This is a genomic window from Lysobacter arenosi (genome assembly GCF_016613475.2).
Classification (GTDB): Bacteria; Pseudomonadota; Gammaproteobacteria; order Xanthomonadales; family Xanthomonadaceae; genus Lysobacter_J; species Lysobacter_J arenosi.
The window spans coordinates 678,099-733,959 of the sequence record NZ_CP071517.1; the positions used below are offsets into that span (position 1 = coordinate 678,099).

The following is a 55,861-nucleotide window of genomic DNA, read 5'->3' on the forward strand; positions in this document are numbered from 1 at the left end:
CGGTTGACGCTCCATGCGATGGCGATGCCGAGCAGCACGATCATGGTCACCGCCGAGCCGATCACCGTCAGGCTCATGTCGAACTCGCGCTGCTCCAGGTCGGTGATGTCGAGTGCCAGCATCATTCGCCGGCCGTCCTGTTCGCGCACCAGCACCACCCGCTCGACACCGTCCAGCATCACGTCGTCATGCACGCCCGGTTCGAGCGAGCGCAGCGCCGATGGGATGTCGGCGGGATTGCGGCCATCGAACAGGGCGATGTTGGAGGTGTCGACCCAGTGGTAGTCGGGGTCCTTCTGGCTGAGTTCGCCGATGTGGTCGAGCTCGGCGTTAAGCAGGCTCTGCCAGACCAGCTGCTCGGCGTGCTCGTTGACCAGGAATCCATGCAGGATCACCGCGACGGTCAACACGACCACGTAGCCGATCAATCCCAGCAGGATGCGCCGGCGCAGGCCCGAACGTGGTGTGCTCATCGCTGCTCGTCCGATTCTTGCGACGCGTCGTGGCCATCATGGCTGGCCACACCCTTGTCGACGATGCGATAGCCCACGCGCGGCAGCGTCTGGATCAGCTTCACGTCGAACGGACCGTCGACGCTGCGACGCAGTTCGTAGATATGCGAGCGCAGCATGTCGCCATCGGGCGGCTCGTCACCCCACAGCGCGTGCTCGAGGCGATCGCGCGTGACCGCGGCAGGGCTGGCCTGCATCAGCACTTCCAGCAGCTTGCGACACGCCGGGTACAGGTGCAGCGTCTTGCCGGCGCGGGTCACGTCGAGGGTGGTGAGGTCCAGGCGCAGGTCGGCGACCTTCAGCACACGACTGCGTCCGCGACCCGTCGCCCGCGCCACGAGCGCTTCGAGGCGGACTTCGAGTTCGGGCAGGTCGAACGGCTTGGTCAGGTAGTCGTCCGCACCGGCGCGGAATCCGGCGATCTTGTCGGGCAGTTCGTCGCGTGCGGTCAACATCAGCACCGGCATGTCGCGACCGGCATCGCGCAGCCGGCTCAGCACTTCGCGACCGTCCATGCGCGGCAGCCCCCAGTCCAGCACGACTGCGTCGAAGTCCTGGGTGATGGCCAGGTGCAGCCCGGTCGGGCCGTCAGGTGCTGCGTCGAGCGTGTAGCCGCGTGCTTCGAAGTAGTCGAAGAGATTGGCGACCAGATTGCGATTGTCTTCCACCACCAGCACGCGCATAGGCAATCGCCTTTTCATCCAACGGTTCGTTCACCAATGGTAGCGGGCATGCCGCACCCAGCCCTGCAGTGTCGGCTTGCGCCCGTCGGAATATCGTCGGAACGGCCCGACGATACTCCGTGAGCGCGTCGACAGGGCGTCTTTGTCGTCGGCGCAGCCCGGCCTGGCATCTGCTCGCGCCGCGCGGACGCTGAACCAACACAAACAAATGTGCCCCTTGTCGCGGCAACTCCTACCGCTTTCCGACAAGCCGCTGCCGATCATCGCCGCCGTTCCCTCCCCGGAACGCGTCCTGTCGACCGATCCCAGCCTGATGAACAACGCACCTTCCATGAAGTCCAGCGCCGCCAGCGGCTCGCCCCGGTGGCTGATGCTGCGCCTTGCTCCCGGACAGGGCGGACCCGGTCCGCGCTTCTTTCTGATTCACGCGTGGCTGCCACTGATCGCGTTCGCGGCGATGGTGCTGTGGACGATGGTGTTCGGTGGCGACCAGTGGCTGGCCGACCGCATGTATGCCTGGCAGGGCAGTCACTGGCAGCTGCGCCACGACTTCGTCACCGAACAGCTCATCCACCGCCTGGGGCGCGACATCAGCACCATGGCGTGGCTGACGGTGCTGGCGGCGTGGATCGTAGCGCGCGCGCGTCCGGGCTGGGGCTCGCTGCGGCGGCCGTTGGCATACCTGCTTGTATCCGTCGCGGTGTCGACGGCACTGGTTGCCTGGGTCAAGTCCTGGTCGAACATGGACTGCCCGTGGGACCTGGTGCGCTACGGCGGCGCACGCGAGTACGTCGGACTGTTCGCGATGCGTCCTCTGGGCCTGTCGCGCGGTGCCTGCTTCCCGGCGGGCCACGCCAGCGGCGGCTATGCCTGGCTGGCGCTGTACTTCTTCCTGTGGTCGGTGCGCCCGCGTTTGCGTTGGCTGGGTCTGGCTGTTGGCGGCGGGATGGGGTTGGTGTTCGGGTTCTCGCAGCAACTTCGCGGCGCCCACTTCCTCTCCCATGACCTGTGGACCCTGGCGATCTGCTGGGCAACGGCGCTCGGCCTGTTCCTGTGGTTCCGGCGTCGCCTGGTCGTCACCGAATCCGCGGCCGTGCCTGCCCGTATTTCGGCGGAGGCTGCGCGATGAGTTCGGTAGTCCGCAGTCGTCCGCAGTTCCTCGGCGTCCTGAAGCAGCAGTTCCGGCAGTTCCTCGCCGTCGGTCCCGAGATCTCGGTGGAGACGCTGGCGCTGGTCGCAGCGTCGTTCTTCACCGTGTTCTGCAACACCGCGTTCTTCCGCGAGGTGATCGCATTGGGCGCGCTGCACGGCGCACGCGGCATCGGCACCGGCGCCAGCCTGGTGGTGATGATCGGCGCGCTGAACATGCTGCTGCTGTGCGTGCTGCTCAATCGCTGGACCGCCAAGCCGGTGCTGACCGTGCTGCTGCTGGTGACGGCGGCCGCAGCGCACTTCATGAGCCAGTACACGGTCTATCTCGATGCCGACATGCTGCGCAACATCCTGCACACCGACGGCAAGGAGTCTGGCGAGCTGATCACGCTGGGCATGCTGCCGAGCCTGGTGGTGCTGGGCGTGCTGCCGTCGCTGCTGCTGTGGCGCGTGCGCCTGCGGCGGCGACCGCTGGGTCGCGCCTTGCTGGTGCGCGTGGGTGTCATCGTGCTGGCGGGTGTGGTCGCCTCGGGTGCGGCGCTGGTGTCGTTCCAGGACCTGTCGGCGCTGATGCGCAACCACCGCGAGGTCCGCCACCTGATCACGCCGGGCAACTACATCGTCTCGCTGGTGCGGGTGATGCGCGATGACCAGGCCGGTCGCGATCGACCGCGCACGCCCATCGGCACGAACGCGAAGGTGATCGGTCGCCCGGCCGGCGCGAGGCCGCGGCTGCTGGTGCTGGTCGTGGGCGAAACCGTGCGCGCGCAGAACTGGGGTCTCAACGGCTATGCGCGCGACACCACGCCGCAGCTGCGCCACATCGCACCGATCAACTTCAGCAACATGACGTCCTGCGGATCGGCGACCGAAGTCTCGGTGCCGTGCATGTTCTCGCCATACGGGCGGGCGCACTACGACAAGGACAAGATCGAGCACTCCCAGAGCCTGCTGCACGTGCTCGAGCATGCCGGCATCAGCACGCTGTGGCGCGACAACCAGACCGGCTGCAAGGGCGTCTGCGAGGGCCTGGCGTTCGAGTCGTTCGAGCATGCCACCGACCCGCAGAGCTGCACCGCCGAGGGCTGCATGGACGAGGTGATGCTCAAGGGCCTCAGTGAGGCGGTGGCCAACAAGACCGGCGACATGGTCGTGGTGCTGCACCAGCTGGGCAATCACGGTCCGAGCTACTACAAGCGTTACCCGCCGTCGCTGCGCCGGTTCACGCCGACCTGCGAGACCCCCGAGCTGGGCAAGTGCAGCCGCGACGAGATCGTCAACGCCTACGACAACGCGGTGCTCCACACCGACGACTTCCTGGCGCGGACGATCCGCGTGCTGGCCGAGCAGAGCGGTCGCGACACCGCGATGATCTACCTGTCCGACCACGGCGAGTCGCTCGGCGAGAACGGCTTGTACCTGCACGGTGTCCCCTATGCGATCGCGCCGGACACGCAGACCCGCGTGCCGATGGTGATGTGGCTGTCACCGGGCATGGCGTCGTCGCGCGGTATCGACCAGGCCTGCATGAAGCGCGAGAGTGCCGAGCCAGTGAGTCAGGACAACCTGTTCCATTCGGTGCTCGGACTGATGCAGGTGAAGACGCCCGAGTACGACCCGGCGCTCGACCTGTTCCGCGGCTGCACCGCCAGCGGCTGACATCCGGCATCGCCTCATGGTGGCCGCCGGCGCTTGCCGGTGCCGCCTGCGCGCTGCGTTCAAAGCAGAGTCGGCCGCGGCGACAACCGCAATTGGCGGGGCGTGGCAAGTGTCGCCAGTGGGCGACCCCTTGGCAGGTGCCTGTGGGCAGCGCGGACGGCATCCTCTTCAGCGATTGAGGAGTGCTGCGATGCGATACACGAAGATTCTCGCCGGCTGCCTGCTGGCGGCCGTGCTGATGCCCACCCAGGCCGCCGAGCTCGGCGTGCTGGCGCCGGTGATGGTCGGCGACAAACCCCAATTCAGGAAGCACGGCCAGGGCAAGCCGGCGCCCGTGGTCACTCGCGTGGTCGACGGCGAGCTGTACACGCAGTTGCAGGGCCAGGCGCGCGACGGCTTCGTGGCGACGGTGCTCGCGCTCGACGAGAGTGCCCAGCGTGCGGCTGGCGCGCGCGAGATCCGCCCGACGTGGCTGTACATGTCGGCCGAGGACGGCGGCTTCGCCCGCCAGGGGTTCTGGTTGCAGGAGAACGGCAAGCAGCGCTTCGTCGATGAGCCGTACGTCGATCTGGTCGTCGACCAAGGCAGCGTCGGCAATGGCGACTTCGAAGAGATCTTCGCCCACGAAATGGGCCACGTGTGCCTGCGCCGGCTGGTGCCGGACCTGCCACCGGGCTACTCGCATACGCCGCACGCGAGCATGAGCATCACCGACTACTCCACCGCGTTCGACGAAGGCTTCGCCACGCATTTCCAAGGCCTGGCGCGACGACTCACAAGCAACCCGAAGTTGCGCGAGCAGGAGCTGGGGCTGTCGGCCAAGCCCTTCCTGGGGTACTGGATGAGCAACCTCGATCGCGCCGGACGCATCGAAGGCGTGCGCCGCAACTGGTTCGTGCAGTCGCAGTTGCTGCCGCCGGGCGACGAGGCCACGGCGCTGGCGCGTCGCGACCTGAGCACGGCGTTCGATACCGCACGCCTGCGCGACGGCCAGCAGATGCTCTCGTCCGAGGGCGTGATCGCCACGATCTTCTACCGCTGGATGGTGCCCGGGCCCGAGGACCGCGAAGCGGTCGTGCAGCGCTACTCGCGCCTGTTCGCGTCGTTCGCCCATCGCGATGGCCGGCGCCTGCGCCACGACTCGCCCGTGCTGCTCGACCTGGTGGACCGCTATTGCAGCGACGCCGCTGACGACTGCAAGCGCGTGCAGGCCGTGGTGCTCGATACCACGTATGGTGCGACGACCGGACGCGAACTGCCGTCGTTGACCGAGTCGCTGGCGGCGACGGGACGGCTGGGCGACATGGAGTCCTACGTCGGTGGGCTCAAGCAGGCGCGCGCGCAGATGGCGCAATTGCAGGAGCTGGTGGCGAAGGAGCCGGCGAAGCTGCGAGCGGGGCTCGGTCCGGACCTGTGGCTGCTGGCAGCGGGCCAGCATCTGGGATGGCGCGCGGAGAGCGACGTGGTCGCGGTCAATCTCAATACCGCCGAACCGGAATCGCTGATGCTCCTGCCCGGTATCGACCGCGCCGCCGCGGAACGTGCGCTGGCGAGTCGTCGCAAGGACGGCGTGTTTGCCGACCTGGAGGACTTCGTCCGCCGCACCGGTGCCGACGACAGCACCGCGCAGAAGTTGAGGCAGGCGGCGGAGGCCGCGCGCAAGGCCGGGCCTTACGACCGCATCTAGGCCTGCTGCCCTTCGAACAGGTCGATCTGAGCGTCGGCTTCGTCACGGTCGGCAAAGCCGGAAAGGCCGACGCCGACGAGCCGGTACTTCGTCCGCGTTGGCAGTGCCACGCGCGCGCGCAGGTCGCAGGCGATGCGTGTCAGTTCATGCAGCGACGACGGCGGCTCGGCCGGCGTCAGGCTGCGCGTGAGGATGCGGAAGTCCGATGTCTTGAGCTTCAGCACCACCGTGCGCGCGATGCGCGAGTCGTCGCGCGCCAGTTCGCGCTGGTAGCCCTCCCAGGTCTTGCTCGCCAGGCGCTCGATGTGCGGTTCCAGATCCTCGATCGGCAGGTCGCGTTCGAACGTGTCCTCCGACGAGATCTGCAGCGTCGGCCGCTCGGGTTGCACCGGGTTGTCGTCGATGCCGAATGACAGCTCATGCAGGCGCCGGCCCCAGCGACCGAAGTGCTGCTCCAGTACGGCGACATCGAGTGTGCGCAGGTCGGCGACCGTGGCGATGCCGAGCTCGGCCAGGCGCTGCTCGCTGACCTTGCCCACGCCCGGGAGGCGCCCGACCGGCAATGGCGCCAGGAAGGCCTCGACCTGGTGCGGGCGAACCACGAACAGGCCGTCGGGCTTGCGCCAGTCGGAGGCGATCTTGGCCACGAACTTGTTCGGCGCGACGCCGGCCGAGGCGGTGAGGTGGGTCTCTTCGCGGATCGCGGTGCGGATCGCTTCGGCGGTCTCGGTGGCCGTGGCCAACCCGCTGCGGGTGCTGGTGACGTCGAGGTAGGCCTCGTCCAGCGACAGCGGTTCGATCAGCTCGGTATGGCGGGCGAAGATCTCGCGGACCTGACGCGAGACTGCCTTGTAGCGCACGAAGTCCGGGGGCACGAACACCGCCTGCGGGCACAGGCGCTCGGCGCGCACCGCGGGCATCGCCGAGCGCACCCCGAACTTGCGCGCCTCGTAGCTGGCCGCGCAGACCACCGAGCGCGCTCCTCGCCAGGCCACCACCACCGGCCGTCCGCGCAGCGAGGGATCGTCGCGCTGCTCGACCGACGCGTAGAAGGCGTCCATGTCGACGTGGAGGATCTTGCGGGCTGGGGCGGACAAGGCTGGAGCGGCGGGATCGCGCGACGGCCGGATCAGGGCGGCCTGTTAGTCATAATACTAACGACTTGCGACGGCTTCCGCCATCCGCGGAACGCCGGTTCAATCCGCTTGCGCCAACCCGACTTGCGGGCGTTGCTTGACCTCGCCGCGGCGAACGCGGACGTGATCGTCCAGTTGCCGGCGCAGCGCGTTGAAGGCGTCGCGGACGGCGATGTAGGCGTCTTCGTGGCTGTGGTCTTTCGGCGGCGTGCGTCCGGCATCGAACGTCGTGCCGGCGAGCAGCGCGTGGATGCGAACCAGGTAGCGGTTTCCCTGCTGGTGGCGCTGTTCGGCATGGCGCACCGCAACGTCGAATGACTGCAGGCGCGGTGCGAGCTGCAGCAGCTTGTCGGCGTGGCGCTGGATGTCCTCGCTCAGCGCCTGCGATGGCGCCATTCCCTCAAAGCGGATCGTTACGTTTGCTTGCATGATTGCCTCCATGGTCTGTCGGATGTGTTCGCGTCCGTATCGAACGCGCCTATATTGGGAGCCGTTGCCGGCGGCGCTGCTTTGATGCAGGTCAAGTCCGCGCCGGAGCTTCGACGAGAAGATGTTCGAAGGTTCACAAACGACGATGAGCACTTACTCACTCGAATCCGTCTTCAATCCCCGATCGGTGGCGGTCGTGGGCGGTAGCACGCGCGAGCAGTCGGCCGGCAGGGCGGTGTTGCGCAACCTGGTCGATGGCGGCTTCGCCGGCCAGGTCGGACTGGTCAATCCGAACTTCGACGAGATCGAAGGCGTCACCGCGGTGCCGCGGATCAAGGACCTGGCGTGGACGCCGGAGCTGGTCGTAATCGCCGCGCCGCACTCGCTCGTGCCCAGGTTCGCCAGCGCCGCCGCCGAGAAGGGCGCTTCGGCGGCGGTCGTGCTCAACACCGGAATGGGCCAGGGCGCCCACTCGCCGGCGGCGGAGCTGGCCAGCGTCGCCCGCGCCCACGGCCTGCGCATCGTCGGCCCCAACTCCCTGGGCATCCTGGCGCCGCATGCGCGACTCAACGCCAGCTTTGCCGCGCACGCGGCCTTGCCCGGCGACCTCGCTGTGATCTCGCAGTCCGCGGCGATTGCCGCGGCGCTGGTGGAATGGGGTGCGCGCCGGTCGCTTGGGTTCTCGGCCGTTGCCTCGCTCGGCGATGCGCTCGATGTCGACTTCGCCGACCTGCTCGATTACTTCGCCCGCGACCGCCATACCCGCGCGATCCTGCTGTACGTCGAATCGATCCGCGACGCGCGCAAGTTCCTCTCGGCGGCGCGGGCGGCGGCGCGATTGAAGCCGGTGGTGGTGGTGAAGTCCGACCGTCATTCACGGCGCGCGGTCGACGTGCGCACGCACTCCGCGGCGCTGGCCACGCCCGACGCGGTGTACGCCGCGGCATTCCACCGCGCCGGCATGCTGCGCGTGAGCGCGCTGGACGAGTTGTTTGCCGCCGCCGAGACGCTGGGCCGCACGCACGCGTTTCCCGGCCGGCGCCTGGCGATATTCGCCAATGGCCGCGGCACCGGCATGCTCGCCGCAGACCGGCTGGTCGACATGGGCGGCACGCTCGCGCAGTTGTCCGAACAGACCGTGCAGCAGCTCGACGCCGTGGCCGCATCGGCATGGCCGCGCACCAACCCGGTCGACATCAATGGCGATGCCGACAACGCCGCTTATACGCAAGCCGTCAACGCGGTGCTGGCCGATTCCGGCAACGATGCGGTGCTGGCGCTGAACGTCCCCACCGCGCTGATTGGCGCCGACAGCCGTGCGCAGGCTTTGGCCGATGCGAAAGCGCAGGCGATGAAGGCGGGGGGGCGCAAGCCGGTGTTCGCCGTCTGGCTGGGCAAGGACGAAAGCGCCAGCGCCCGCCTCAATGCCGCGCGGATCCCGACGTATGCGACCGAGGCCGATGCCGTGCGCGGCTTCATGTACCTGGTCCGTCATCGCGAGGCGCAGCAGGCCTTGATGGAGACGCCGCCAAGCATGCCCGACGACCTGGAGGTCGATACCGCGGCCGCGCGCGCGGTCGTCGATGCGGCGTTGGAATCGGGCAGGGGGTGGCTCGATCCAATCGAGGTGGCGCGCGTGCTGGGCGCCTACGGGATCGACATCACTCCAACCCTGGCCGCGCGCGACGCCGACGAAGCCGTGCAGCTCGCGACGCCGCTGCTGGCGGACGGCACGCCGGTCGCGGTCAAAATCCTGTCGCCCGACATCAGTCACAAGTCCGATGTCGACGGTGTGCGCCTGAACCTGTTCACCCCGCAGGCAGTGCGCGAGGCCGTCGACGCGATCGTGCAGCGTGCGCGCGATTGCCGATCTGACGCGCGAATCGACGGGGTGACGATCCAGCCGATGGTCATGCGGCCGCTGGCACGTGAGCTGATCATGGGCATGGTCGACGACGACACGTTCGGCCCGGTGATCGTCTTCGGTCGTGGCGGCACCGCGGTCGAGGTCATCGACGACAAGGCGCTGGCGCTGCCGCCGCTCGACCTGCGCCTGGCACACGAAATGATCGGCCGAACGCGCGTATCGCGGATCCTCAAGGGCTACCGCGACGTGCCCGCAGCCGACGAGCGTGCGGTCGCGATGGCGCTGGTCAAGCTGGCGCAGCTGGTGGCCGACATTCCCGAAATCCGGGAAGTCGACATCAACCCGTTGCTGGCCGACCGCGACGGCATCATCGCGGTCGATGCGCGCATCGGCGTGTCAACGTCGCGCACGCTGCACAAGGGACCTGGGCATCCGCGCTTCGCGATCCGCCCGTATCCGAAGGAGTGGGAGCGCACGCTCGAGTTGTCCGACGGAAGTAACGCCTTCCTGCGACCGGTGCGACCGGAGGACGACGAGCTGTTCCGCCGCTTCTTCACCAAGGTCACGGACGAAGACCTGCGCCTGCGTTTCTTCCAGACCATCCGCCATTTCAGCCACGAGTTCATCGCCCAGCTGACCCAGCTCGACTACGCGCGTTCGATCGCGCTGGTGGCGATCGACCCGGACGACGGCGAGATGCTCGGCGCGGTGCGCCTGCACGCCGACGCCAATTACGACCATGGCGAGTACGGGATCCTGGTGCGATCGGATCTCAAGGGGCACGGACTGGGCTGGCGGCTGATGCAGACCATCATCGAGTATGCACGCTGGCTCGGCCTGCGCTCGATCGAGGGCGAAGTGCTGCAGGAGAATCGCACCATGCTCGACATGTGCCGGCGACTGGGCTTCACCCTGACCACCAACCCCGGCGACACGACAGTCGTGACGGTGTCGCTGCCGATCGAACAACCGACGTCGCGCAGCGAGCGTCAGACCAGTCCGGTCGCGTAGAACGTCCCAATCACCACGAACACCGCCGCGGTCTTGATCAAGGTGATCGCGAAGATGTCCTTGTAGGCCTGGCGATGGCTCAGGCCGGTGACCGCCAGCAGGGTGATCACCGCGCCGTTGTGGGGCAGGGTGTCCATGCCGCCGGACGCCATCGCGGCGACACGATGCAGCACCTCCATCGGAATGCCGGCGGCATTGGCGTTGGCAATGAACGTGTCAGCCATTGCAGCCAGGGCGATGCTCATGCCGCCCGACGCCGAACCGGTAATGCCGGCCAGCGCCGTCACGGTGATGGCTTCGTTGACCAGCGGATTGGGGATTGCGGCCAGCGCATTGGCCACGACCAGGAAGCCGGGCAGGGCGGCGATGACCGCGCCGAAGCCATATTCCGATGCGGTGTTCATCGCTGCCAGCAACGCGCCGCCGATCGCCGACTTGCTGCCTTCGGCGAAGCTGGCCATCACCGGCTTCCAGGCGAAGGCGAGCACGGCCAGGATGCCGACCAGCAGCGCACCCTGCACGGCCCAGATCGCGGCCACCTTGGAGACTTCCTGCACCACCGGTGCGGCGCTGCCGATCACCGCCGGATCGAAGCTGTGGGCCTCGCCGTAGAAGCGCGGGATCGCCACCGTCAGCAGCTTGTTGACCACGCCCACCAGCACCAGCGGCAGGATCGCGACCAGCGGATGCGCAAGGGTGCCGCCGGCGAACGGCGCCGGTTCGTTGAGAAGCTGGTCGCCGTAGCCTTCACCGGCGGTCAGCGCCGCGCGGCGGCGCCAGTCGAGGTAGAGCAGGCCCACGGCCAGGATGAAAACACCGCCGATCGTGCCCAGCCACGGCGCCGCCCAGGTGTTGGTGCCGAAGAAGGTGGTCGGGATGATGTTCTGGATCTGCGGCGTGCCGGGCAGCGCATCCATGGTGAAGGTGAAGGCACCCAGCGCGATCGTGCCCGGGATCAGGCGCTTGGGGATGTCGCTCTGGCGGAACAGTTCGGCGGCGAACGGGTACACCGCGAACACCACCACGAACAGCGACACGCCGCCGTAGGTCAGCAGCGCGCACACGACCACGATCGACAGCATCGCCCGGCCTGCGCCGAACAGGCGGATGGTCGCGGCGACTATCGCCTTGGAGAACCCCGACAGTTCGATCAGCTTGCCGAAGACCGCGCCGAGCAGGAACACCGGGAAGTACAGCTTCAGGAAGCCGACCATCTTGTCCATGAACAAGCCGGTGAACATCGGCGCGACCAGGGATGGATCGGTCAGCAGCACCGCGCCGAGCGCGGCCACCGGCGCGAACAGGATCACGCTGTAGCCGCGGTAGGCCACGAACATCAGAAAGCACAGTGCGGCCAGCACGATCAGAAATGCCATTCCCCGGTCCTTGTCGAAGCGTGTCGGGCGGCTGTATGTCTTCATTCCCGCGCAGGCGGGAACCCAGTGTCGTTAGGTGCAACAACGTGAAGTCGCTGGGTCCCCGCCTACGCGGGGATGACGGAGTGCCGGCAGCCCGTGTAGGCGTGCAGTCTCCGCAACGGCGGGGCGGGCCGGCATTGTCCGAAGGTACAGCAGCGCCGGCCGGCGCCCGGTCATAGGCTTGCCAGCATGACGGGGGAGGGCCCGTCGGTCATTTCGCTTCCGGCACCCGCCGGGCCGCGGCCAACGATTTGGGACTGGGGAGAGAGCGTCACCATGAATCGCAGCAACAGAAGCAGCCTGAGCATCGCCATTGCCTTCGCCTTGCTGGCGCCGGCCGCCTTCGCCCAGGAAACCACCGCAGCAACGACCACTACTTCGGCTGGCGACGCGCAGGCGACCACGCTCAGCGGCGTCACCGTCACCGCGCGCAAGCGCGAGGAGACGCTGCAGGAAGTTCCGGTCGCGGTCACCGCATTCACTGCCGATGCCCTCGACAAGCTCAACATCGAGGACCTCAGCGACCTCGATGGCCAGGTACCCAACCTGACCATCTACGCCGCGCGCGGTTCCAGCAGCACGATCACCGCCTACATCCGCGGTGTCGGCCAGTCCGATCCGCTTTGGGGCGTGGATCCGGGCGTGGGCATGTACATGGACGACGTCTACATCGCCCGTCCGCAGGGCGCGCTGCTGGACGTGTTCGACGTCGAGCGCATCGAAGTGCTGCGCGGCCCGCAAGGCACGCTGTACGGCAAGAACACCATCGGCGGCGCGATCAAGTACATCTCGCGCGGCCTGCCGGTCGCGCCGGAAGGCCAGGTCTCGGTCACCGTCGGCAACTACAACCAGCTCGACGTGAAGGCGTCGCTGGGCGCCTCGGTCGGTGACGGCGCGCTGCGCGGCCGGCTGGCCGTGGGCAGCTTCAACCGCGACGGCTACGGCGACAACCTGTTCAGTGGCCAGGAAGTCAGCGACAAGGAAATCCTCGCGCTGCGCGGCCAGCTCGGCGCCTACATCAGCGACGACCTCAACGTGCAGTTCGCCTATGACTGGATGGACGACCAGTCCGGCGTGCGCGGTGCCAAGATGCTGGCGCCCAACCGCTTCGCCCCGGGCTTCCTGCCGCTGGACAGCCGCTACGACATCCGCAGTGGCATGCCCAACGTCAATGACACGTCGATGAAGGGCGCTTCGGCCACCGTCAACTGGCGCATCAACGAGGATTGGGGCTTCAAGTACATCCTGGCCAAGCGCGAGTCCGACACCGAGACCAACATCGACTTCGACACCTTGCCCAACAAGGTCGCCGACGTGAAGGCGTTCTATGCCGACGAGCAGATCACCAACGAGCTGCAGGTCAACTACGATGCCGGCGGCCGTTCGCGCGGCGTGATCGGTCTGTACTCCTTCGACGGCGAGGCTGGCGGCCAGGTCCTCAACAACTTCTTCAACCTGTCGTTCGGCGACACCCAGGGCACGGTCTATACCGACGCGCTGGCGTTGTATGCCGACTGGACGTTCGACCTGACCGAGAAGCTCAAGCTCGACCTGGGCGCTCGCTACACGGACGAGAAGAAGCACGCAGTGGTGCTCAACCGCTGCTACACCAACGCAACCTTCTCGACGCTGGCGGTTCGTTGCGCGGCCAACAATCCGACGCCGATCGCGGCCAACTTCGACAAGCGCATCGGCTTCGAGAACACCTCGCCGAAGGTCTCGCTGGACTACCAGGTCACGCCGGACATCATGGTCTACGGCCTGGCGTCGCGCGGCTTCAAGTCCGGCGGCTTCAACATCCGTGCGCAGGCCACGGCGGTGCCGCGTTCGGCCGAGCCGTTCGATGACGAGTCGGTCGACAGCTACGAGATCGGCAGCAAGATGGCGTTCCTCAACCAGACGCTGTTCCTGAACCTGGCGGCGTTCCACAACAAGTACGAGGACATCCAGCTGTCGGTGTTCACCTCCTACGACAGCAATGGCGACGGCACCAACGATGCCTTCTTCGGCGACTTCACCAACGCCGGCAAGGGCACGGTCGAGGGCGTGGAAGTCGAGTACCAGTGGCTGCCGACGCCGAACTGGCTGATCAGCGGCAACCTGGCCTGGCTCGACGCGAAGTACGACGAGTTCATCTACGCCGGCGTCAACATCGCCGACGAGCAGGAGTTCACCAACGCTCCGGACTTCTCCGGTGCGATCAACCTCGAGTACCGCACCGATCTGTCCAACGGTGGCAATCTGTCGGCGCGCGTGGGCTACAGCTACCAGAGCGACGTGGTCGCCACCACCGAGATCGTCCGCACCGGCGCGCTGCCGATCACGCAGGACGGGTACGGGCTGGTCAATGCCGGCGTGATCTGGCGCATCGACGATGCCTGGTCGCTGTCGCTGCAGGGCACCAACCTGGCCGACAAGGAGTACCGCACCACCGGCTACAACCTCAACGCAGCGTTGGGTGTGTTGACCGGCTTCTACGGTGCGCCGCGCCAGTACACGCTGTCGGCACGGTACGACTTCTGATGCCTTGTTAGCGGGGTAGCTGTCTCCGGTGTGGCGTCGTCCGCTGCGCCGGGGATTGCTCCGCCCCGCGGACGCCATTCAGTTCAGTCAACGTCATCCCGGCGAACGCCGGGATCCACTGTCGAAGTGTCGGCCTCCACGCTCCCTGACATTCCGGGGCTCAGCTATCCTCCAGTGATGCACCCCGCCACCGCCCCATGCTGAGCTTCACCGCGGTCGCCCTAGCCAGCCTGGCCTGGCTGGCGCTGATGTTCGGCACGGCGCTCTACGCCGAGCGCCGACCGACCGTGCTGGCGCGGCACTGGGGCCATGTCTACGCGCTGTCGTTGGCGGTGCACTGCACCTCGTGGACCTTCTACGGCACCGTCACCCAGGCCGCCCGGTACGGCTGGCCGCTGCCGCCGACCTTCCTTGGCGCAATCGTGCTGTATGCGGTCGCCATCGCCTTCATGATCCGGTTGGTGCAGCTGGCGCGCGAGACCAACGCCACTTCACTGGCCGACCTGATCGCCACGCGCCTGGGCAAGGACGCGTGGCTTGCCGCTACCGTCACCCTGGTCGCCGCGCTCGGACTGATTCCCTACATCGCCCTGCAGCTCAAGGCCGTGGCGATGAGTTTCGCCATGCTCACCACGCACAGCGGCGAAGTCGCGCCGACACCGGCGTGGCAGGACAGCGCGCTGTACGTGGCACTGGCGATGGCCCTGTTCGCGATGCTGTTCGGCACCCGCCGCGCCAGTGCGGCCGAGCACAACCGCGGCCTGGTGCTGGCGATGGCGTTCGAGTCGGTGTTCAAGCTGGCGGCGATGCTGGCGCTGGGCCTGTTCGTGTGGTGGGGGCTGGGCGATCTGCCCGCGGCGCCGGCGATGGCACCGCCGCCGCGCTCGGCCGATGGCTTCGCGCCGCTGGTGCTGCTCGGTGCATTGGCGATGTTCATCCTGCCGCACCAATTCCATGTCGGCGTGGTCGAGTGCCGCGACGAGCGCGACGTGCGCACGGCGCGCTGGCAGTTCCCGTTGTACCTGGTGCTGATCGCGCTGCCGGTCCTGCCTTTGGCTAAGGCCGGTCAGTCGCTGCTCGGCGGCAGCGACGTGCCGTCGGACCTGTACGTGCTGGCGCTGCCACTGGCGCAGGGGCACGAAGGGCTGGCGCTGTTCGCCTTCCTCGGCGGCCTGAGCGCGGCGACCGGCATGGTCGTGGTCAGCACGCTCACGCTCAGCCTGATGATCGGCAATCACTGGTTCGCGCCCGGCCTGCTGCGCGGTTCGTGGTCGCGCAACGACGGCAGCGACCTGCGTGGCAGCGTGCTTGCGCTGCGCCGTGCCGGCATCGTGGTGATCATGTTGCTGGCCTGGGCCTACAGCCGCCTGATCGCCGGCAACGATGCGCTGGCCGACGTCGGCGCGGTGTCGTTCTCGGCGCTGGCAACGTTGGCGCCGGCGCTGTGCTTCGCCGTGTGGCGGCCGCAGACACCGGCGCGCGCGGCGGTCATGGGAATAGCCGCCGGTTTCGCTGCCTGGGCCTGGGTGCTGCTGCTGCCGATGACGATGCAGGTACGCGGCATCACCGCGCCCTGGCTCGACAGCGGTCCGTTCGGCCTGCATTGGCTGGCTCCGGATGCGCTGTTCGGCCTCACCGGTTGGAGCCGCCTCGGCCGCGCTGTCGGTGCCAGCCTGTTCGTCGGCACGCTGGCCACCGTGCTGGCCGCATTGTGGCGCCGCGAGACACCGCACCGCGCCCATCGTGGCCTCGATGTCAGGACGCTGCGCAACGCCGGCCTGCGCTTCCTGCCGCGCGAACGGGTGACGCAGTTGCTGCAGGGCGTGCCGGTTGGTGAGCCGGTGGCGGCCCCCATCGAAGAGCGCATCGAGCGCGAACTGGCGGCCGTGCTGGGCTCGGCATCGGCGCGCGTGCTGCTGGATGCGGCGCGACGGGCGGCGAGCGGGCACGAACTCGACACCGTCGCGGCGATCGTCGGCGAGGCTTCGGCCGACCTGCGATTCAACCAGCGCGTGCTCGAGGCGGCGCTGCAGAACATGAGCCAGGGCATCAGCGTGGTCGACGCGCAGTTGCGGCTGGTGGCGTGGAACCGACGCTATGTCGAACTGTTCGGGTTCCCGCCGGAACTGTTGCAGGTCGGCCGGCCGATTGCCGAACTGTCGCGCTGGGCCTTGCAGCGGATGCCGCCGCAGGGCGATCTCGAACGCGCGCTCGAGCGGCGCCTGAGCTTCATGCGCGCGGGCACCGCACACCTGTCCGAGCGCGTGCTGCCCGACGGCAGCATCATCGAGATCCGTGGCAACCCGATGCCTGGTGGCGGCTTTGTCGCGACCTTTACCGACGTGACCGCGTTCCGTCGCGCCGAGGCTGGCCTGATCATGGCCAACGAGACGCTGGAACAACGCGTCGCCGAGCGCACCACCGACCTGGAAGTCGCCAAGCGCGAAGCCGAGCGTGCCAACGAGGCCAAGAGCCGCTTCCTCGCCGCGATCGGCCATGACCTGATGCAGCCGCTGCATGCGGCGCAGTTGTTTACCGACGCGCTGTCGCAGCAACTGCACGAGCCGCGCCAGCGCGAGACCGTGGCGCAGATCGGCGGCGCGCTGGATTCCACGAGCGATCTGCTCACCGGCCTGCTCGACATGTCGCGGCTGGAGGCTGGCGGACTGGTGCCGCAGCCGCGTCCATTCCCATTGTCGGAAGTGCTCGAACCGCTGGCCTCGGAATTCCGCGCGATCTCGGCCGCGCGCGGACTCGAGTTCGGCTTCGTGCCCAGCCGCGCATGGGTGCATACCGACCCGCAGCTGCTGCGCCGGGTCCTGCAGAACTTCCTCGCCAACGCCGTGCGTTACACGCAGTGCGGCGGCGTCGTGCTCGGTGTGCGCCGCGACGGCGAGCACCTGCGCATCGAGGTGCACGACAGCGGCCCGGGCATCGACGCGAGCCAGCAGTCGGCGATCTTCGAGGAGTTCCGCCGCGGCGAGGACGCGCCGGGGCAGGGGCTGGGGCTGGGTTTGTCGATCGCCGAGCGCATCGCCCAGTTGCTGGACGCGCCGCTGAGCCTGCGCAGCCAGCTCGGTCGCGGGACGGTATTCGCCGTGCGCGTTGGCAATGCGCCGAGACCGGTGTTGACGCCGTCGTCGGCGCCGATTGAGGACTCCGCGCTGCGGGTGCTGGCGGTCGACAATGATCCGCAGGCGATGCAGGCATTGGCCACCGTGCTGCGGGGATGGGGCTTCGAGGTCGCCACCGCGCGCAACGGTGCCGAAGCGGAAGCGGCACTGGAGCGCATGCCAGCCTCGTTGTGGTTGTTCGACTACCACCTGGATGATGGCGACACCGGCGTCGCGCTGGCCGGGCGACTGGAAGCGATGTTCGGTGCACGACCGACGCTGATCCTCAGCGCCGATCGCGGCGAAGCCGTGCGTCGTGCCGTCGAGGAGGCGGGTCTGTCATTGCTGGCCAAACCGGTCAAGCCGCTGGCGTTGAAGTCGGTGCTCGACCGGGCGCTGGCGGCGCGGGAAGTGGCGTTGACCTGACCGGTCGCCGCGTTCCCGTCCGCTCGGCAACGACGTTCAGGCGATCTGCCGTGCCGGGTCCGACAGTTCCAGTTCGCGCAACACCACGCTGGCCTGGGTGCGGTTGCGCACGCCCAGGCGTTCGAAGATTGCCGACAGGTGCGCCTTCACGGTCCGCTCCTGCACAACAAGCCGGTCGGCGATCTGCTTGTTGAGCAGGCCCTGCGCGACCAGCGTGAGCACGCGGAACTGCTGCGGCGACAGGCTAGCCAGGCGCGCGGCCAAGTCGGCGTCGCCGCTGTCGCTCTGCGTGCGCGCCACCGCCGCCCGCAATGCGCTGGGCAGCCATTGCTCGCAGGCGAGCACGGCGCGGATGGCATCGCGCAGTTCGTCCAGGCCGGCGCTCTTGGGCAGGTAACCGGCGGCACCGTGATCCAGGGCGCGGCGCACCACCCGCGGGTCGTCGTTGGCCGAGACCACCACGACTGCCACGCCCGGGTGCTGGGCGCGGATCGCGGCCAGTCCGGCCAGGCCGTGATTGCCGGGCATGTGCAGGTCGAGCAGGACCAGGTCGACACCGGAATCGGCGTCGAGCGCGGCCAGCACACCATCGAGATGACCGGCTTCGAGGATCTCGGCGCCGGCCACGGCCTCCATCGCCGCCTGCCGCAGGGCAGCACGGAACAGCGGATGGTCGTCGGCGATCAGCAGGGTCGGCATCGTCGCTAGCCTAGCAAGTGCGCGCGCCGGCGTGTCGGAACAGGATTGGTACGAAAGTACGATGGGCGCCGCCGCTGGCCTTGCTAGGCTGCGACGATGACCATCCGTCCCGATCGAATCGTCCTCGCCGCACTCGCCCTGGCCACGCTTTCACTGGCGAGCTGCTCCACCTCTGCGCCGCGCACCAAAACGGAGGCTTCACCGATGTTCTCCGCAATGCGCCAGACCGAGCACCGCGGCAGCGACGATCTGCTCAGCGCCGGCCTCGGCCTGACCGGGCTGCGCGCGATGACCCCACCGGCGTTCGCCGACGGCGAGCATCCGACGCCCTCTGAACTGCGCCGCCGTGCGCTGTGGAGCAACTGGCGTGGCATCGCCGACCTTGCCCCGGGCGGAGGCTACGGCGAGCTCTACGGCAGCACCGCCAGCGTTCCGGGGCGCGAGTACAGCGCGTTCGCGACGGTGCCCGGCGCGAGCCAGCCGCACCGCGTGCTGGTGCAGGTGCCCGACGGTTTCGACACTGGCAAGCGCTGCCTCGTGGTGACGGCCTCCTCCGGTTCGCGCGGCATCTACGGTGCGATCGCGGTGGCCGGTGCCTGGGGCCTGCCCAAGGGTTGCGCGGTGGCCTACACCGACAAGGGCGCGGGCACGGATTATTTCGATCTCGATTCCGGCCAGGGCGTTCGCGCCGATGGCACGCTGGGCGCGCGCGGCGAAGGCCTGGCGTTCGAGAAATTGACGTCGGCATCGTCGGGCGTGGCGTTCAAGCACGCGCATTCGGGCGACAACCCCGAGGCCGACTGGGGCCGGCACGTGAAGCAGGCGGCGCAGTTCGCGCTGCAGTCGCTCGACAGTGCCTTCCCGCAGTCCGCACCCTTCACCTTCGACAACACCCGCGTGATCGCGGTGGGCATCTCCAACGGCGGTGGCGCGGTGCTGCGTGCCGCCGAACTCGACGGCGACTGGCTCGACGCGGTCGTCGCCGGCGAACCCAACATCTATTCGGAAGGCGAGGGCAGTCGTCCGCTGTACGACTTCACGACCGAGGCGGCACTGCTGATGCCCTGTGCGTTGCTGCACATGCAGAACCTGCCGCAGCCGCCGCTGACCGCGCAGGCCGCGCCGCTGTGGACGCAGCGCTGCGCAGCGCTGAAGTCGACTGGCCTGATCGAGGGCGGTGATACCGCGGCCCAGGCGAAGTCCGCGTACGACGCGCTGAAAGCCCACGGCTGGACCGATGAAGCGCTGCGCGCAGGTGCCTTGTCGGTCGGTTTCGATCTGTGGCGTGCGGTGGCGGTGACCTACGCGTCGTCCTACGGACGCTATGGCTTCGGCGCCATGCCGTGCGGCAACCGCTTCACCGCGCTGGGCGCGGACTTCAGTCCGCGCGACACCACGGCAACCGAACGCGCCGCCTGGTGGTCCGACGCCAGCGGCATCCCACCCGGTGCCGGCGTGAACATCCTCGAAGAACATCCGACCTCGCCGCTGACGACGCTGCAATGCCTGCGTGGGTTGTGGACCGGCGACGACGCCAATGCCCAGCGCGTCCGCAAGGGCATCGCCGAAACGCGCGCCGCGCTGCCGCGCAAGGGCCTGCCGGTGGTCGTCATCCACGGCAGCGACGACGGCCTGGTCCCGCCTGCGTTCACCAGTGCGCCGTACGTGAAACAGGCGCAAGCCGCCGGCCGCGACGTGCGCTACTGGCAGGTGCGCAACGCCCAGCACTTCGATGCCTTCCTCGGGCTCCCCGATTACGGCTCGCGCTATCTGCCGCTGCTGCCGTACGTGTACGCAGCGCTGGACCGGGTCAGCGCGACGCTGGACGGCACTTCCGCGCTGCCGGCCGATGCGGTGATCGCCACCACGCCGCGCGCGGGCAAGCCGCTGGAGGCGGCGAACCTGGCGATGCCACGCTGAGGCCCTTGTCCAGCAAGCGCGAGAGGGGGCGAAGCACGAGGCTCTTGCCCCCTTAACGTCGGATTTGGCACGCTGACAGGCCTTGATGGAGCAGGAGCGCCGCATGTCGCGCCACTTTTCGATGCTGCGTGAGTTCCACCTCGCCGACTGGTTCACGCTGGCCAATGCCTTCTGCGGCACGGGCGCGATCTTCGCCGCCATGCGCTTCCTGCAGGAGGGCGGGGTACGCGACCTGCTGATCGGCATGGCGCTGATCCCGCTGGCCTTCATCTTCGACGCCCTCGACGGCCGCGTGGCGCGCTGGCGCAACTCCGCCTCGACCCTGGGCCGTGAACTCGACTCGCTGGCCGACGTGATCTCCTTCGGCGTCGCGCCGGCGGCACTGGCCTATGCCTGCGGCCTGCAGGGCGGTTGGGACTGGGTCGTGCTGAGCTACTTCGTCGGCTGCGGCGTGAGCCGCCTGGCGCGCTACAACGTCACCGCCGAGCAGTTGTCCGGCGGCGGCGACAAGGTCAAGTTCTTCGAAGGCACGCCGATCCCGACCAGCCTGGCGCTGGTGGTGGTGCTGGCCGTCGCCGCCTGGCAGGGCGCGATCGGCCCCGACCTGTGGCTGGGCATGATCAAGCTCGGGCCGTGGCAGTTCCATCCGCTGGTGCTGATGTTCGCCCTGTCGGGGTCGCTGATGATCAGCAAGACCCTGCGGATTCCCAAGCCGTGAAAAGCGTGGCCATGAGGACTTCGGGCGCTTCCGTCGCAGTCGCGCAACATGGCGGTTGCTAACATGGCGGGGATGATGCGGAGGCGGTGATGAAGCAGGACGATTTCGAAGCGTGGACGCGGCAGTACTGGAATGCCTGGGGCGACAGCCTGCGTTCGGCGACGACGCCCGAAGCGCCGACCATGCCGGGCGTGCCGGGCTGGTCCGAAGCGATGAACTGGTGGTCGCAGCTGGCCAAGGGCGGCATGCCGCAGGGCGACGAAGCCGTCTCGCGCTTCAACGCCCAGGCGCAGGGCTGGTTCGGGCAGATGCAACAGCTGGCGGCGCAGTTCGCCGGCCGCACTGCCAATGCCGGCGACATTGCCGCGGCCTGGAAGCAGGCGCTCGGTGGCGATGGCGCCAACCCGTTCGCACACATGCTCGGCACGATGCCGGGCAGTGCCAGCACCGATCCTTCGCAGTGGTTCGACCAGGCTGCGCCGTGGTTGCAGCAGTTGCAGCGTGATGGCCGCTCGTGGCTCGGCCTGCCCGCGTTCGGATTCGCCCGCGAGCACCAGGAGCGCTGGCAGCACCTGATGCAGGCGCAGGTCGATCTGCAGCAGCAGAGCCAGGCCTACCAGACCTTGCTGGCCGAAGCCGGCCAGGACGCCTTCGTGCGCTTCGAGCGCAAGCTCGGCGAACGCAGCGCTCCGGGTCGCCAGCTCGAGTCGGTTCGCGCGCTGTTCGACCTGTGGATCGATGCCGCCGAGGAAGCCTACGCCGACATCGCGCTGTCGCCACGCTTCCGCGACGCCTATGCGGCGCTGGTCAATGCGCAGATGACGCTGCGCGGTCGCCAGCAGACGATCGTCGAACAGGCCAGCGCGCAGATGGGCATGCCGACCCGGACCGAGCTGGACTCGGCGCATCGCAAGATCGTCCAGCTCGAGCGCGAACTGCGCCGCCTGCGTGATGCCGTGCAAGCCAATGCGGCGCGCAGCGGACGAAGCGAAGCGCCCAGGCAGGCAGCCGACGAACCTGCACCGGAGCCCGCGCCCAGGCCTGCGCCGAAAACGCGCAAGGCAGCACCTGCCGGCAGCGCAGCCAAACCCGCGCGCGGCGCGGCGAAACCGAGCACGAGGAAGCGTTGAAGATGGATGGATTCGGTAGCGGTCCGCTCGGCTTCACGCCGCAATCCCTGGCCGAAGAGTCGCTGCGCTTCCAGGCCAAGCTCCGAGCCGGCCTGGAGACGCTCCACCAGGTCCATGACGTCGATTACGGCGCGACCGCACGCGAGGAAGTCTGGCGCGACGGCAAGGTCGTGCTGTACCGCTTCCGCGGTGACCGCGCACCTACGGCGCGAGTACCACTGCTGATCGTCTACGCCCTGGTCAATCGCCCCTACATGGTCGACCTGCAGGACGACAAATCGCTCGTGCGCGGCCTGCTCGAGCGCGGCGAGGACGTCTACGTGCTGGACTGGGGCTACCCCGACCGGTCCGACCGCTACCTCGAGCTGGAGGACTACATCCAGCGCTACATCGGTGGTGCCATCGACCACCTGTGCGGCGAATACCGCCTCGATGCCGTCAACCTGCTCGGCATCTGCCAGGGCGGTGCGTTCTCGCTGTGCCATGCCGCGCTCAATCCGCACAAGGTGCACAACCTGATCACGATGGTCACGCCGGTGGATTTCCACACCAGCGACAACATGCTGGGCAACTGGACGCGCGGGCTCGACATCGACCTGTTCGTCGACACGCTCGGCAACGTCCCGGCCGACGTGATGAACTGGTGCTACCTCACGCTCAAGCCCTGGCGCCTGTTCGTGCAGAAGTACGTCGGCCTGGTCGACGTGCTCGACGACCGCAAGGCGCTGGAAGACTTCCTGCGCATGGAGAAGTGGATCTTCGATTCGCCCGACCAGGCGGGCGAAGCATTCCGCCAGTTCGTCAAGCAGTTCTACCAGGGCAACGGCTTCGTCAAGGGCGGCATCGACATCGGCGGGCGCCCGGTCGACCTGCGCAATGTCGACATGCCGGTCCTCAACATCTACGCCGAGCAGGACCACCTGGTGCCGCCGTCGTCGTCCAAGGTGCTGGCCGACCTGGTCGGCAGCGATGACTACAGCGAGCTGTCGTTCAAAGGCGGTCACATCGGCATCTATGTCTCCAGCCGAGCGCAGCGCGAAGTGCCGGCGGCGATCCACGAGTGGCTCGGCGCGCGTTCGCGCTGAGCCTCATCCGCGGCCTCGGCTTTTGTAGAAAGGCGGACCAATCGACAGATCGCGACGGCGGCCTCATGGCACAGTCAGGGACCCCACCTGACACTGCATCAATGCCCAAGTCCGTACTGTTGCTCTGCCTCGCGCTGCTCACCGCCTGCGCATCCGCTCCGACCCCGCCGGCCAGTGCGCCGCCCGCGGCGCAGCTGCCCGATTCCACCCGGTTCGAGCCGGACATCGTCGCCTTCGAACAGGCCGACAGCGTTGTCCGTCGCCGGCCCGGTGGCGTGGTGTTCGTCGGCAGTTCCTCGATCCGCCTGTGGGACAGCCTTGGCGACGATTTCCCCGGCGCGGCCCCGATCAATCGCGGTTTCGGCGGCTCGCGCCTGCGCGATACGACCTATTACGCGCAGCGCATCGTCGTCCCGTACCAGCCGCGCGCCGTGGTGGTGTATGCCGGTGACAACGACCTGGCCGAGGGTCGCACGCCGCAGCAGGTGCGCGACGATTTCGCCGCGCTGGTGACACAGCTGCGTGCCCAGCTACCGCAGGCGCGGATCGCCTTCATTTCGATCAAGCCCAGCCCGGCGCGCCAGGCCTTGCAGGCCCGGATGCGCGAAGCCAATGAGCTGGTGCGCGAGTATGCAAGCCACCAGCAGGGGATCGCCTACCTCGATGTCGCCACGCCGATGCTGGCCGCCGATGGCCAGCCGCGCGGCGAGCTGTTCCTGGCCGATCACCTGCACATGAACCCGAACGGCTATGCCATCTGGACCGGCGTCGTCGGCAAGTGGCTGGATGCGCTGTAATGGCGCCATGAGTCGTCGCCTTCGTCCGCTGCTGATCGGATTCCTGTTCGCCTGCGCGGCCACCGCTGCGCAGGCGCAGGCACCATTGCCGGCGAAGGCGCAGCTGGAAATCGAGCAACTGATCACCGCGCTAGGAAGTTCCGGCTGCCAGTTCCAGCGCAATGGCAGCTGGTACCCCGCCAGCGAAGCGCAGTCGCATTTGCGCCGGAAGTACGACTACCTGCGCAAGCGCGACATGGTCGCCAGCGCCGAGCAGTTCATCGAGCGCGCCGGCAGCCAGAGCAGCATGAGCGGCAAGTCTTACCAGGTACGCTGCCCGGGCCAGCCCGCGGTGGCGTCCTCGACCTGGTTGACGAAGCAATTGGGCGCCATTCGTCACGCCCGGCCCTGAGCGCCGGCGCTAGACTGCCGCCGTCGCCGCCAAGGAGTGCGCCGCCATGAACGCCACACGCTCACTTTCCCGCTCTCGCCACGATCGGATGATTGCCGGCGTGCTGGGCGGCATCGCACGCAGGTTCGGCTGGAACTCGACGCTGCTGCGCGTCGCCTACGTGCTGATCTCCATCGCCTCGGCGGCGTTCCCGGGCATCCTGGTCTACCTGATCCTGTGGCTGCTGGTTCCCGAAGGCGATTGAGTCCGGGTAGGTCCGCGGTGACCAGGCATTGGCGTGAGCTGCGCTAGGCTTCACCGATGTCGACGTTCCTCACCCGCGGACTGGTCGTGCTCGGCGCGCTCTGGACCCTGCCCAATACCCTGATCGGACTCGCCCTTGGTGCGGCCGGGCTGGCCTTCGGTGCGCACGTGCACTGGCGCCGCCGCGAGCTGGCGCTGGTGTTCCATCGCTGGCCGTGGGGGCCGGGCGGGGCGATCACGTTCGGCAACGTCATCCTGCACACCGGCGACAGCCTCGACTCGCCCTGCGTCACCTATGCGCACCGTGCCGGTCACGGCGACGAGCCGTCGATCGTCCTGGCCGATCACGAGCGGGCCCACGTCTACCAGTACCTTGCACTGGGCCCGTTGTTCCTGCCGCTGTACCTGGTGTTCGGCGGTATCAGCGTGCGCAACCGTTTCGAACGCGCGGCCGACCGCTATGCGCGCACCGGCCACGGCTGGTGGCCGTGGGCGCGCTGACGCTTATTCGAACGCGACCTGGTTGCCTTCGCTGCGCCAGCCCTCGAAGCCACCGGCCAGCGGTCGCACGCGCTTGAAGCCGTGCTTGTTGAGCTCGCGCGCGAGCACCGCCGCCGAGGCTTCATTGGGGCAGTCGCAATACACGACGACTTCGTCGCGCGGCAGCAGCTCCGCCTCGCCCAGGGTGCGCACGAACACCGCACCGGGGATCCAGCCGGAGGCATTGCGCATTGGTTCCGGGCGCACGTCCAGGATCAGCGGCGAGGTGCCCTCGTCGATCAGCTGGCGCAGCTCCATCGGCGTGATCCGCGCCATGCGCAGCTGGCGCAGGAACATCTGCCGCCGCCACAGCTTCCACAGCACGAACACCGCGATCAGGATGAGGATGGCCGGCAGTGCGAAGCGGCCCAGGTCTTCCAGTTGCTCCAGGACGCTGTTCACCGCTTCATGGAAGATCGCGCCCAGCGCGACGGCCAGTCCGGACCAGAGCAGCGCGCCGATTCCGTCGTAGAACAGGAAGCGGCCGGTGCGCGTACCGGTCTCGCCGGCCAGCGTGGTCGCCACCGCGGCGAAGCCGGGAATGAACTTGGCCACGATCAGCGATGGCGCGCCCCAGCGCGAGTACACGCCGCGCGTCATCAGCACGCACGAGTCGGGCGACAACGACAACCGGCACATCAGCCGCAGCAGTTTCGCGCCCAGGCGCCTGCCACCGACGAACCACAACCAGTCCGCCATGACGGCGGCGAGCGTCGACACGATGAGGATCGGCCACACGCTGTCGCCGCGGTCCACCGCCAGCGCCGCGGTCAGGATGATGGGTGGATAGGCCGGGACCGGAATGCCGCCCTGGTCCAGGAACACGCTGACGAATACGACCAGCAGGCCGTATACGGCAATCAGGTGCAGCAGCGTTTCCATGGCGGGAGGGGCCGGGGGGCAGTATCGCCATGGTAGGCGCGACGTCGCGCCGGCGATAGCGCAGCCGGTGCACCGGTGCGTTGCCGGGATCGCAATGGTGCCGGCGCCGAGGCTCAGTCGATGGCGAAGCGCGCCCGCGTCCGGCCCAGGCGCAGGCCGTCCGGGCCAAAGCTCTGCTCGACGAAGGTGATGCCGTCGTCCTCGACCAGCACCACGGTGCTGCATCGGGTGCCGTAGTTCGGCCCGCGCACGAACGGCGGCGACAGGCGGCGCTCCAGCTCCAGGCCGACGCCGGTATCGGGCAGGGCGGCATCGGGCGCCGGGGTGGTGTCGGCCAGGGCCTCGAACAGTGGCGCCAGCGCCGCGTCGTCGCTGGATTGCGAGGCCGGCGATTGCAGCCAGGATTCGAGCGCCGCCACGGCGTGGCCGCTCTTGGGCCAGCGTGCGTCGAAGGCGCCGTTGGACATGGCATGGAGACCAGGCGACACCGCGCGCTGCTCGAACGCGGGGTAGTTGCTGGCGAAGGCGAGGTCGGCGCCGTCCCAGGTCAGGAGATTGAACCGGCCGTATTCAGCTGCGTGGCCGGACAGGTCGGCAATAAAGGCTTTGTTGTCGTGGTCGCCCGCGACGAACCCATGCACCAGTGCGCCGCGCGAGCGTGGCATGGCGCCTTCGGCGAGGCCGGCGCGGACGTTGGTCACTGCCGCCAGGCGCCCCCGTGTCGAGGCCATCAGCCAGCTGCCACCGGCGCGCAGGTCGCGGCCGCCATAGACCGTGGACTCGCTCGGATCGAACCCCGCCGGCGACGCCGGGCGGTCATGGGCTTCGTCGCGGTTGGCGATCAGCGCGAGACGGTAACGGGAATGGGCGCGCCAGGCGACGGCTATCAGGCACATGCGGAGGCTTCGACTCGGGGCGGTGGGGTAGGGAAAGTCCTACATACCAGAGCGATGCCGCCCGACTGCGAACAGCGCATGGTTTGTAGAGGCTATGACGATGACACAGGAACCGCCTGCCCGCAGGACGGCCGCCCGCTCCAACCGCCGCTCCCGGCGCCGGAGGTGACCCATGTACCGAGTAGAACTCTCTCGACAGGATGGAAGCGTCCTGCCCCAGCAGGTCGCCGAAGCGTCGGTCGACTATGCCAGTGCCGAAGCCGCGCTGGCGGCCGTGCTGCCGCAGGCCAAGCGCTGCGCCGAGACCATGAGCCAGGCACTGTGGCTGCGCATCTACGACGAGCGTGCCCGGGTCGTCTTCGGGACCCTGCTGCTCTGACGTGTTGTGTCGGCGACGAGCCTCTCAGGTGACGTCCGCCTCATCCTGATCTGACGGCGAGCCGCGCCGGGCGATGACCCGGTATGTCGCTTGTATGCGCGACAGAATGCCGCTTCTGACTGATAGCCCGGATTGTTCTGCCTGCGCCGCCACCGGCGTGCCTCCCCGCGGAGGGGATGATTTCAACCCGCATGCTCGGGCATGCATCCAAGGATGCATGCGCCAGGCGGCAGTTCGAATTGCCGCGGCGTTCCCCCTGACAGGACCACCCTATGAAGTTAGCTGCCTCGTTGTTGCTGATCTCTTCCGGATTCTCCACTGCCGTCGTCGCCGCTGACGACGGCGCAGGCTGCCACGCCGGCGCCTACGCGCTCGATGATGGCCGCATCGTCGTCATCGCGACGGTCAGCGAGCCGGCCGACCTGCGCTGGCGCACGCTCGACGGTCGCAGCGGATTGCTCAAGCGCGACGCGGACGGGCAGTGGAACAGCAGCGTCGGCTGGACCGGTCGCGCCGATGGCCTCAAGGCCCGCTTCGGCGATTGCAGTGACGGCAGGATCAGCTTCGACGGACACGCTGGCCAGCGCCGGCAGTTCGACATCACCGAGACGACGTTCGAGGGCAACGGCGTGAAGCTGCGCGGTCGCCTGGTGCTGCCGCCTGGCGACCAGCCGGTGCCGATCGCCATCGAGGTGCACGGCTCGGAAAACAACTCGGCGGTGCAGGGCCTGTACACCCAGTACCTGTATCCGGCGTACGGCATTGGCGTGTTCGTCTACGACAAGCGTGGCACCGGCGAATCGACCGGAACCTACACGCAGAACTTCCACCTGCTCGCCGACGACGCCAAGGCTGCGCTGGCGGAGGCGCGACGCCTCGCCGGCAAGCGCGTGCAGCGCATCGGCTACGACGGCGGCAGCCAGGGCGGCTGGGTGGCGCCGTTGGCGGCGAGCCAGAGCGATCCGGATTTCGTCGTCGTCCGCTTCGGCCTGGCCGACAGCCCGCTGGCCGAGGACCGCGAACAGGTGGTGCTCGACCTGCGCAACGCCGGCTTCGGCGACGACGTCATGAAGAAGGCGCGTGAGGTGACCGACGTCACCGGCGACATCGTCGCCTCGCGCGGCACGAAGGGCTGGGAGAAGCTGGACGTCGTCCGCACGAAGTACGGCGCCCAGCCGTGGTGGCCGGCGATGAAAGGCGAGTTCACCGGGCTGGTGGTGTCGCTCACGCGCGACCGGGCCGCCGAACTGGCGCCGGTGCTGGAACAGGAAACCAGCTGGGAGTTCGAACCCATGCCGACGCTGCGCAGCCTGCGTGTTCCACTGCTGTGGGTGCTGGCCGGTGAAGACCGCGAAGCGCCGCCGCAGCAGACCCGCGAGCGGCTGCTGCAACTTGCGCACGAGGGGCGCGCGGTCAGCGTGATCGAGTTCCCGGCGACCGATCACGGCATCCTCGAGTTCGAGACCGCAAGCGACGGCGAGCGCACGCCCACGCGGTATGCCGATGGCTACTTCAGGGTCGTCAACGACTGGATCAGCAGCGGCAGGTTTGTCGCTCCGCCGTATGGAACCGGCAAGATCCTGGCGGCGCCGAAGTAAAAGTCATCCGCGGTGAAGGGCCCGCTCTGAAGCAGCAGGCCCTTCGCTGTTCGCGCGTCGGAACTCTCAGGCTGCGCTTCGCGTCAGCCTCAACCCGACGCCGGTATCGACGATCGCAAACGTGTCGTCGTCGAGCCGGTCGACCGGTCCGCCATCGTTGAGGTGGTAGGTGCGCAGGCTTTCAACGCGGCGTCCGAGCCCGTCGGCGCCGCGCGTGTCGATGTATGTGCGCCTTACATGGATGGTGTAGCGGTTTCCTGCATCGTCATAGGCGTGGAACGTATCGATCGTCATGGCAATGCTCCCCTTGGGCCGGCCGGAAGGGTGAAGCGCAGCGGTCTCGCAGGCTGCGACGTTCGGCGGCGGCAATATCCATGCCATGGGAGGCGTCGATGCCGCGTGAGTGCGGAATATGGGGAGGCCGCGCGTGCAATCTGGGGAGCGTTCCCGATGTGGCCGGGCGGCGCATTTCCTAATCTGGCGTCGCAGTCCGGATCGCGGACTGAGCCAATCACCGAGGCACCGGCCATGACCACCTTCCTGATGGAACTTGTCTCCTCCAGCGGCCTGTTCGCACCCCTGAACGCGCGTGCGACGGCTCCCTCCCTCACTTTCAGCCTGCGCGACTGGCAGGACGACACCGAACTCCAGGCTGCCGACCCCGTCCAGCACGTCCATCGCGATCGCGACTTCGACTTCGGCGTCGGCTATGGCAACAGCTCCGGCTACGCCAGCGACCGCCACTACACCAGCGACTGGATGCCCGGCCGTTTCGGCTTTGTCTGAACCCGCGTCGCCACCTCGAGGAACCGGTCATGCCCAGATACCTGATCGAACGCGCTTTCGCGGCCGACCTCGCCATTCCCGTCAGCGAGGATGGGGCCAGGGATTGCGCGCGGATAGCCAGCATCAATGGCGACAGTGGCGTGAGCTGGCTGCACTCCTACGTGAGTGCCGATCGGCGCAGGACGTTCTGCATCTACGACGCGCCGTCGCCGGAGGCGATCCGGCAGGCGGCGCGCCGCAACGGCCTGCCGGTGGCCAGCATCATCGAGATCTCCGACCTTTCACCGTTCTTCTACTTCTGAATGCGCGTGTGCCTTGCAGGCGCGCTGTTCGACCGGGAGCGCTGCCCCCATTCGTTTCCTTGGGGGATAATCGGGTAGCGATACCCCGGAGCCGGCACGGTGGAGCTGATCGAGCGAGGCCACGCACTGCATTTGTTGCAAGGTGCACTTGATGTCGCCGGCCAGGGTGCCGGCCGCACGGCGCTGGTCTGCGGCGAAGCCGGGATCGGCAAGACCTCGCTGCTGACGCAGCTGGTCGGAGGCAACGGCGTCGGTCGTGTGCTGTGGGGTGGCTGCGAAGCCTTGTTCTCGCCGCGTCCGTTGGGGCCGCTGTACGACATGGCCAGCGCGATGGGCAGCAAGTTGCAGGCGCTGCTGGGCAGGGAGGGGCACCGGACGGAGTTGTTCAGCTGCTTCCTGTCGGAGTTGCAGGAGTCGAGCGATCCCACCATCGTCGTGCTCGAGGACCTGCACTGGGCCGACGCGGCGACACTGGACCTGGTCAAGTTCCTGGCGCGGCGCATCCAGCGCGTTCGCGCGCTGCTGGTGCTGACCTATCGCGACGACGAGCTCGGCGACCGCCATCCGCTGCAGCTGGTGCTGGGCGACCTGCCGGCGGATGCCGTGGTTCGCGTGCCGTTGCTGCCGCTGTCGGAGGCCGGCGTGGCAGAACTGGCGCGACAGTCGAGCCATTCCGCCGAAGGCATCTACGCCACGACCGGCGGCAATCCCTTCTTCGTCACCGAAGCGCTGCGCGCCGAAGGGTTGCCCGTGTCGGTTCGCGATGCCGTGCTCGCGCGCGCAGCCCGGCAACCGCCCGCCGTGCGCGCGCTGCTCGACCTGGCGGCGATTGTTCCCGCGCGCATCGAGATCGAGATCGTCGAGGCAGTGCTGGCGCCGGCGCCTGAGGACATAGCGGCGGCGCTCGCGTCGGGCCTGCTGATCGCGGACGGCCGCACCTACGCATTCCGCCACGAGCTGGCGCGCATCGCTGTCGAGCAGGCACTGCCGGCGCCGATGGCAGCGGCATTGCATGCCAGGGTGCTGGCCTTCCTCGAACAGCGCGGTCAGGGTGTGGCGATGTCACGCCTGGTGCATCACGCCTCCGGCGCCGGCGATGCGCAGGCGGTGCTCAAGTACGCGCTGCAGGCTGGAAACGAGGCCGCCGCGCACGGCGCGCACTGCGAGGCGGCCGCGCTCTACGGAACCGCCCTCGTGCATGCCGACACGCTTGCGCCCGCCGACCATGCGCAGCTGCTCGGGGACCTGTCGTACCAGTGCTACCTCGTCGAACAGAACGACGACGCCATTGCCACGCGGCTCGAAGCGTTGGCGATCTGGCGCGAGCTGGGCGACGTCAGCCAGGAGGGGCGAGCCTTGCGCTGGTTGTCGCGGCTGAACTGGTTCGGCGGCCGTCGCCAGCAGGCGGAGGACTACGCCAATCAGGCGGTGAACCTGCTGCGCGACCTGCGCGACGACGAAGCCTACGCATGGGCACTGAGCAATCGCTCGCAGCTGTACATGCTGTCCGGACACACGGCCGAATCGGTGGAGTGGGGCACGCGTGCAATCGAACTGGCCACCAGGATCGGAAGCAACGAGGTGCTCGCGCACGCACTCAACAACGTCGGCACGGCGCGCTATGCCGAGGGCGAGGAGATCGGCAAGGCGATGGTCGAACAGAGCCTGCGGATCTCGCTGGCCAACGACTACGAGGAGCACGTCGCGCGCAGTTACGTCAATCTCATCAGCACGGCAGTGAAGTTGCGCGATTACGCCCAAGCCCTCCGCCAGATCGAGGATTCCGCCGCCTACTTCGCCCCGCGCGACCTGGATTCGTGGACGAACTACATCCGCTCCTGGCAGGCACGGCTCGACTTCGAGCGCGGCAACTGGGACGCCGCCGCCAGCGAAGCCCTGCGCCTGGTCCGTGCGCGTGGCGTGGCGCCGATCACGCGCATCTGCGCCCTGGCGGTGCTGGCGCGCCTGCGCCAGCGTCGCGGCGATCCGGGCGCGCGTGAACTGCTGGAAGAGGCCACGGTGTTGTCACGGCAATCGGGCGAACTGCAGCGGCTGGCGCCGGTCGCCGCGGCGCATGCCGAGGAAGCGTGGCTGCGCAATGACGGTGCAGGTGTCGACGAGCTGGTGGTCCTGGCCCATGCCATGGCCGAGCAGCGCGGCGACGAACGTTCGTTGGGCGAGTTGCGTTACTGGTGCCTGAGACTGGGTGTTGCCGAAGGTGGACCCGACGGTGCCGAGGCGCCTTACGCGCTGCAGATCGGCGGCCACTGGAAAGAGGCCGCCTCGGCCTGGGCGCAGTTGGGATGCCCCTACGAACAGGCGCTGGCGTTGCTTGAGGGCGACGAACCGGCGATGCGCGAGGCGCTGGCGCTGCTCGAAGGACTCGGCGCTGCCGCGGCGGCCAGTCGATGCCGCGAGCACATGCGCGAAGCCGGCGTCCGCGGCCTCGCCCGCGGACCGCGCGCCACGACCAGCGCCAACCCGGCCGGACTGACCGCGCGCGAGTTGCAGATCCTCGGCTTGCTTGCCGACGGCCTGAGCAATGCCGACATCGCCCGGCGACTGGTGCGCTCGGAGAAGACCGTCGACCACCACATCTCGGCCATCCTGCGCAAACTCGACGTGCGCTCGCGCAGCGAGGCGGTGGCGGTGGCGCGGCGCACGGGCGTGCTCGCGACGGAAGGCGTGGGCGAGCGCCGACGCAGTGACCGGCGCCGCTCAGATGGCAGGTGAGGTCATCGGTGGACTGGTCCGGCGACGACCGCGGCCTTCGCGCAACCATTCCAGTGCGACGATCGCGCCCCAGGCGTAGAGCGTGACCAGCACGAACAGCGTGAAGCGCGCCAGGAACTCGCGATAGACGTCATCGCCGGTGCTGTCCTGCACGGCGGGGCCGACCAGGATCAGCATCGTCACGAACACGTTGACCCAGAACGAGGGCGGGTGGCGGTTGGCGACAACGCCATAAAGGCGGCTGCCGATGTGGATCCCGAACAGCAGCATCCACAGGAAGAACATCCACAGGTTCGGCAGGAGCTTGAGTGCGAACCAGAACGCCATCGCGTAGATGCCGGCCAGGAACGTCGATCCGATCAGTTCGCGCCCGGCCGCACGCGCGCTCATGGTCGAGCCCTGTTGGGCCAGCATCACCGACTTCATGATCGTTGGCATGTACATGCCCGGATTGGTGAAGGCCAGCATCACTGGCGGCAGCACAATCAGGACGGTACGCAGCGCGAGCCACGCCGCGCGCTCGTTGCCATCGGGGGCCGGCTTGGCCGCAGGCGAGGTGGGAGCCGGCTCCGGAAACAGTGGCTGCACCAGCCACTGGCAGAGAACCGTCACGGCGATGCCGACGAGCAGCGCGTTGACCACCGCGCTTGCCAGCGCGAAGTCCATCAGTCCCGCGGCCGGGATCATGGTCAGGCCGACAGCGAGCAACGTGCCGACCAGCCCCTTGCCCTTGCCGACACTGAGGTAGGTGCTGACGTAGAGACCCGCGGCGATCATCATCACCGCCGACACCGGGTAGTTGCGCAGCAACGGGTTCAGCACCAGGCCGATGCCGAGGGTGACGGCGACCAGCAGCAGCAACATGAAAAGGGCTTTTGGCCCCGGCGGTGGCGCCGGCGTGGCGGTCAGCAGCACCGCGAACAGCGGCGCCATGAACGGCAACGGCATCGCCAGGCCGTAAGCGAGTGCGACCGACAGCGCCACCACGGAGGCGAGCCGGAACGTACGCCTGGCGGCAGGCGCGATCATTGCGTCAGGTCCGGTCAGTACGCATAGGTGAGCCAGCTGGCGACGCGGATGTAGATCTTGCCGAGCAGTTTCAGCACGCCGGCGCCTTCGCCATAGGCGATCACCGAAGCCTGGCCGCCGATGCGCAGCCTGGCGCGGTCTTCCGGGTCCAGTCCGGGATCGATGCCGATGATCACCGGGAAGCGTTGCGACTGCCGCAGCCAGTCGCGATCGTTGTCGACCGACGGCAGGTTGCCGGCGCTCGGCGTGCGGCCGGCGCTGACGCCCAGGCCGACGCTGCGCACCTTGCCCTTGAACACATGCCCGGGCAGCACGTCGAAGACGATGTCGACCGGCGTGCCGACCTTCATGTGGCCGAGGTTGTTCTCGGTGTATTCGGCACTGATCCAGATGTCGCGCACGCCGATCAGCGTGAGCACCGGGCTGCCCGTTCCGGCGAACTGGCCGACCTCGGTGCGCAGGTCGGTGATGACGCCGTCGGTGGAGGCCTGGACGACCGTGTTGGACATGTCCAGCTCGGCCTTGTCGACGGCGGTCAGGGCTGTCGCCAGCAACGTGTTCTGCTCGATGTCGTCGCCACCCATCGACTCGATGGCGCGACGGATGTCGGCCTGCGCGGCCACGACCATGGCCTTGGCCTGTTCCAGGCTGGCGTCGGCGATTTCCTGGCGACGCACGGAGATGGTGCCCGGGTCGGTTTCGCGCAGCCGGCGCAGGCGCGATGCGTCTTGCCGTGCCTTCACTTCGTTGGCGCGTGCCGCTTCGAGGTTGGCCCGCGCTGCATCGACGGTGGCGCCGCCGGCACCGACCTGCTTGCGCGCGTTCTCCAGATCCGAGCGCGCCTTGGCCAGCGCGATCCGGTACTGCGACTGGTCGATCTCGAACAACGTCTGCCCGTATTTCACGGTCTGGTTGTTGGCGACTGCCACCTTGGTCACTTCACCGGCCACTTTTGGCGCGACACCAACGATGTAGCCTTCGATCCGCGCCTGCGAGGTGTAGGGCGTGAAGCGGTCGGCGAACAGGTACAGCAGCAGGGTCAGCACGATGGCGGCTACGACCCAGCGCCCGCCTTTGCGCACGGTCTTGCCGGCCTGGTCCTCGCCTGCGGGCGCTGGCGCGGCGCCGGCTGCCTTCTTGTCGTCGTTGCCTGCGCTCATTTCGGATTCCCGTTATCGCTGTCGCTGGCCGGCCCCTCGGGGCGGGCAGGGAGGGGCGCCTCCAGCAGGCCGCCCCAGTTGGTCCTGGTCTTCATGGTGTCGCGCGTGGCTTCCGGCAGCAGCTCCTGCGCCGGCATCTCGGTCCAGCCGCCGCCCGCGGCCTTGTACAAAGTGATGACCGCGCTGATGTGCGCGCTGTTGTTGAGCAGTTCGCGTTCGGTCTGGGTGAACATCACACGCTGCGCATCGAGAACGCGTTCGAAATCGGCATAGCCTTCCTGGTACTGGGAGTTGGCAAGCTCCAGCGAGCGTTCCGCCGCTCGTGCGGCACCGCCCAGGGGCGCCTTCTGCTCGGCGGTCTTGACCACGGTGATGGCGGCATCGTCCATTTCGCGCGCCGCCAGCAGCGCCGTGCTCTGGAACAGTTCAATGGTCTGTTGCAGTCGGGCGTCCTGCAGGCGCACGTTGCTGGCGATGCGGCCGTAGTCGAGGATGTTCCAGGTGATGGCAGGGCCTGCTGCGATGCTGCGGACCTGCGGGCTGCCGCCCAGTGAGGTGGTCGACCAGCCAACGCTGCCAAGCAGGGTGATCGCCGGGAAGTAGTCGGCCTTGGCGATGCCGATTTGCGCCGATTGCGCTGCAACCTGCCAAGCCGCCGTGCGCAGGTCGCGCCGGCGCAGCAGCAGGTTGGCGGGCAGCTCGCGCAGCACGGCGCCGTCGACGATCGGCAGCGGGCGCGCCACCATATCCAGTTCGGGGACGTCGCCAGGCTTGCGGCCGAGCACGGCGGCGAGCGCGTTGCGTACGCGCACGAGCTGGCCTTCGAGATCCGGGATGGTCGCCAGCGTGCCCAGGTACTGCGCCTTGGCTTGTTGCAGGTCGAGTTCCGATTCCTGTCCGCTGCTGAACAACTGCTCGGTGATCTCCAGGCTGCGCTTCTGGATCGCGGTGTTCTTGCGGGCGATGTCGATCCTGAGCAGCGTCGTGCGGTAGGCGAAGTAGAGATCGGCGACCTGCGCGGCCAGCAACACCTGCACGTCCTGCTGGTTGGTGACCGAGGCGAAGAACCCGGCTTCGGCCGATTCGATGCCGCGGCGGAAGCGTCCCCAGAAATCCAGTTCCCAGGCCAGGTCGAAGCCGTCGCTGTAGGCACCGTAGTTGTCGTGGACGTCGGGACCCGCGCCGCCGCTGCTGCGACTGTCGATGTAGGTCGCCGAGCCTTTGAGCTGCTGCAATTGCGGGTACAGGTTGGCGCTGGCGATGCCCAGGACTGCGCGGCTTTCCATGATCCGCAGTCCGGCGATGCGCAGCGATGGATTTTCCTTTCGCGCGGTATCGACCAGCGAGTTCAGCACCGGATCGTTGAAGGCATGCCACCAGAACTGCAGGTCGAGATCGCGCTGCTGCCCCGGGCCGACCGCCTGGCCGTACAGGTTGGTCTGCCATTCGTTGAGCCAGGCGATGTCGGGCTCTTCGTAGTCGGGTCCCAGCGTGGTGCAGGCGCCAATCAGCAGGCCCGAGGCCAGGACTGCGGCGCCGGCAAGGTGCCGCGCCGCACGTGTGCTCCTGGTGGCCCGCATGATGGCCCGCATCATTGGCCGTGCGCTCCTGCGACTAATGGGCGTTGTCCAGATCGACGGAGTCGGCCGTTGCCACCGGCACGATCGGGTCCGGCGCACGCGAATCGACCCATTCCATGAACAGCTTGTACGCCACGGCCAGCAACACGGCGCCGACGAACAGGCCAAGGATGCCGCCGGTTACCATGCCGCCGATCGCGCCGATCAGGATGACCAGCATCGGTGCATCCACGCCGCGTCCGAGCAGCAGCGGCTTGAGCACGTTGTCGGCCATGCCGGCGATGAGGAAGTAGATGGTGAAGATCACCTTCATCACCGTCGACGAGCCGTCATCGGCCCACCACAGGTAACCGATCGCTGGCAAGGAGATGATCAGCGCCGGCAACTGCAGGATGCCGAGCAGCATCGTGATCGCCGCCCAGACTCCGGCCGCAGGTATGCCCGCAAACAGGAAGCCCATGCCCAGCAGCAGCGCCTGGATGAAGGCGACGCCAACCACGCCTGCGGCCACCGAACGTACCGTGGCGATGGCGAGCTTCAACAGGCTCTCACCCTCGGCCGGATTGGTAAGCCTCACCAGGATGCGTTCGGCGGCGCGTTTGCTGGCGTCGGCGTAAACCATCATCACGCCGGCGACGACTATTGCCGCCAGGAACATCAGGATCGCGCCGGCGGCATTGGCCGCCATCATCAGTGCCTTGCGCAGGTAGCCGCGGATGATTTCCGAGTTCTTCTGGATATAGGCCGGCAGGTTGTCGGCCGCCTCGGTCCATGCGGCGTGCAGACGCTCACCGACCAGGGGCCACTGGGCCACCTTGGGGTTCGGCGCCGGCACCGCGAAGGTGCCTTTCTCGAACGACTGGTGGACCTCGCTGATCTGACTTGCGAACGAACTGCCCAGGATCACCATCGGCACGCCCAGCAGTAGCAGCAATGCCAGCACAAGTACCGTGGCGGACAAGCCGCGACGGCCGCCCAGTCGGCGCACCAGCCCCTGGTACAGCGGGTAGATGGCGATGGCCAGGATCACGCCGAGGATGACCAGGTTCGCGAACGGCGCGAATATGCGCACGCAGACGATCGCCAGGAACGCGATCAGACCGACCTTGATCAGGGTCTCGGCCAGATCGGCAGTGACGAGCTTGCGCAGCGTTTCTTGATCTACGTTCACGTGGAAATCCTCCTTGACGTCGGCCGCTCCCTAGCATGGGGTCGGACGCCTTTGGTGATGTGGGGGATGGATCCATCCGTCCCCGGTTGATCGCTTGCGCCGGCAGGCCCTCAGGTCAGGCGCCGGTAGATCCTGACGACCACCTCTTCGGCGATCAGCATCACGACGATCACGGTGATCAGCACCAGCAGGCCATGCCAACGTCCATCAAAACGGACGTCGGTTCCGAACGCGAACGAGATCGCTTCGAGGATCACGAACTTCGAGCCGAACAGGATCAGCCACGCCGAGAACCAGCGCATGAAGGTCATGAAACCGCCCGGGCGCGCCTTGAAGAACGCCGCGACGTAGTGCTCGAGGGCAATGGTCAGCTTGAGCAGGATCTGCAGCAGCAGCGCCGCCATCAGCGACACGGTGAACGACTCGATGTGGACCTTGTCGGAGAACTCGTCGAAAAGGTTCAGCACCACCAGATCGATGAGGATAGCGCTGTAGTAGCGCACGAACAGCCGCTGCTTGTTCGAGGGAGGCTCGGCCTGCAGCGGCATCAAGGTGTCCGCGGTCGTCATCGATTTCCCCGTGAGTGGTCGTTTGTGACGGGGCGGGCGCCCATTCGCGTAACGATGCCAACGTGGTTGTTAAGGCGGCGTTAGTCCGAAAGCTCGCCGCAGGCAATCAAGCCGCCAACCTGTGCTCGAAGTACGGCCGTTCGCGGTCATCGAGGATGGCGTACATGGCCGACAGATTGCTGGGGTCTGGATTGAGCCAGGCGTCGATGTTGCGGCGCTTGATCGGGATGATGCAGCGATCATGGCCAACGGCGGCGATCTCGGCCGGGGGCTCGTCGGTGATGGCGGCGAAGGAGAGAAGTTCGGCGCCGTGCGAGCCCTTCCACTTCGACCAGACGCAGGCGACCAGCATGTCCTGCTCCGGTTCCGGGCGGAACTCCAGCACGACGTTCTCCTCCTTTTCGTCCGGTCCCAGTTCGCGATGCTCGACGGCGTGGCGGCTGACGTTCTCGTAGAACGCATTGACCACGACGATGCCGTGCGTGTGGCCGAACTGCTCCTTCCAGAACCCTTCGAGGTTGTCGCGACGGGCGTTGTAGGTGCCCGGGAAGCGCTGGTCGAAGTTGGCCGGCTTGCCTTCGGGTCGACACTGGTAGCGCATCGGCTTGATCACGCGCTGGCCGTTCTCCCAGACCATCACCGGCGCGTAATGGCCGGGGAAGATCCGCGAATCGTCGGCGACCAGCGCGCTGCGATGCAGGTCGGCGAGCTTGCCGCGCGTCCACTCGATCTTGTCGGTGGCGATGCGCTTTTCCTCGAGCGCCTTCTTGGTGGTCTTGTCGAGCAGGATGCGCTCGGCATCGAACAGGCGCTTGCGCTGCTTGAACAGCTCCTGCTCGTAGCGGCCGGTCTGGGCGCGGTTGAACTCGTCGATCAGCCCCTTGATCTCGTGCTGCAGGTCGGTGAGCGGCTCGGCGAACGCGGCGTCCATCGCCTTGGGGATCCTGGCCTTGCCGGCATTGCCACGCTCCCAGTACAGACGGACGAAATCCTGGATGCTGATGGTGGCGCCGAAGACCTTGGCGAACTTCCGGTAGTCGGCCCAGATCTGGGCGGAGTAGCACATGGCGGTGGCCCCTGTTGCCGTGACCTTGGCCGGAATATACCTCCAGTCGCGTGGCGGGCTTGCTTACTCGCGACCTCCGCCTGGGACGCTTATGGGCGGCTCGGCCTTCGCGTGGCGCGGCCCGCCTTGGGGGCGGTGGCCAATGCGGCGATCGCCGAGGAAAGCGCACCGACAGCAGTAGATGCGCCAATGCGACCGGCCAGCATTTCGCGCATGAGCGCCTCGCCTGCGCCATTGATTGCGACGCAACGCAGCAACAGCGCCGCGCCGGATGTCTGCGCATAAGGCGCCAGAGCCTTGGCATACAGCCTGACGTAGCCGTCGACCAACTCCTGGTGCGTCGCCTCCATGTCGCTGTCACCTTTCAGCGCGGCCGCGATGGCAACCAGTTCCGGGCCCGCCTTGAGGTAGCAATCGACATAGGCGCGTGCGATGACCTGTGCAATCTCCTCAAGCCGGCGCGGTGCGTCCGCCAGGGCTTGTTGGAGAACCTCGATCTGGAGCTGGTCGAGCCGTTGGTAAAGCGCGACCAGCAGTCCCGACCGCGTAGCAAAGTGCGCGTACGCGATCGGCTTGCTGACGCCGGCGCGTTCGGCAAGGCGACCAAGCGTGAGGTTGTCCGTCCCTTCCTCGCGCACCATGTCCAGGCCGGTGTCGAGCAATTGTGCGCGTCGGTCGTCTTTGGATAGACGTTTGGCGGTCGGGTGGTTGGGCGTCATGTTTCGGCAGCGCTCTGGGCCTGGTGCATCCTACAGGCCACAAGCTACCAATGGTAGTGAGCGTCCCATCGCTGGAACGCTGGGTGTCATTCCTTCAAGTTACCAAAGGTAGCTTAGGGGCGTAGCTTATGGGCACGCCGATCAGTTGACGGCACCATCGGCTCACCCCACTCGAGATCCAGAATGTCCACTTCGACCATTTCCCCCGTTCTCATCGTCGGCGGTTCCGGCACTGTAGGTTCACTTGCTGCGTCGACGTTGAGGCGGTTGCACCCGCAGCTCCCCTTGGCCATTGCAGGCCGCAGCCTGACGCGTGCGCAGTCAGTGGCGGATTCACTCGGCAACGCGACCGCCGTGGTGGTCGACCTGGAGAGGCGCGATCTTGGACTGGCATCGGACCAGCACTACAGTGCGGTGGTGCCGTTCGTGAAGGATGACGTACTGCACACGCTGGACTTCGCCCAGGACCGTGGAATTCCGTACCTCAGCACCTCCAGCGGTTCTTTCGAGATGGCGCCGGAAGTCGCGCGTTATGCGACGCGCCCGGATGCCGCTCCGATCCTGTTTGCGAGTCATTGGCTGGCAGGTGTCGCGACGCTGCCCACCCTGGTATTCACCCGGGACTTCGCCCAGATCGATACGATCCGGTTGGGTGCGGTGCTGGACGAACTGGACATGGGTGGGCCGGCGGCGGCAGCCGACTACGAGCGGCTGACGTCGGCGATGGCCAGCACCCAGGTCCTGGAAAACGGGTACTGGCGCTGGATCAAGGATGAGGCGGCCATACGTCGATTCCGACGCACGGACGGCGTCGAGGTCGAAGGCAGCGCCTATTCTCCGCTGGACGTGGCCGCGCTGGCGCTGGTCACCGGCGCACGCTCGATTCGCCTGGATCTGCACTATGGACAGTCGTCACACAGTGCGCGCGGTGAGCACTTTTCGACCGAACTGATCATCGAGATCGAAGGCCAGGATCACTCCGGCAAGCAGATCCAGTCGCGGCACGAGATCGTGCATCCGGAGGGGCAGGCTCCGGTGACGGCGATCGGGATCGCTGCGTCGGTCGAACGGCTATTGGGCCTTGACGGATCGCCGGCGCCAAGGGCGGGTCTCTACCTGATGAATACGTTGCTGGATCCTGATCGCTATCTTGCGCGGCTGGCAGAGTTCGGCGCGCAGGTCACGAAGCGCTGAACGACGATGTACTGATCGGGATCGTCAGCCTCGGCGACATCGTCAAGAACCTGCTGGACCAAATTGCGCTGGAGCGGGATGTGCTGCGGGACATCTACATCGCCGCGAATTGATCGGCGCAGCGTCCTGACAACAAAAGGCCCCGTTGAGGTCTCAGACACCCGATACAAAAAAGCCCCGCAGTTGCGGGGCTTCTTACGGGACGTTCTGAAACCGTCCTGTGGTGCCGGAAGTGGGACTCGAATACGTCACGAAACCTCTGATAAACGGCTATTCAGCTTTTAACAGCGTCAGAGATGCCCCAAATGTGCCCCCACTTGCAACTGATTCGCGTGATCGATGATCGCCCCCGAAAGCTGTGGTCGCTATTGGGACGAAAAAAGACGCTGCCACGCCCGCGCAAGATGTGCCGTAGGGGCTGATTTGCGCAGACAGACGCCCGCCAAGCGGGGGCAGCCGCCCTCGGCTTGGCGCCGTCCCTAAGCCGATGTCCCAGCTAGCCAAGCCCTCGTCATCACCCGGTGCGACGGCTGCGGCGCACGATTTGTCCATGCGCGACATCCCGTTACCCCTCGACCTGGGATGGCACGCCCCGATGGTCGGCTACTCGACGCCGACTCCTAGGCTGTACGTGCTCACTGCCGGCAGCCAGTGGGCGCCGGCACTGGTACGGATCGCCCGTCGTGACGACGGCTGGCTGGTCACCGTCGCCAGCGGGGCAAGCGGTAGGGTACCGACCCTTGGCCTCGCCATGAAGTGGGGGGGCGCGCTGGGCCTGTGCGCGCCACCGGCACGGCTAGTAGTGACTCCTTGGCTCGTGCCATCTGCCGTCTCCACCGAAGTGCGGGCAGCCACTGTTGCCCGCCATCTGCCAAGCAATATCTAGGATTGACCTGGTCAAAGCGTCGAAACTCGACGCGTCAAGTGGAAGGTCGGCCTCTATCGGGGGCAAGAGAACAGCCTTCGAAGGAATAGGGTTTGGCAAGTAGCTCGAAAAGCCCGAACCATCGTCGTGCGACGTACGCCAACCTTCGGCATTGTGGATGCCTAAGCAAAAATGGGCCTCCCCAACCACGCCAACTGCGGATAGTGCTGTGACAACGCCAGTAACCATTTCCCGTACGTCACGGGCCAGTGCCGTCAAACCGATGACGCGTTTGTCGCTCTGCTCTTCCGCCACAGCCCGCCATACCTCCCGCCCTGCTTCGGCCGTGCCATTCCGAAAAAACTGCACGTACTTACTGCTGTCAGCGTCAGTCAGGCCGTTGAAGAAGCGAATGCCATCGAGGTTGTAAAGCGAGCTGGCAGAATTGCTATTGAAGGTGTACGCCTGCCGATAGAACTCCTTCGGACTTACCGCAAGTTGATCCGAGAATGATGACACCGGCAGAACATGAAGGACCAACCACGGCCCCTTCTTCATCACCTTCTGCTCGATCTGGCGGACCAACAACTCAGATCGTTGAGCACGCCACGTAGAGAGCGCACCTAAGGCTGATGCGCGTGCGCCAAACGCGTTTCTTATCAAAGGATAGGGCATGGGGAAATTCTGCGTTCCTTCCCGATAGGTGAAGCGCTGCGAACCGTCAAAGTTCGTCCTAAACGGGCCAGCAGCAAACTGCTGGTCGACCGTGAGCACAAGAACGAAACCGCCATCTACGTCGACCGCTTCGAACGAGACGCCGCGAAGCGTTGGCTCAACGCCTCGCTGGATCATCTCCATCAAGCGCTGCCGTGCGTCCTCCTTCGTCACATTCGATATTGGAACAATCTCGTCTGCAAACGAATCTACATCGGAAATGCCGTAAATGATCTGGCCACCATGAGTATTAGCCATAGCAACAACGTCGGAAAGAAAAGCCTTTCGCTCCCCCGCCTGACCGCCTGGGAGTTCACGCTTGAAATCCAAGGTCACGGATTCCGGCTCCTTGTCGCTGATGATCCTGCTAATCCAATCGAGGTCCCGCACAGAACTCATGTCGACCGCCTCCGAGTAATCAAGCCAAACAGCCATTCAACCTGCCGTCGCTCCTTCCGCTCATCGACCGTATCCGTCTTGCACTATCTCATTGCATGCCGGACAAAGGGTGCAGACAGACCCATGAATTACCATGCCCAGTCTAGGCAAGCGACACGCCCGAACGTCCAGTATGGTGCCATGCCAGCCCCCTGGATGAAGGCTGGTTCCCAAGGCCGGACCGTATCGCGTTTTCCAACTGGAGAGAGACCCGTTGCTAAAGTGGATCGATGTGGATCGCGAACTGACAAGCTGCTTGCGAAACATGGGCGCGGTAGTTGCTGATGACAGCAAGGGGCCGAACAAGCCAAGGAATGCCGATTTCTGGTTTCCGGCCGACGGCGTCATTGCTGAGATGAAATGCATGTCCGTGAACTACTTCGCGGATGGCACTTTTCAAGACTGGCTTACCGCCGCGTACAGGCGTTGGGTTACACGGGAATTGGCGCCAGCAGGACTGCGAACGGTTAATTTGGCTGATCTCCCCATGGCTTGCTACCAAGACGTAACATCGTTCCTTCGGAAACGCGTTGAAGGCTCGTTCAAGGCTGCAAGCAAGCAGATTCAAGCCACAAAGATTTCTGTGGGCCGCCCCGATGCGACTGGTCTCCTCTTCCTGATCAATGACGGCAACTACGGATTGGTGCCCGCCATGCTTCAAAGCATCGTAGCGCGCTCGATCGACAAGTACTCCGGAATCAACTGCGTCATTCATTTCACCGCGAACATGCCAAGCGAAGTCCCCGGAATCGACGAGGACCTCCTTTATTGGTGCTCATGGAGTAAGTCCAGCGCTCGGCCGGCGGTGGACAGTTCGTTCCTTGCGCGAGTACGGGAGGCATGGCTCGCGCATCACGCAACCGCTGTCGGCCAATCGATACCCAAGATCGACGGAACTGCCCGGCACTTGCTGGGGATCAGCTACATCAAGCGGTGAGCGCTTACAACTCAGCTAACCAAGGCGATGGCTCATGTCACTCAGTCCGGACGAGATAAGGTCGGAGTTGTTCATGCGAATCAATCAGGCCCAAGTGCATCACGATCTCTTTATTGGCCTGCGCAATAGCGTCACAGAGGATGAGTTGCGAATTAAGTTCAACCGTAACATCCGATTCTTTGCCGGGATTGAGGCGGCGCTGTTCAATTCGGTAGTGGTGCTGCTGTATAGCCTTTACGAAACACGCTCCGACACCATCAACTTCCCTCAGTTCATTGCCCGCTTGCAGGACCAGATCTTAGCCGACGAATACGCGACTTACGCGGATCGCATCCGCCAGATCAAGCCAACCTCGGTGCGAGCTGGGATCCTTCGCAACGAGATAGTCGGTCATCAAACGCTCAATCGAACGAGAACCTCCGTCGAGGAGAGGGCGGGCGTGATGCTGTCAGATATCGAAGGACTGCTGGATCACGCAAGAAGGTTGTTGTTCGACATCTCCAGTCGTCACTTTGATGTCCATCTCGACTACATGACCGATAGCGAGATGGCGGTTGAACAGCTCATGTCAATGCTTCCGTGAACCGCGCGCACAGCCGATGGGCGAGCGAATGATCTATTCCAGGCACGGCTTCGACTACGATTTGCGGCGTGCTGTACCTGAAGTTTCCAGCCTCACGCCGAACGGCTTTTAGTGCCGCCATCGGCTGCCGCCCCATGCGACTGACCAAGCGCATAGCATCGGCATAGGGGTCGCCATTCTTCAGCACCGGCAGGAAACGGCCATCGAATATCGAAATGCATGCCGGCAACCCGTACAGCGTGGCGGCACCTTCCTCCATCCGTGACGCACCTCCTAAGGGACGGTTAGCAAGATGTACGCATTCGTGCGCGAGTTCGAACACCGCGAACTGCCAGCTCTGAGCTGACTCGGGCGACAGTTCGGCGATAGCGCCGAGGGGGGTCATCCACGCCCACGCAGGGCCGGCACGAAAGCCCGGCGGTAAGCAGGCATCGGACCGATCACGCGGGCCCATCCAGTGTTCGACGTCGTCGAGCAGGATCGATTGCAATCGCGCCATGGCTTCCGGTTGCGATACCGGAGGCAGCGCGGGAACGTCAAAATGGCAGTTCATTCGCGGGGCTCAAAGGGCCCCTGCTGCCGCCATGACCGACAGCAGGGGCAAGTGCCGCAGTCCGGCACGGGATCATGCGTCCGCTTGCACATTCGTTGCCGATCACTGCTTGCCCCTCGGCTGCCGCGCGCCGGCATCATCAAACCAGCGTTCCCATGGCTGGCGCTTGTCGCCTGCCGCCTGGGCGGGAGACTGCGCAGGATCGTTTGCGAGCCGGCTCATCGTGCTTGGATGAGCGCGCGTTACCGGAAACATGCGAAGGGCACGTTGCAGCAGAAGCAATTGCTTTCGGATCGCCCGAACTTCGGCGCGTTCGGCTCGCCGGCTCTCGTCATTCTTTGCGCTCTTGGCGCGACGCTTTGCCGCTTCATACTCGGCGACAGTATCCAGGTACGTCAGCATCCCGTTGACGTCGGCGGGAACGTAGTAGCCCACAGGGTAGCGAGCGAACTCGCGGTCCCAGAGCTTCCGCTGCGCAGCATCGAGCCAAGCAGGCGGGCAGATGTTTGGCGCGACGCGGTCAGCGGGATCGATACGGGGGCGTGCCATGGTGAATCGCTCCATATTTACGCGACGGAACTGGGGCGGCCGGTGGGACTCCTTGGGTCCGCGGTGCCTGACCGCCCCCCGGTGGGGGCCGGAGCAGACGGTGACAGAACGCGGGCTGTTGGGCCAAGATGTGATTGGCAGTCTAGGAAGAACGTTCGGCTAAACAGGGGGGGAGCGTGGTCAAAGTTGGCAAGTACAAGGTGATTCATTTCACCCACCTACTTCAGATGACGGGGGACGATTCGTACGTTTCGTTCAGGGCGCTAGGGGAGGACATCGAGTTCAGGTTTCGATTTCTGGTAGACGAAGGCAACAAAGATCAGAGGCTTCGTCGCGTTGAAAGCGGTCCAGATCCAGAGAACGAGCAAAGGGGGCTCGTTACCTTCACCAACTGGCATAAGGAAAACTCGGGCGCTGTGTCGCAACCATTGGTCGCAGCCTTTGTCGAGCCAGAAGACGGCGTGTCACCCTCATGTGAACTGTTGATTGCTGCGTTCATTTCTTACTCTGACGAGATGTACTCGGTGGCGCTTCAGTTCATGGTGGAGGCGCGGCCATGAGTGGAGGATTGAAGTACCCGCAACGACGTCTCGATGTCGACAAGGTGCATCGCAATACGTCGCAAGAGATTGTCGAGATCACGGTCGACAAGCTTCGACTCATACTTTCCGCGCACATCAAGAAGTCGGAGAAGCTAAATGAATGGCAAGCGGCGCTCGGCGTATTGATCTCGCTCATCGCAACGTTGTGCACGACCACTTTTCGCGACACCTTTGGCGTGCGGGCCGACGTGTGGAAGGCGCTTTTTATCGTGGCATGCGTGCTATCCACGGTTTGGCTGATTAAGGGCGTAATTCGACTTTTTAGGCAGGAAGGAATCGAGCAGCTTCTGTGCAAGATTAAGAACGAGCAGACGTTGCCTTGAGCTTTCGGTGGCGGCGGCTGAGATGTCGCCGCCACCCGCTCGGCATACTCGTCGTGCCTCACCACTGAATTCCAGTCACGCCTGAAACCATTCCAGGTCTACGCATCGCCCAGTTGATCTGCTGGATCATCCGAATCGCCAGCGCGTCCTGCTGGAACAGAGAGATGACAGGGTCTGCGAACGTTCCGTCGTTGAGCGACTCCGGCGCCGTGTCCTCCATGTGAATCGTGCCTGCATCGGACACGTCGAATTGCGGGGCGACGTCGGCCACGGTTGCGAACTCGGCGGCATCGACAAGGATCAGCGTGCCGTCGGGTACGTTCGGCGAGATGATCACCGAGCCGAGCATGAAGCCACGCTCGATGTCCGGCCAGACGAACCTGCCGCCTGCATCGGTTTGCAGGACCAGCGACATGGCCTGAATCGGATTCATGATCCAGACCAGGCGACGGCCACCGCCTGAGGCCAGCACCGGCGCGAGCGCAGCCTTCAGGTCCTTGATCACATCGCCGGGCAGCGTGCCTGCGGAAGGCGTCAGCGTGGCGTTATTCAACAGGCCAGCAGGACGGACGGCATCGGCTGCCACGTCGTCGAGCAGGCGAGTGTCGAGGACCCTCGCCGTGTCCTCGATCATCAGGTCGCGGATGTACTTTTCCAGGCGGCCGCCAGTCGAACGGCTCATCTCCGAGGACAGTGCCGACAGCACGGCCATCTTTCTCGGCGGAAGGGAGACCGCCCGCAGCCCTGCCTTCTTTACCGGGATTGGCGCATTCTCGCCTACGAAGTCGCCTGCGAGGGCTGGGCTCGAATCACGCCCTGGAAAGCTGACCTTGCCGACGCTGTCGAAGTCGAACCTTGTACCAATGGCGGCGAGTTGCGCATACACAGACACGGGCTGAAGCAGCGTTAGGAACTCTGCCCACGTCTCAGCAGCCAGGCTGCCTGCCCAGTCAGGAAGCGAAGTTACGGCTGGATCCACGGCCGCACGCTGAATTGAGAGATAGGACTTCAGTCCGGCGTCATTTCCGAACAGCCGGGCAGCGGCGATTTCGGGTGTCGTTTCCTGTGTGAAGGCGGCGCAGTGCGCTGCGCAGGAACGGAACAGCAGCCGCGCCTTGGTGCGACGCTTGCGGGCCGGGTAATACGAAAGCGTACTCGGGACTGCATTCACGGTCGTGTCTCCTGCGTCTGCGGCGTCATCTCGCCGAGGTGGGGCTAGGGCTTGGCAGTCGTCGCGATTGATCCGGCCACTGCAGCAGCTTCGATCAGTAGCGCCTGCAGACGTGCGACTTCGCCATGTTCGTGGTCATCGGGAGTCGGCGCGGCAGTCCGGGCGAGGATGTTTGCGATGGCGCATGCACGATCGGCTTCGTCGTCGCTGCGTCTACGGGCGATCTGGCGCCGATACTCGTCGAACAGGCGTCGCCTGGTCGCGTCGTCGGTGCCATTCCATAGGCTGCAGGGAATACCGCCAGTCAGGTCTGGCGTCGCGGTGCTCAGTACTTCCGGGTTGGTGAGAACGGTGCTCATGTGCGCTCCTTACTCTCTAGCCGGGCACGTTGTATCCGCATGCTCAACAGGAACTTGGCGGCGGATTTGCTGCCTTCGGCGGCGAAGGCCGCCAACAGGGTTTCGGTGACCTCTCGCCACTTGGCCATCAGGGCCAAAAGCTCTTCGTTGATGTCGATGAGTTCGCGATTGTGCCCGTGCACCTCGGCGAGGCGCTTCTGCAGCTCATCGATCGTAGGTGGGGTTTTCGGCTTTCGCATGTCGCTAGCCTCGGTCAGTGAACGGGTGTAGCTGACTACTCGATGGAGCAGGGCGCAGGGTGGGTGCAGCCGGTCATGGGACGGCCTCTCCATTTAGGGGCGGCGCATGGCGATACACACCACCGCCGATGACCCGCCAGCCGTGGTGCTCAAGCGCCGGCCAGATGGCATCGACAGGCAGCCCGTCCCGTTCGGCAGCGTCGACGAGATCGAGCGCATCCACCTCGTCACCGGTTGTGTGCTCGGCTATCAGAGCTGCGATGCGGTCTTCCCCTGCGCCGTCGTCCAAGTAGGGCGTAACGGCCGTAACAGGCGTAACGGTGCGGCTGGATTCCACGGCCGGAACGTCTGTCTCTACGGCCGTCACCTCCATAACAGCGCCGGCCTGCTGGCTGCCAGCAGAAACGGCGCAGCCTGAAGGCGTTTCGAGTGTTACGGGTGTTACGCCCCCTCCCGATGACGGGGGCAGGTAGCGCTGCCATGCGTCCACAAATGCCGCGCGCTCGTAGCCGCGAGCCTCGGACGGCCCGAAGCGCAACACCTTCGGGAAGATCGAGTAGGGCTTCAGCAGGCGCGCCAAGCCCAGAGGAGTAATTGCTTTGCCCCGCAATTCGGCCCATCGAGATTCGTCGAGTCCGCAGAGTTCGCCGATGAGGTTGGCAGTAGAAAGCGTAGTGCCCACGTCCGTCTTCTCGAATATCAGGCGAATGTCAGCGAGAAGCTGTACGCCGAGGCTCGGCGGGTTCTGCCGGGCATTTGCCACCATCGCCGAGGCCGCTTCGCGCGCCAGCGCCGGCCAGTCACCGCCAACGGCATCAGCGATGGCGAGCAGAGGCTCCCAGCAGTCGGCGGCGCGGTCCTGAACGCCCGGCGGCATCGCAGGACGAGCGCATACGAGTTCGTCTCGGGCGAAATCCGCCCACTGCTCCAACTGGCTCCGCAGCCCGTCGGCCTCCGCTGCGCAATCACGCACTCGGAAGGGCATCACGCTTTCACCAGGCGCGCGCCTCCGCATCGGAATGACAATACTCCGGCTTAGCAACGTATCGGGAAGCGCTCCAAGTCCGGCCAGCGCAACGGCCGCGTAAACGGGCCACTCCTTCTGCACGATCGTGTTGCCACGCACTTCGCACCGGCCGACCTTCGCGTAACGTCGATGGCCCGAGTTCAGCAGGGCACGAAGGTCTTCATGTTCGCCAGCCCTAGGGCCGAACACTGCATCGACTTCGTCGTAAAGCAGAGTCGGCAGGCCGCCTTCATCGGCGATACTACGGAACAGATACGCAGACGTCACAGAGAACGAATTCAACGGTCTCGGCACCAGTTGCTCCGTGACTTCCAGTGCTCGACTTTTTCCGCTTTCCGGTTCAGGACTGAGGAACGCGAGCCTGGGCGTTGAGACCCACGCGCTCATCGAGTGTGTATGGACGATCCAGATCGTGTGAGCCACATGTGCATGTTCTGATGGATAGGCTATGAACTGCCCTAGAAAGGCGTGGATCGCGTCGAGAAGCCGAGCGCCATAAACACAACGAACGTCATGGTCGGCAGTGGAGCACGTAGCGCGAGTTCGTTGATCGGACATGACTAGGCGCCATTAAAGCGGCGCGTGCGATGCCGGCGGATGACGCTTCGACGGGCGGCCGTCGCCGATGCGGCGTTCCCCGGCCCGCGCCCGCATACGCTCCTCGACCCATTCGGTGACTTCAGCTTCGACCCAGCCTACGGTGTAGGGTGAAAGCTGCACGCGTTGCGGAAATTGTCTCGCGGCCTCTAGCCGGTCAATGGTCGACGGGGAGCAGTTGACGCGTTCGCAGACTTCGCCACGACGCAGGATGCGAACGTTGTGAGACATGGTCCACCTCGTAGGAAATCTCTGAACGTTGACGATCATTTACGCCCACTGCCGAATGGGCGTCAAACATGGCACTGCGATGCATGCGGGTGATACGGGCAGATGCGGTATGTCGCGTTGCGGATGTGTCGATGATCACCATGAAAGCCTTGCTGCATAAGGCTTGCGCACTTTCTGCAACTCAACATGGTGACAAAAAAACACCGACCATCGGGTCGGCGTTCTGCTGATCATGGAGGCCGTTATCATTTCGGTCTTCTAGCCTGTCGCTTCGACCTCGCTATGTCCGTCGCCGCCCGCAACTGATCCAGGTAATCGGCCCACGCTTGCATCATCTTCTTACGCTCAGCGAGGTACTGTGCGCGGTGATAGGCGGCTCGAACCTTATTGCGCTCGGCATGCGCGAGTTGGCGATCGATCACGTCTGGAGACCAGCCAAGTTCGTGCAGCAGCGACGACGCTAGGGCTCGGAATCCATGCCCGGTCATTGTTTCCTTGTCGAAACCAAGGCGTCGCAGGGCTACATTAATAGTGTTCTCCGACATCGGGCGATCTGCCGCATGCAGAGACGGGAAACAGTATCGCCCATGACCTGTGATCGATTGGAGGTCGCGAAGGATCGCGAGCGCCTGCGTGCTGAGCGGCACGACGTGGGCATCGCGCATCTTCATCTTCCCGGCAGGAATGCGCCACTCTGCCGCAATGAAGTCGATTTCCGACCATTCCATCGCCCGCAGGTTGCCTGGTCTCGCGAAGACCATCGGCGCGAGTTTCAATGCAGCGTTCGTCGTTGGCGCACCGCCGTAGGTGTCCAGTGCACGTAGCAAGTCACCGACACCCTTCGGGTCGATGATTGCTGCGCGATTTGTGGTCTTCACTGGGGCGAGGGCGCCACGTAGGCTTGCAGTGGGGTCAATCTCGGCTCGGCCGGTGGCGACGCTGAAGCGGAACACTTGCGAGATCCGCTGTTTAACCCTGCGGACGGTTTCATGGTGCCCTTTGGCTTCGATCTTCTTCAGAACCGCCAGCACCATTTGCGCGGTGATAGCTGAAACGGGTAGGGGATCCAGGTCGGATGCCAGCGAGAACAGCCAGCGGGCCTTCGTCACGGTGGCCAAGCTCAGAGCGGATTCCTGCAATGCCAGCCACTCATCCCGAAGGATGGCGAATGTCAGGCCGTCGGCCTGCTGCTGCCGTCGCTCAGCCTTGCGCTCAGCAGCAGGGTCGATTCCGGCGCGCAGGCGCGAACGCGCTGCGGCGCCGAGGTCGCGGGCCTCGGCCAGTCCGACTTCAGGATAGGGGCCGAAGCTCAGGCGGCTTTCCTTGCCGTTGTGGCGGAACTTCATGCGCCAGAACCGCGAACCGGAAGGCATGACTTCGAGGTACAGGCCGTGCCCGTCAAAATGCTTGCCTGCCGGCAAATTCACCAGCGTGCGGACTTTCAGTTTCATTCGGATTGTGCCCCCAGTAGGGGGTCATGGCGCCCCTATGCCCCCGATCTTGCCCCCGAAGGACACACGATTCAAGAAACGGCAGGGAACCGCACAGATGCAAAAAAACCCGCCGAAGCGGGGTTTTGGAGTCGTTCTGGGGCTTGGTGATGCCCCCTGAATCTTAGTGCTGGTGCCGGAAGTGGGACTCGAACCCACACGCTTTTAAGGGCGGCGGATTTTGAGTCCGCTGCGTCTACCGATTCCGCCATTCCGGCGCGGTCGCGCAGTATAGCCGACGCGGCCGCCCGGAAGCAGGGGGGCTGAGTCAGAGGCCGCCGTAGCGGGCCATCGCGGCGGCGAGGACGAAGATGGCCGCGACCAGGATCAGCTCGAAACGGACGACGCCGCGCAAGCGGGCGACCTCGGCGGAATCGGGCAGGTAGGACGGGTTGGTGGCCAAGGCCTTGCGCCAGCGCAGGAAGCGCACGGTCGGCAGGATCGAGAGCAGGCCGACCAGCACGAACGCGCCCATCTTGGCGTGGAACCACGGGTTGTGCAGGTAGAAGTCGTGGCCCTTCACGCCGTAGATGATCCGGCAGACGCCGACCACGATCAGCAGCATCGCGCAGATGCCGTAACCCCTGTCGATACCGGCCAGTCGCTGCAGTGTCGAACGGTCGACGCCGCCGCGCAGGAGCACGGCTTCGACGACGAGAATCGCAACCAGTGCGTAGACGAGCAGGTGGTGCAGGGAGGCGAGGGTGAAGTCGGTCAGCATCGGGGGAGGCTCCGGCGGAAAACGCTCACCCTAGGCGATCGCCTCTGGCGGTGTAGTGCCAGAGGTCAGGAATTGTCGCCGGCTTACGCCGCTTCGTCGGTCTGCAGCGTCTTGGCGACGCGGGCGAACCATTCGCCTTCGTTCGGGACGAACATCGAGCACGCTTCCATCGGCGCCTTGTAGATGTGCAGCGAGACGGCGACCGACTCGCGGCTGGCGTTGCGGATTGTGTGGTACTCGTGCGGCGGAATCAGGCTGCCGGCACTGCCCGGACCGGCATGCATGCCGCCGGCAGCGCGGAAGCGGAAGCGCTCGCCGTCGCGCTCGAGCAGCTCGTACTGGGTGATCTCCAGTTCGCCGTCCCAGACGCCTTCCACGCACCACAGGCCGCAGTGGTCGTGCACCGGCGTGCCCTGGCCCGGTCCCCAGGTCATTGCGACGACGCTGTAGCCCAGGCCCGGGCTGCGGTAGATCTCGCGGCGGGCGTAGTGGTCTCTTCGATCGGGTCGTGCACGCACGAGGGCAGTTGCACGTCGCGGTCGCGGATCATGCCGCACAGCGTGGTGCGCAGCGCCGCGGTGACGGCATGTTCGTCGCCGGACGCAACCGCGGCGTCGATGGCGGCGACCAGCTTGTCGTGGCCGGGGAAATCGAGGTCGGGCAGTGCGTCGTTGATCGTCATGGCGCAATTCTATCGTGCGCCCGGCGCAGCGAATCTTGCGCCGCATCAATCTACGGCGGTACGGACCCTCGGCGCGCGGTTCAGCGAAGGCTGTTCAGGAAGTCGCCGACGGCCGGGCCGAAACGGGCGATATCGACCAGGAACGCGTCGTGTCCCTGTGGCGAAGGCAGCGGCAGGAACCGCGAGTCGGCGCCGCCAGCGCGCAGGCCTTCGGCGATCTCTTCCTGCTGCTGTAGCGGGAACAGGATGTCGGTGTGGACCCCGATCGCCAATGCCTTGTCGACGCGCAGGCCGGCCAGGCCGGCGCGGGTGTCGGCCTCGCCGTTGCCCCGTCGGTCGTTGCAGTACTCGCCCAGGTCGAACCAGTCCATCGAACGGCTCAGGTAGAGGTAGCAGTTGGGGTCGAAGCGGCGCACGAAACGGCGGGCGTGGCCTTCCAGGTAGCTTTCGACCTCGAACTCGAGGCCGAACGGCTCGTCGTCGGAGCGGTCCGAATCCAGCCGCACGCGACCGAAGCGGCCGTCCCATTCCAGTGCCGAACGGTAGGTGATCACGCCCAGCTTGCGTGCCATGCGCATGCCCGCTTCGGGGTAGCGCTCGTCGTCGTACTGGCCGTGGTTCCAGTTCGGGTCCAGGCGGATCGCTTCGCGCTGCAGCGAGCGGATCGCGATCGAAAACGGCAGCGCCTTGGCCGCGCCGGAAATGTTGATGTGGCTGCGCGCCAGGCCGGGGTGCAACTGCAGGAACGCCAGCGCGGTCATGCCGCCCATCGAGTTGCCGATGATGCAGGCCAGGCTGGCGATGCCGAGCTCGCGCACGACATGGGCCGCTGCCTGCGCGCCGTCCTCAATCGACAGATCGGGGAAGCTCAACCGATACGGCGCGCCGGTGTCGGGATTGATCGAAGCCGGCCCGGTCGAGCCCTTGCAGCTGCCGAGCGAATTGACGCAGACGACGAACCAGCAATCGCTGTCGATCGGCTTGCCCGGGCCGACCATCTGTTCCCACCAGCCCGGTTCCGGGTTGCCCTCGTTGCTGGCTGCGTGCGCATCGGGCGACAGGCCGGTGACAATCAGCACGGCGTTGTCGCGGGCCGCGTTGAGCGAGCCCCAGGTTTCGTAAGCGACGCGGGCGTTGTTGAGTGCGCCGCCCCGCTTCATCGGAAACGGCGAGGGCAGGTCGAACCAGCGGGTACCGGGCGGGATGAATTCGGTCATGGGGCAAGCTTAACGGGCAGAACCGGCCTTATGGCCGGACCTGGTCGATCAGCAGTTCGATCGTGCCCGCGTCCTTGCCCGCCGGTTTCGCCACGGCTTCGAAGTCGCCGGCCTGCGGAGTCGCGTTGCCGCTGGTCGATACGCGTGCGAGCACTTCGACCTGGTCCATCTGCGACAGCTTCATCGTCGGCATCGGGCTGTCGCCATCGTCGAGCGTGACCTCGACCGGGAAGTTCGCGGCTGCCAGCTTCTCGACCGCGACCGGCATCGGCGGGCCGCCGGGTTGGCGTGCGATCACGAACAGGCTGGCGTTGGCCGGCAACTTCGCGGCCAGCGCCGGCGACAGTGCGACCTTGACCTTCAGGCCCGGGCCATCGGCAGCTGCTGCCGATGCGGCGGCCGGCGGCAGCGGGGCCATGCCGGCCTCGCCGCGCGCGGCGTTGATCTGCTCACGCAGGCTATCGGCGGTGCGACCGTCGACGACGGCCAGCAATGGCTCCCACGTGCGGGCGGCTTCCGCAGGCTGCTTGGCCTGGCGCTGGGCGATGCCGAGGAACCAGCGGGCGCGCTGGTGCATCGACTCCTGGTCCAGTGCGTGGCGCAGCATCGAGATGCCTTCGGCATCGAACTGGCGACCCGGCGCGGCGATGGCGCGCATCTCTGCGGCCTCGGCCAGCAGGTCCGGGTCGTCGGGCATCAGCTTGAGCGCGCGCATCAGCGCATCGCGCGCCTTGACCGGTTCGCCTTCGGCGACGCGGGCACGGGCGAGCAGGCGCCAGCCTTCGACCTGGTTGGGGTCGCGCTTGAGCTCGGCCTCCAGCTGGGTGATGGCGTCGTCGAGCGTCTCCGGCGCGCGCCGCTGCGCCGAATCCAGCGCGGCGGGCGTGCCGATGGCGAAGTAGGTCAGTCCGGTGGCCAGGGTCAGGCCGACAATCACGGCGATCCCTGCGATGGGACGGGTCCGCCACAACGGACGCAGCACATAGGCGAGCACCAGCACGGCCAGCACGAGGCCGGCAATCACGAAACCGACCATTACCACTCCTGCTCTTCGTTGCTGTCGCTGGTCTTTGCTGCGGCCGGTGACTGGCGGCGCTTGCGCATCGCGCCGGCGACAACGATGCCCCCGGCCAGCAGCACCAGCGCCGGGCCGAACCACAGCAACCACGTCTTGGATTCAACCTGCGGGCGGTACAGCACGAACTCGCCGTAGCGCTCGACCAGGAACTGCTTGATCTCGCGGTTGTCCTTGCCCTGGCGCATCAGCTCCAGCACTTCGCGGCGCAGGTCGACGGCGATCTGTGCATTGGATTCGGCCAGCGACTGGTTTTGGCACATCACGCAGCGCAGCTCGGCGACG

The 55,861-nt window shown here is 66.2% G+C and carries 53 protein-coding genes, 1 tRNA gene and 1 pseudogene (2 of these 55 only partly in view); 24 read left to right on the top strand and 31 right to left on the bottom strand.

Features of this window, described 5'->3' with window-relative positions; translation table 11 throughout:
* Both HIV01_RS03275 and HIV01_RS03280 read right to left on the bottom strand, forming a co-directional pair.
* Positions 1–473 carry the start of a sensor histidine kinase gene (locus HIV01_RS03275; RefSeq protein WP_200604923.1) on the bottom strand. It extends 802 nt beyond the left edge of the window, so 473 of the gene's 1,275 nt are visible here — the first part of the coding sequence; its start codon is at positions 471–473; its stop codon lies beyond the left edge, outside the window.
* Entirely contained in the window at positions 470–1,195 is a 726-nt protein-coding gene (locus tag HIV01_RS03280; protein ID WP_200606338.1) for a response regulator transcription factor, read from the bottom strand. Before HIV01_RS03280 ends, HIV01_RS03275 begins: the two co-directional genes overlap by 4 nt.
* A 76-nt stretch (positions 1,196–1,271) precedes the next feature.
* Here HIV01_RS03280 and HIV01_RS03285 point away from each other — a divergent pair, with 76 nt between their 5' ends.
* From HIV01_RS03285 to HIV01_RS03295, 3 genes are all read left to right on the top strand, one after another.
* On the top strand, positions 1,272–2,324 hold the full coding sequence (locus HIV01_RS03285) for a phosphatase PAP2 family protein (protein WP_245156899.1): 1,053 nt from the start codon (positions 1,272–1,274) through the stop codon (positions 2,322–2,324).
* Complete coding sequence (locus HIV01_RS03290) at positions 2,321–4,006, top strand: phosphoethanolamine transferase (protein WP_200604924.1); 1,686 nt, start codon at positions 2,321–2,323, stop codon at positions 4,004–4,006. Before HIV01_RS03285 ends, HIV01_RS03290 begins: the two co-directional genes overlap by 4 nt.
* 190 nt (positions 4,007–4,196) lie before the next feature.
* On the top strand, positions 4,197–5,693 hold the full coding sequence (locus tag HIV01_RS03295) for a ComEA family DNA-binding protein (RefSeq protein WP_200604925.1): 1,497 nt from the start codon (positions 4,197–4,199) through the stop codon (positions 5,691–5,693).
* Here the strand turns inward: HIV01_RS03295 and dinB are convergent.
* Positions 5,690–6,790: a DNA polymerase IV gene (gene dinB, locus HIV01_RS03300; RefSeq protein ID WP_200604926.1), complete on the bottom strand. Its 1,101-nt coding sequence runs from the start codon at positions 6,788–6,790 to the stop codon at positions 5,690–5,692. The genes HIV01_RS03295 and dinB overlap by 4 nt on opposite strands.
* Positions 6,791–6,889: 99 nt before the next feature.
* Complete coding sequence (locus tag HIV01_RS03305; RefSeq protein ID WP_207527070.1) at positions 6,890–7,411, bottom strand: HPF/RaiA family ribosome-associated protein; 522 nt, start codon at positions 7,409–7,411, stop codon at positions 6,890–6,892.
* Here HIV01_RS03305 and HIV01_RS03310 point away from each other — a divergent pair.
* Complete coding sequence (locus HIV01_RS03310; protein WP_200604928.1) at positions 7,404–10,136, top strand: bifunctional acetate--CoA ligase family protein/GNAT family N-acetyltransferase; 2,733 nt, start codon at positions 7,404–7,406, stop codon at positions 10,134–10,136. The two genes, HIV01_RS03305 and HIV01_RS03310, sit on opposite strands and share 8 nt — an antisense overlap.
* Here the strand turns inward: HIV01_RS03310 and HIV01_RS03315 are convergent.
* A complete protein-coding gene (locus tag HIV01_RS03315; RefSeq protein ID WP_200604929.1) occupies positions 10,115–11,512 on the bottom strand; it encodes a GntP family permease in 1,398 nt (465 codons plus the stop codon). The genes HIV01_RS03310 and HIV01_RS03315 overlap by 22 nt on opposite strands.
* 318 nt (positions 11,513–11,830) lie before the next feature.
* Here HIV01_RS03315 and HIV01_RS03320 point away from each other — a divergent pair, with 318 nt between their 5' ends.
* Both HIV01_RS03320 and HIV01_RS03325 read left to right on the top strand, forming a co-directional pair.
* Positions 11,831–14,077, top strand: coding sequence for a TonB-dependent receptor (locus HIV01_RS03320; RefSeq protein ID WP_200604930.1), 2,247 nt, complete (start codon positions 11,831–11,833; stop codon positions 14,075–14,077).
* Between the two features lie 197 nt (positions 14,078–14,274).
* On the top strand, positions 14,275–17,616 hold the full coding sequence (locus HIV01_RS03325) for a hybrid sensor histidine kinase/response regulator (protein ID WP_200604931.1): 3,342 nt from the start codon (positions 14,275–14,277) through the stop codon (positions 17,614–17,616).
* 36 nt (positions 17,617–17,652) lie between these two features.
* Here HIV01_RS03325 and HIV01_RS03330 read toward each other — a convergent pair whose 3' ends face one another.
* The gene (locus tag HIV01_RS03330) at positions 17,653–18,315 is read right to left on the bottom strand and encodes a response regulator transcription factor (protein ID WP_200604932.1); all 663 of its coding nucleotides are present in this window, start codon (positions 18,313–18,315) and stop codon (positions 17,653–17,655) included.
* 96 nt (positions 18,316–18,411) lie between these two features.
* Between HIV01_RS03330 and HIV01_RS03335 the strand changes: the two genes are divergently transcribed.
* From HIV01_RS03335 to HIV01_RS03370, 8 genes are all read left to right on the top strand, one after another.
* Positions 18,412–20,235, top strand: coding sequence for a 3-hydroxybutyrate oligomer hydrolase family protein (locus tag HIV01_RS03335; RefSeq protein WP_200604933.1), 1,824 nt, complete (start codon positions 18,412–18,414; stop codon positions 20,233–20,235).
* A 103-nt stretch (positions 20,236–20,338) separates the two neighbouring features.
* Positions 20,339–20,953, top strand: a complete 615-nt coding sequence (locus tag HIV01_RS03340) for a CDP-alcohol phosphatidyltransferase family protein (protein WP_200604934.1) — start codon at positions 20,339–20,341, stop codon at positions 20,951–20,953.
* An 89-nt stretch (positions 20,954–21,042) separates the two neighbouring features.
* Entirely contained in the window at positions 21,043–22,083 is a 1,041-nt protein-coding gene (gene phaE / locus HIV01_RS03345) for a class III poly(R)-hydroxyalkanoic acid synthase subunit PhaE (RefSeq protein WP_200604935.1), read from the top strand.
* 2 nt (positions 22,084–22,085) lie between these two features.
* Entirely contained in the window at positions 22,086–23,168 is a 1,083-nt protein-coding gene (locus HIV01_RS03350) for a class III poly(R)-hydroxyalkanoic acid synthase subunit PhaC (RefSeq protein ID WP_200604936.1), read from the top strand.
* A 101-nt stretch (positions 23,169–23,269) separates the two neighbouring features.
* Positions 23,270–23,965 (top strand): SGNH/GDSL hydrolase family protein, encoded by a 696-nt coding sequence (locus tag HIV01_RS03355; protein WP_200604937.1) that lies wholly within the window; start codon positions 23,270–23,272, stop codon positions 23,963–23,965.
* A gap of 7 nt (positions 23,966–23,972) precedes the next feature.
* Positions 23,973–24,356: a YfeK family protein gene (locus HIV01_RS03360; protein ID WP_200604938.1), complete on the top strand. Its 384-nt coding sequence runs from the start codon at positions 23,973–23,975 to the stop codon at positions 24,354–24,356.
* 46 nt (positions 24,357–24,402) lie between these two features.
* Positions 24,403–24,600 (top strand): PspC domain-containing protein, encoded by a 198-nt coding sequence (locus HIV01_RS03365; RefSeq protein ID WP_200604939.1) that lies wholly within the window; start codon positions 24,403–24,405, stop codon positions 24,598–24,600.
* A gap of 56 nt (positions 24,601–24,656) precedes the next feature.
* Positions 24,657–25,100, top strand: coding sequence for a hypothetical protein (locus HIV01_RS03370; protein ID WP_200604940.1), 444 nt, complete (start codon positions 24,657–24,659; stop codon positions 25,098–25,100).
* Between the two features lie 3 nt (positions 25,101–25,103).
* Here HIV01_RS03370 and HIV01_RS03375 read toward each other — a convergent pair whose 3' ends face one another.
* Both HIV01_RS03375 and HIV01_RS03380 read right to left on the bottom strand, forming a co-directional pair.
* The gene (locus HIV01_RS03375) at positions 25,104–26,021 is read right to left on the bottom strand and encodes a DedA family protein/thiosulfate sulfurtransferase GlpE (protein ID WP_200604941.1); all 918 of its coding nucleotides are present in this window, start codon (positions 26,019–26,021) and stop codon (positions 25,104–25,106) included.
* Positions 26,022–26,134: 113 nt separating this feature from the next.
* Complete coding sequence (locus HIV01_RS03380; protein ID WP_200604942.1) at positions 26,135–26,917, bottom strand: NRDE family protein; 783 nt, start codon at positions 26,915–26,917, stop codon at positions 26,135–26,137.
* 172 nt (positions 26,918–27,089) lie between these two features.
* Here HIV01_RS03380 and HIV01_RS03385 point away from each other — a divergent pair, with 172 nt between their 5' ends.
* The gene (locus HIV01_RS03385) at positions 27,090–27,296 is read left to right on the top strand and encodes a hypothetical protein (RefSeq protein ID WP_200604943.1); all 207 of its coding nucleotides are present in this window, start codon (positions 27,090–27,092) and stop codon (positions 27,294–27,296) included.
* A 272-nt stretch (positions 27,297–27,568) separates the two neighbouring features.
* Complete coding sequence (locus tag HIV01_RS03390) at positions 27,569–28,894, top strand: alpha/beta hydrolase family protein (RefSeq protein ID WP_200604944.1); 1,326 nt, start codon at positions 27,569–27,571, stop codon at positions 28,892–28,894.
* A 66-nt stretch (positions 28,895–28,960) separates the two neighbouring features.
* Here the strand turns inward: HIV01_RS03390 and HIV01_RS03395 are convergent, their stop codons facing one another.
* Positions 28,961–29,188 (bottom strand): hypothetical protein, encoded by a 228-nt coding sequence (locus HIV01_RS03395; RefSeq protein WP_200604945.1) that lies wholly within the window; start codon positions 29,186–29,188, stop codon positions 28,961–28,963.
* A 234-nt stretch (positions 29,189–29,422) separates the two neighbouring features.
* Between HIV01_RS03395 and HIV01_RS03400 the strand changes: the two genes are divergently transcribed.
* The 3 genes from HIV01_RS03400 to HIV01_RS03410 all read left to right on the top strand — a co-directional run bounded on the left by HIV01_RS03400 (position 29,423) and on the right by HIV01_RS03410 (position 32,715).
* A complete protein-coding gene (locus HIV01_RS03400; protein WP_200604946.1) occupies positions 29,423–29,680 on the top strand; it encodes a hypothetical protein in 258 nt (85 codons plus the stop codon).
* A gap of 29 nt (positions 29,681–29,709) precedes the next feature.
* Positions 29,710–29,982, top strand: a complete 273-nt coding sequence (locus HIV01_RS03405) for a DUF4242 domain-containing protein (protein ID WP_200604947.1) — start codon at positions 29,710–29,712, stop codon at positions 29,980–29,982.
* Between the two features lie 99 nt (positions 29,983–30,081).
* A complete protein-coding gene (locus HIV01_RS03410) occupies positions 30,082–32,715 on the top strand; it encodes an ATP-binding protein (protein ID WP_280633579.1) in 2,634 nt (877 codons plus the stop codon).
* On the opposite strand, the gene HIV01_RS03415 is transcribed toward HIV01_RS03410, so the two are convergent.
* From HIV01_RS03415 to HIV01_RS03445, 7 genes are all read right to left on the bottom strand, one after another.
* Positions 32,701–33,744 carry a DUF2955 domain-containing protein gene (locus HIV01_RS03415; RefSeq protein ID WP_200604949.1) on the bottom strand — a complete coding sequence of 348 codons (1,044 nt, stop codon included), beginning with the start codon at positions 33,742–33,744 and terminating at the stop codon, positions 32,701–32,703. The genes HIV01_RS03410 and HIV01_RS03415 overlap by 15 nt on opposite strands.
* Before the next feature lie 14 nt (positions 33,745–33,758).
* On the bottom strand, positions 33,759–34,904 hold the full coding sequence (locus HIV01_RS03420; RefSeq protein WP_207527072.1) for an HlyD family secretion protein: 1,146 nt from the start codon (positions 34,902–34,904) through the stop codon (positions 33,759–33,761).
* Positions 34,901–36,484: an efflux transporter outer membrane subunit gene (locus HIV01_RS03425; protein ID WP_200604951.1), complete on the bottom strand. Its 1,584-nt coding sequence runs from the start codon at positions 36,482–36,484 to the stop codon at positions 34,901–34,903. Before HIV01_RS03425 ends, HIV01_RS03420 begins: the two co-directional genes overlap by 4 nt.
* A gap of 34 nt (positions 36,485–36,518) precedes the next feature.
* On the bottom strand, positions 36,519–37,655 hold the full coding sequence (locus tag HIV01_RS03430; protein WP_200604952.1) for an AI-2E family transporter: 1,137 nt from the start codon (positions 37,653–37,655) through the stop codon (positions 36,519–36,521).
* A gap of 110 nt (positions 37,656–37,765) precedes the next feature.
* Entirely contained in the window at positions 37,766–38,224 is a 459-nt protein-coding gene (locus tag HIV01_RS03435) for a hypothetical protein (protein WP_200604953.1), read from the bottom strand.
* A 106-nt stretch (positions 38,225–38,330) separates the two neighbouring features.
* Positions 38,331–39,290 carry an SOS response-associated peptidase family protein gene (locus HIV01_RS03440; protein WP_200604954.1) on the bottom strand — a complete coding sequence of 320 codons (960 nt, stop codon included), beginning with the start codon at positions 39,288–39,290 and terminating at the stop codon, positions 38,331–38,333.
* A gap of 89 nt (positions 39,291–39,379) precedes the next feature.
* A complete protein-coding gene (locus HIV01_RS03445; RefSeq protein ID WP_200604955.1) occupies positions 39,380–40,009 on the bottom strand; it encodes a TetR/AcrR family transcriptional regulator in 630 nt (209 codons plus the stop codon).
* Positions 40,010–40,192: 183 nt separating this feature from the next.
* Between HIV01_RS03445 and HIV01_RS03450 the strand changes: the two genes are divergently transcribed.
* Positions 40,193–41,203 carry a hypothetical protein gene (locus HIV01_RS03450; RefSeq protein WP_200604956.1) on the top strand — a complete coding sequence of 337 codons (1,011 nt, stop codon included), beginning with the start codon at positions 40,193–40,195 and terminating at the stop codon, positions 41,201–41,203.
* A gap of 796 nt (positions 41,204–41,999) precedes the next feature.
* Here HIV01_RS03450 and HIV01_RS03455 read toward each other — a convergent pair.
* Positions 42,000–43,217, bottom strand: coding sequence for an AlbA family DNA-binding domain-containing protein (locus HIV01_RS03455; protein ID WP_200604957.1), 1,218 nt, complete (start codon positions 43,215–43,217; stop codon positions 42,000–42,002).
* Positions 43,218–43,434: 217 nt separating this feature from the next.
* On the opposite strand from HIV01_RS03455, the gene HIV01_RS03460 reads away from it, so the two are divergent.
* Both HIV01_RS03460 and HIV01_RS03465 read left to right on the top strand, forming a co-directional pair.
* Positions 43,435–44,157, top strand: a complete 723-nt coding sequence (locus HIV01_RS03460; RefSeq protein WP_207527073.1) for a hypothetical protein — start codon at positions 43,435–43,437, stop codon at positions 44,155–44,157.
* 73 nt (positions 44,158–44,230) lie between these two features.
* Positions 44,231–44,740, top strand: coding sequence for an AbiU2 domain-containing protein (locus HIV01_RS03465; protein WP_207527074.1), 510 nt, complete (start codon positions 44,231–44,233; stop codon positions 44,738–44,740).
* Here the strand turns inward: HIV01_RS03465 and HIV01_RS03470 are convergent.
* On the bottom strand, positions 44,721–45,293 hold the full coding sequence (locus HIV01_RS03470; protein WP_200604960.1) for a hypothetical protein: 573 nt from the start codon (positions 45,291–45,293) through the stop codon (positions 44,721–44,723). The genes HIV01_RS03465 and HIV01_RS03470 overlap by 20 nt on opposite strands.
* A gap of 102 nt (positions 45,294–45,395) precedes the next feature.
* Positions 45,396–45,842 (bottom strand): hypothetical protein, encoded by a 447-nt coding sequence (locus HIV01_RS03475; RefSeq protein WP_200604961.1) that lies wholly within the window; start codon positions 45,840–45,842, stop codon positions 45,396–45,398.
* A gap of 176 nt (positions 45,843–46,018) precedes the next feature.
* Here HIV01_RS03475 and HIV01_RS03480 point away from each other — a divergent pair, with 176 nt between their 5' ends.
* On the top strand, positions 46,019–46,402 hold the full coding sequence (locus tag HIV01_RS03480; protein WP_200604962.1) for a hypothetical protein: 384 nt from the start codon (positions 46,019–46,021) through the stop codon (positions 46,400–46,402).
* The gene (locus HIV01_RS03485) at positions 46,399–46,767 is read left to right on the top strand and encodes a hypothetical protein (protein ID WP_200604963.1); all 369 of its coding nucleotides are present in this window, start codon (positions 46,399–46,401) and stop codon (positions 46,765–46,767) included. The genes HIV01_RS03480 and HIV01_RS03485 overlap by 4 nt, the downstream gene beginning before the upstream one ends.
* A gap of 58 nt (positions 46,768–46,825) precedes the next feature.
* Here HIV01_RS03485 and HIV01_RS03490 read toward each other — a convergent pair whose 3' ends face one another.
* From HIV01_RS03490 to HIV01_RS03545, 12 genes and pseudogenes are all read right to left on the bottom strand, one after another.
* A complete protein-coding gene (locus tag HIV01_RS03490) occupies positions 46,826–47,938 on the bottom strand; it encodes a phage major capsid protein (RefSeq protein ID WP_200604964.1) in 1,113 nt (370 codons plus the stop codon).
* Between the two features lie 44 nt (positions 47,939–47,982).
* Positions 47,983–48,297, bottom strand: a complete 315-nt coding sequence (locus HIV01_RS03495; RefSeq protein ID WP_200604965.1) for a hypothetical protein — start codon at positions 48,295–48,297, stop codon at positions 47,983–47,985.
* Positions 48,294–48,536 carry a hypothetical protein gene (locus HIV01_RS03500; RefSeq protein ID WP_200604966.1) on the bottom strand — a complete coding sequence of 81 codons (243 nt, stop codon included), beginning with the start codon at positions 48,534–48,536 and terminating at the stop codon, positions 48,294–48,296. The genes HIV01_RS03495 and HIV01_RS03500 overlap by 4 nt, the downstream gene beginning before the upstream one ends.
* Positions 48,537–48,609: 73 nt before the next feature.
* On the bottom strand, positions 48,610–50,121 hold the full coding sequence (locus HIV01_RS03505) for a DUF3631 domain-containing protein (protein WP_200604967.1): 1,512 nt from the start codon (positions 50,119–50,121) through the stop codon (positions 48,610–48,612).
* Positions 50,122–50,133: 12 nt separating this feature from the next.
* Complete coding sequence (locus HIV01_RS03510) at positions 50,134–50,391, bottom strand: helix-turn-helix transcriptional regulator (protein ID WP_200604968.1); 258 nt, start codon at positions 50,389–50,391, stop codon at positions 50,134–50,136.
* Between the two features lie 245 nt (positions 50,392–50,636).
* Positions 50,637–51,842 (bottom strand): tyrosine-type recombinase/integrase, encoded by a 1,206-nt coding sequence (locus tag HIV01_RS03515; RefSeq protein ID WP_200604969.1) that lies wholly within the window; start codon positions 51,840–51,842, stop codon positions 50,637–50,639.
* Between the two features lie 170 nt (positions 51,843–52,012).
* Positions 52,013–52,099: transfer RNA gene (locus tag HIV01_RS03520), tRNA-Leu, on the bottom strand.
* Positions 52,100–52,149: 50 nt separating this feature from the next.
* Positions 52,150–52,602, bottom strand: a complete 453-nt coding sequence (locus HIV01_RS03525; protein WP_200604970.1) for a DUF2214 family protein — start codon at positions 52,600–52,602, stop codon at positions 52,150–52,152.
* Positions 52,603–52,685: 83 nt separating this feature from the next.
* A pseudogene (locus HIV01_RS03530) lies at positions 52,686–53,284 on the bottom strand (cysteine dioxygenase family protein).
* Between the two features lie 80 nt (positions 53,285–53,364).
* Entirely contained in the window at positions 53,365–54,501 is a 1,137-nt protein-coding gene (gene metX, locus HIV01_RS03535) for a homoserine O-acetyltransferase MetX (protein ID WP_200604972.1), read from the bottom strand.
* Positions 54,502–54,529: 28 nt separating this feature from the next.
* Positions 54,530–55,537 carry a tetratricopeptide repeat protein gene (locus tag HIV01_RS03540; RefSeq protein ID WP_245156900.1) on the bottom strand — a complete coding sequence of 336 codons (1,008 nt, stop codon included), beginning with the start codon at positions 55,535–55,537 and terminating at the stop codon, positions 54,530–54,532.
* Positions 55,537–55,861, bottom strand: partial view of a cytochrome c-type biogenesis protein gene (locus tag HIV01_RS03545; protein WP_245156901.1) — the 3' portion only. It continues 116 nt past the right edge of the window; the window shows 325 of its 441 coding nt (coding positions 117–441); its start codon lies off the right edge, out of view; its stop codon occupies positions 55,537–55,539. Before HIV01_RS03545 ends, HIV01_RS03540 begins: the two co-directional genes overlap by 1 nt.

Coding starts and splice junctions, on each gene's coding strand:
- HIV01_RS03280 (WP_200606338.1), bottom strand. CDS start 1,195: ATGCGCGTGCTGGTGGTGGAAGACAATCGCAATCTGGTCGCCAATCTC.
- HIV01_RS03290 (WP_200604924.1), top strand. CDS start 2,321: ATGAGTTCGGTAGTCCGCAGTCGTCCGCAGTTCCTCGGCGTCCTGAAG.
- HIV01_RS03295 (WP_200604925.1), top strand. CDS start 4,197: ATGCGATACACGAAGATTCTCGCCGGCTGCCTGCTGGCGGCCGTGCTG.
- HIV01_RS03310 (WP_200604928.1), top strand. CDS start 7,404: ATGAGCACTTACTCACTCGAATCCGTCTTCAATCCCCGATCGGTGGCG.
- HIV01_RS03315 (WP_200604929.1), bottom strand. CDS start 11,512: ATGGCATTTCTGATCGTGCTGGCCGCACTGTGCTTTCTGATGTTCGTG.
- HIV01_RS03320 (WP_200604930.1), top strand. CDS start 11,831: ATGAATCGCAGCAACAGAAGCAGCCTGAGCATCGCCATTGCCTTCGCC.
- HIV01_RS03325 (WP_200604931.1), top strand. CDS start 14,275: ATGCTGAGCTTCACCGCGGTCGCCCTAGCCAGCCTGGCCTGGCTGGCG.
- HIV01_RS03330 (WP_200604932.1), bottom strand. CDS start 18,315: ATGCCGACCCTGCTGATCGCCGACGACCATCCGCTGTTCCGTGCTGCC.
- HIV01_RS03335 (WP_200604933.1), top strand. CDS start 18,412: ATGACCATCCGTCCCGATCGAATCGTCCTCGCCGCACTCGCCCTGGCC.
- HIV01_RS03340 (WP_200604934.1), top strand. CDS start 20,339: ATGTCGCGCCACTTTTCGATGCTGCGTGAGTTCCACCTCGCCGACTGG.
- phaE (WP_200604935.1), top strand. CDS start 21,043: ATGAAGCAGGACGATTTCGAAGCGTGGACGCGGCAGTACTGGAATGCC.
- HIV01_RS03350 (WP_200604936.1), top strand. CDS start 22,086: ATGGATGGATTCGGTAGCGGTCCGCTCGGCTTCACGCCGCAATCCCTG.
- HIV01_RS03355 (WP_200604937.1), top strand. CDS start 23,270: ATGCCCAAGTCCGTACTGTTGCTCTGCCTCGCGCTGCTCACCGCCTGC.
- HIV01_RS03360 (WP_200604938.1), top strand. CDS start 23,973: ATGAGTCGTCGCCTTCGTCCGCTGCTGATCGGATTCCTGTTCGCCTGC.
- HIV01_RS03365 (WP_200604939.1), top strand. CDS start 24,403: ATGAACGCCACACGCTCACTTTCCCGCTCTCGCCACGATCGGATGATT.
- HIV01_RS03370 (WP_200604940.1), top strand. CDS start 24,657: ATGTCGACGTTCCTCACCCGCGGACTGGTCGTGCTCGGCGCGCTCTGG.
- HIV01_RS03375 (WP_200604941.1), bottom strand. CDS start 26,021: ATGGAAACGCTGCTGCACCTGATTGCCGTATACGGCCTGCTGGTCGTA.
- HIV01_RS03380 (WP_200604942.1), bottom strand. CDS start 26,917: ATGTGCCTGATAGCCGTCGCCTGGCGCGCCCATTCCCGTTACCGTCTC.
- HIV01_RS03385 (WP_200604943.1), top strand. CDS start 27,090: ATGTACCGAGTAGAACTCTCTCGACAGGATGGAAGCGTCCTGCCCCAG.
- HIV01_RS03390 (WP_200604944.1), top strand. CDS start 27,569: ATGAAGTTAGCTGCCTCGTTGTTGCTGATCTCTTCCGGATTCTCCACT.
- HIV01_RS03395 (WP_200604945.1), bottom strand. CDS start 29,188: ATGACGATCGATACGTTCCACGCCTATGACGATGCAGGAAACCGCTAC.
- HIV01_RS03400 (WP_200604946.1), top strand. CDS start 29,423: ATGACCACCTTCCTGATGGAACTTGTCTCCTCCAGCGGCCTGTTCGCA.
- HIV01_RS03405 (WP_200604947.1), top strand. CDS start 29,710: ATGCCCAGATACCTGATCGAACGCGCTTTCGCGGCCGACCTCGCCATT.
- HIV01_RS03415 (WP_200604949.1), bottom strand. CDS start 33,744: ATGATCGCGCCTGCCGCCAGGCGTACGTTCCGGCTCGCCTCCGTGGTG.
- HIV01_RS03420 (WP_207527072.1), bottom strand. CDS start 34,904: ATGAGCGCAGGCAACGACGACAAGAAGGCAGCCGGCGCCGCGCCAGCG.
- HIV01_RS03425 (WP_200604951.1), bottom strand. CDS start 36,484: ATGCGGGCCACCAGGAGCACACGTGCGGCGCGGCACCTTGCCGGCGCC.
- HIV01_RS03435 (WP_200604953.1), bottom strand. CDS start 38,224: ATGACGACCGCGGACACCTTGATGCCGCTGCAGGCCGAGCCTCCCTCG.
- HIV01_RS03440 (WP_200604954.1), bottom strand. CDS start 39,290: ATGTGCTACTCCGCCCAGATCTGGGCCGACTACCGGAAGTTCGCCAAG.
- HIV01_RS03445 (WP_200604955.1), bottom strand. CDS start 40,009: ATGACGCCCAACCACCCGACCGCCAAACGTCTATCCAAAGACGACCGA.
- HIV01_RS03450 (WP_200604956.1), top strand. CDS start 40,193: ATGTCCACTTCGACCATTTCCCCCGTTCTCATCGTCGGCGGTTCCGGC.
- HIV01_RS03455 (WP_200604957.1), bottom strand. CDS start 43,217: ATGGCTGTTTGGCTTGATTACTCGGAGGCGGTCGACATGAGTTCTGTG.
- HIV01_RS03465 (WP_207527074.1), top strand. CDS start 44,231: ATGCGAATCAATCAGGCCCAAGTGCATCACGATCTCTTTATTGGCCTG.
- HIV01_RS03470 (WP_200604960.1), bottom strand. CDS start 45,293: ATGAACTGCCATTTTGACGTTCCCGCGCTGCCTCCGGTATCGCAACCG.
- HIV01_RS03475 (WP_200604961.1), bottom strand. CDS start 45,842: ATGGCACGCCCCCGTATCGATCCCGCTGACCGCGTCGCGCCAAACATC.
- HIV01_RS03485 (WP_200604963.1), top strand. CDS start 46,399: ATGAGTGGAGGATTGAAGTACCCGCAACGACGTCTCGATGTCGACAAG.
- HIV01_RS03495 (WP_200604965.1), bottom strand. CDS start 48,297: ATGAGCACCGTTCTCACCAACCCGGAAGTACTGAGCACCGCGACGCCA.
- HIV01_RS03500 (WP_200604966.1), bottom strand. CDS start 48,536: ATGCGAAAGCCGAAAACCCCACCTACGATCGATGAGCTGCAGAAGCGC.
- HIV01_RS03505 (WP_200604967.1), bottom strand. CDS start 50,121: ATGTCCGATCAACGAACTCGCGCTACGTGCTCCACTGCCGACCATGAC.
- HIV01_RS03510 (WP_200604968.1), bottom strand. CDS start 50,391: ATGTCTCACAACGTTCGCATCCTGCGTCGTGGCGAAGTCTGCGAACGC.
- HIV01_RS03515 (WP_200604969.1), bottom strand. CDS start 51,842: ATGAAACTGAAAGTCCGCACGCTGGTGAATTTGCCGGCAGGCAAGCAT.
- HIV01_RS03525 (WP_200604970.1), bottom strand. CDS start 52,602: ATGCTGACCGACTTCACCCTCGCCTCCCTGCACCACCTGCTCGTCTAC.
- metX (WP_200604972.1), bottom strand. CDS start 54,501: ATGACCGAATTCATCCCGCCCGGTACCCGCTGGTTCGACCTGCCCTCG.
- HIV01_RS03540 (WP_245156900.1), bottom strand. CDS start 55,537: ATGGTCGGTTTCGTGATTGCCGGCCTCGTGCTGGCCGTGCTGGTGCTC.